Annotated in this window: 49 protein-coding genes and 2 pseudogenes (1 of these 51 running past the window's edge); 24 read left to right on the top strand and 27 right to left on the bottom strand. The window is 60.9% G+C overall.

The features are described from left to right. Positions 1 to 414: the start of a peptidase T gene (gene pepT / locus PG887_RS02315; protein ID WP_270821088.1), read on the bottom strand. 822 nt of this gene lie to the left of the window's left edge; 414 of the gene's 1236 nt are visible here — the first part of the coding sequence; the start codon lies at positions 412 to 414; its stop codon lies off the left edge, out of view. A 1025-nt stretch (positions 415 to 1439) separates the two neighbouring features. Here pepT and speA point away from each other — a divergent pair. Both speA and PG887_RS02305 read left to right on the top strand, forming a co-directional pair. Beyond that, complete coding sequence (gene speA, locus PG887_RS02310; protein WP_213319522.1) at positions 1440 to 3341, top strand: biosynthetic arginine decarboxylase; 1902 nt, start codon at positions 1440 to 1442, stop codon at positions 3339 to 3341. Positions 3342 to 3597: 256 nt separating this feature from the next. Then, positions 3598 to 3786 (top strand): hypothetical protein, encoded by a 189-nt coding sequence (locus PG887_RS02305; RefSeq protein WP_042017445.1) that lies wholly within the window; start codon positions 3598 to 3600, stop codon positions 3784 to 3786. Between the two features lie 45 nt (positions 3787 to 3831). Here PG887_RS02305 and PG887_RS02300 read toward each other — a convergent pair whose 3' ends face one another. Continuing rightward, complete coding sequence (locus PG887_RS02300) at positions 3832 to 4119, bottom strand: hypothetical protein (protein WP_201935087.1); 288 nt, start codon at positions 4117 to 4119, stop codon at positions 3832 to 3834. A gap of 164 nt (positions 4120 to 4283) precedes the next feature. Next, positions 4284 to 6392 carry a putative bifunctional diguanylate cyclase/phosphodiesterase gene (locus tag PG887_RS02295; RefSeq protein ID WP_270821087.1) on the bottom strand — a complete coding sequence of 703 codons (2109 nt, stop codon included), beginning with the start codon at positions 6390 to 6392 and terminating at the stop codon, positions 4284 to 4286. Between the two features lie 470 nt (positions 6393 to 6862). On the opposite strand from PG887_RS02295, the gene PG887_RS02290 reads away from it, so the two are divergent. Continuing rightward, positions 6863 to 7450 (top strand): histidine phosphatase family protein, encoded by a 588-nt coding sequence (locus tag PG887_RS02290; protein ID WP_270821086.1) that lies wholly within the window; start codon positions 6863 to 6865, stop codon positions 7448 to 7450. An 84-nt stretch (positions 7451 to 7534) separates the two neighbouring features. Here PG887_RS02290 and PG887_RS02285 read toward each other — a convergent pair whose 3' ends face one another. After that, on the bottom strand, positions 7535 to 7993 hold the full coding sequence (locus tag PG887_RS02285; protein ID WP_270821085.1) for a very short patch repair endonuclease: 459 nt from the start codon (positions 7991 to 7993) through the stop codon (positions 7535 to 7537). A gap of 68 nt (positions 7994 to 8061) precedes the next feature. On the opposite strand from PG887_RS02285, the gene PG887_RS02280 reads away from it, so the two are divergent. The 7 genes from PG887_RS02280 to PG887_RS02250 all read left to right on the top strand — a co-directional run bounded on the left by PG887_RS02280 (position 8062) and on the right by PG887_RS02250 (position 17491). Beyond that, positions 8062 to 9663, top strand: a complete 1602-nt coding sequence (locus tag PG887_RS02280; protein ID WP_270821084.1) for a DNA cytosine methyltransferase — start codon at positions 8062 to 8064, stop codon at positions 9661 to 9663. Positions 9664 to 9710: 47 nt separating this feature from the next. Next, positions 9711 to 10355, top strand: coding sequence for an ATP-binding protein (locus PG887_RS02275; protein ID WP_270821083.1), 645 nt, complete (start codon positions 9711 to 9713; stop codon positions 10353 to 10355). Positions 10356 to 10576: 221 nt separating this feature from the next. Continuing rightward, positions 10577 to 11185 (top strand): hypothetical protein, encoded by a 609-nt coding sequence (locus PG887_RS02270; protein WP_270821082.1) that lies wholly within the window; start codon positions 10577 to 10579, stop codon positions 11183 to 11185. Then, a complete protein-coding gene (locus PG887_RS02265; RefSeq protein WP_241496744.1) occupies positions 11182 to 13857 on the top strand; it encodes a Z1 domain-containing protein in 2676 nt (891 codons plus the stop codon). Before PG887_RS02270 ends, PG887_RS02265 begins: the two co-directional genes overlap by 4 nt. Further along, a complete protein-coding gene (locus tag PG887_RS02260; protein WP_041212760.1) occupies positions 13850 to 14821 on the top strand; it encodes a PD-(D/E)XK motif protein in 972 nt (323 codons plus the stop codon). Before PG887_RS02265 ends, PG887_RS02260 begins: the two co-directional genes overlap by 8 nt. Beyond that, entirely contained in the window at positions 14822 to 16894 is a 2073-nt protein-coding gene (locus tag PG887_RS02255; protein ID WP_041212761.1) for an AIPR family protein, read from the top strand. A gap of 228 nt (positions 16895 to 17122) precedes the next feature. Next, positions 17123 to 17491 (top strand): VOC family protein, encoded by a 369-nt coding sequence (locus PG887_RS02250; RefSeq protein WP_042017439.1) that lies wholly within the window; start codon positions 17123 to 17125, stop codon positions 17489 to 17491. Positions 17492 to 17515: 24 nt separating this feature from the next. On the opposite strand, the gene PG887_RS02245 is transcribed toward PG887_RS02250, so the two are convergent. Continuing rightward, the gene (locus PG887_RS02245; protein ID WP_270821081.1) at positions 17516 to 17719 is read right to left on the bottom strand and encodes a DUF3955 domain-containing protein; all 204 of its coding nucleotides are present in this window, start codon (positions 17717 to 17719) and stop codon (positions 17516 to 17518) included. Between the two features lie 143 nt (positions 17720 to 17862). Continuing rightward, on the bottom strand, positions 17863 to 19206 hold the full coding sequence (gene gdhA / locus PG887_RS02240) for an NADP-specific glutamate dehydrogenase (protein WP_041212764.1): 1344 nt from the start codon (positions 19204 to 19206) through the stop codon (positions 17863 to 17865). Positions 19207 to 19777: 571 nt separating this feature from the next. Between gdhA and rluF the strand changes: the two genes are divergently transcribed. Continuing rightward, a complete protein-coding gene (rluF, locus tag PG887_RS02235; protein WP_010674196.1) occupies positions 19778 to 20791 on the top strand; it encodes a 23S rRNA pseudouridine(2604) synthase RluF in 1014 nt (337 codons plus the stop codon). 86 nt (positions 20792 to 20877) lie between these two features. Here the strand turns inward: rluF and PG887_RS02230 are convergent, their stop codons facing one another. Together PG887_RS02230 and PG887_RS02225 are read right to left on the bottom strand one after the other, a co-directional pair. Further along, complete coding sequence (locus PG887_RS02230) at positions 20878 to 22110, bottom strand: MFS transporter (RefSeq protein ID WP_270821080.1); 1233 nt, start codon at positions 22108 to 22110, stop codon at positions 20878 to 20880. Then, positions 22103 to 22612, bottom strand: a complete 510-nt coding sequence (locus tag PG887_RS02225; RefSeq protein ID WP_041212766.1) for a nucleoside deaminase — start codon at positions 22610 to 22612, stop codon at positions 22103 to 22105. The genes PG887_RS02230 and PG887_RS02225 overlap by 8 nt, the downstream gene beginning before the upstream one ends. A 116-nt stretch (positions 22613 to 22728) precedes the next feature. Between PG887_RS02225 and PG887_RS02220 the strand changes: the two genes are divergently transcribed. Further along, on the top strand, positions 22729 to 23571 hold the full coding sequence (locus tag PG887_RS02220; protein ID WP_029314296.1) for a LysR family transcriptional regulator: 843 nt from the start codon (positions 22729 to 22731) through the stop codon (positions 23569 to 23571). Between the two features lie 16 nt (positions 23572 to 23587). Here the strand turns inward: PG887_RS02220 and PG887_RS02215 are convergent, their stop codons facing one another. From PG887_RS02215 to PG887_RS02205, 3 genes are all read right to left on the bottom strand, one after another. Next, positions 23588 to 24055: a GyrI-like domain-containing protein gene (locus tag PG887_RS02215; RefSeq protein WP_049636793.1), complete on the bottom strand. Its 468-nt coding sequence runs from the start codon at positions 24053 to 24055 to the stop codon at positions 23588 to 23590. A gap of 20 nt (positions 24056 to 24075) precedes the next feature. Beyond that, a complete protein-coding gene (gene rsmS / locus PG887_RS02210) occupies positions 24076 to 24231 on the bottom strand; it encodes a pleiotropic regulatory protein RsmS (protein ID WP_010674200.1) in 156 nt (51 codons plus the stop codon). Positions 24232 to 24315: 84 nt separating this feature from the next. Then, positions 24316 to 24783, bottom strand: a complete 468-nt coding sequence (locus tag PG887_RS02205; RefSeq protein ID WP_049636794.1) for an acyl-CoA thioesterase — start codon at positions 24781 to 24783, stop codon at positions 24316 to 24318. A 173-nt stretch (positions 24784 to 24956) separates the two neighbouring features. Here PG887_RS02205 and PG887_RS02200 point away from each other — a divergent pair, with 173 nt between their 5' ends. Together PG887_RS02200 and PG887_RS02195 are read left to right on the top strand one after the other, a co-directional pair. Next, positions 24957 to 25607 carry a tellurite resistance TerB family protein gene (locus tag PG887_RS02200; RefSeq protein ID WP_042015902.1) on the top strand — a complete coding sequence of 217 codons (651 nt, stop codon included), beginning with the start codon at positions 24957 to 24959 and terminating at the stop codon, positions 25605 to 25607. Positions 25608 to 25766: 159 nt separating this feature from the next. Next, complete coding sequence (locus PG887_RS02195; protein WP_039038605.1) at positions 25767 to 26225, top strand: GNAT family N-acetyltransferase; 459 nt, start codon at positions 25767 to 25769, stop codon at positions 26223 to 26225. A 26-nt stretch (positions 26226 to 26251) separates the two neighbouring features. On the opposite strand, the gene PG887_RS02190 is transcribed toward PG887_RS02195, so the two are convergent. Beyond that, complete coding sequence (locus PG887_RS02190; protein ID WP_134996776.1) at positions 26252 to 27700, bottom strand: aminotransferase-like domain-containing protein; 1449 nt, start codon at positions 27698 to 27700, stop codon at positions 26252 to 26254. A gap of 120 nt (positions 27701 to 27820) precedes the next feature. Between PG887_RS02190 and PG887_RS02185 the strand changes: the two genes are divergently transcribed. Genes PG887_RS02185 through PG887_RS02175 form a run of 3 tightly spaced genes read left to right on the top strand, consistent with a single transcriptional unit; the run spans position 27821 to position 30661 of the window. Beyond that, entirely contained in the window at positions 27821 to 29392 is a 1572-nt protein-coding gene (locus PG887_RS02185) for a cytochrome ubiquinol oxidase subunit I (protein ID WP_270821078.1), read from the top strand. Then, a complete protein-coding gene (gene cydB / locus PG887_RS02180) occupies positions 29392 to 30519 on the top strand; it encodes a cytochrome d ubiquinol oxidase subunit II (RefSeq protein WP_042015906.1) in 1128 nt (375 codons plus the stop codon). Before PG887_RS02185 ends, cydB begins: the two co-directional genes overlap by 1 nt. 28 nt (positions 30520 to 30547) lie before the next feature. After that, positions 30548 to 30661: a CydX/CbdX family cytochrome bd oxidase small subunit gene (locus PG887_RS02175; protein WP_010674207.1), complete on the top strand. Its 114-nt coding sequence runs from the start codon at positions 30548 to 30550 to the stop codon at positions 30659 to 30661. A 64-nt stretch (positions 30662 to 30725) separates the two neighbouring features. Here the strand turns inward: PG887_RS02175 and PG887_RS02170 are convergent, their stop codons facing one another. The 5 genes and pseudogenes from PG887_RS02170 to PG887_RS02150 form a co-directional block, all read right to left on the bottom strand. Beyond that, positions 30726 to 31895, bottom strand: a complete 1170-nt coding sequence (locus PG887_RS02170) for an MFS transporter (protein ID WP_139737150.1) — start codon at positions 31893 to 31895, stop codon at positions 30726 to 30728. 394 nt (positions 31896 to 32289) lie between these two features. Then, the gene (gene dkgB, locus PG887_RS02165) at positions 32290 to 33093 is read right to left on the bottom strand and encodes a 2,5-didehydrogluconate reductase DkgB (RefSeq protein WP_270821076.1); all 804 of its coding nucleotides are present in this window, start codon (positions 33091 to 33093) and stop codon (positions 32290 to 32292) included. Between the two features lie 67 nt (positions 33094 to 33160). Beyond that, positions 33161 to 33451 carry a putative quinol monooxygenase gene (locus PG887_RS02160; RefSeq protein ID WP_041212774.1) on the bottom strand — a complete coding sequence of 97 codons (291 nt, stop codon included), beginning with the start codon at positions 33449 to 33451 and terminating at the stop codon, positions 33161 to 33163. Positions 33452 to 33605: 154 nt separating this feature from the next. Then, positions 33606 to 33973 (bottom strand): annotated as a pseudogene (locus PG887_RS02155) (VOC family protein). A gap of 31 nt (positions 33974 to 34004) precedes the next feature. After that, a complete protein-coding gene (locus tag PG887_RS02150; RefSeq protein WP_109112898.1) occupies positions 34005 to 34379 on the bottom strand; it encodes a DUF6404 family protein in 375 nt (124 codons plus the stop codon). A gap of 168 nt (positions 34380 to 34547) precedes the next feature. Here PG887_RS02150 and PG887_RS02145 point away from each other — a divergent pair, with 168 nt between their 5' ends. Continuing rightward, positions 34548 to 35450 carry a LysR family transcriptional regulator gene (locus PG887_RS02145; protein WP_069652739.1) on the top strand — a complete coding sequence of 301 codons (903 nt, stop codon included), beginning with the start codon at positions 34548 to 34550 and terminating at the stop codon, positions 35448 to 35450. A gap of 177 nt (positions 35451 to 35627) precedes the next feature. On the opposite strand, the gene glpK is transcribed toward PG887_RS02145, so the two are convergent. Beyond that, a complete protein-coding gene (gene glpK, locus PG887_RS02140; RefSeq protein ID WP_010674229.1) occupies positions 35628 to 37130 on the bottom strand; it encodes a glycerol kinase GlpK in 1503 nt (500 codons plus the stop codon). A gap of 54 nt (positions 37131 to 37184) precedes the next feature. Continuing rightward, positions 37185 to 38033 carry an MIP/aquaporin family protein gene (locus PG887_RS02135; protein WP_209791567.1) on the bottom strand — a complete coding sequence of 283 codons (849 nt, stop codon included), beginning with the start codon at positions 38031 to 38033 and terminating at the stop codon, positions 37185 to 37187. Between the two features lie 490 nt (positions 38034 to 38523). Here PG887_RS02135 and glpT point away from each other — a divergent pair, with 490 nt between their 5' ends. The 6 genes from glpT to tyrA all read left to right on the top strand — a co-directional run bounded on the left by glpT (position 38524) and on the right by tyrA (position 46562). Beyond that, on the top strand, positions 38524 to 39879 hold the full coding sequence (glpT, locus tag PG887_RS02130; protein WP_041212777.1) for a glycerol-3-phosphate transporter: 1356 nt from the start codon (positions 38524 to 38526) through the stop codon (positions 39877 to 39879). Positions 39880 to 39980: 101 nt separating this feature from the next. Continuing rightward, a complete protein-coding gene (locus tag PG887_RS02125; RefSeq protein ID WP_010674233.1) occupies positions 39981 to 40739 on the top strand; it encodes a DeoR/GlpR family transcriptional regulator in 759 nt (252 codons plus the stop codon). A gap of 450 nt (positions 40740 to 41189) precedes the next feature. Next, positions 41190 to 42677, top strand: coding sequence for a glycerol-3-phosphate dehydrogenase (gene glpD / locus PG887_RS02120; RefSeq protein ID WP_270821075.1), 1488 nt, complete (start codon positions 41190 to 41192; stop codon positions 42675 to 42677). 102 nt (positions 42678 to 42779) lie between these two features. Further along, on the top strand, positions 42780 to 43859 hold the full coding sequence (gene glpQ / locus PG887_RS02115; RefSeq protein WP_114522612.1) for a glycerophosphodiester phosphodiesterase: 1080 nt from the start codon (positions 42780 to 42782) through the stop codon (positions 43857 to 43859). A 371-nt stretch (positions 43860 to 44230) separates the two neighbouring features. Further along, positions 44231 to 45304 carry a 3-deoxy-7-phosphoheptulonate synthase gene (locus tag PG887_RS02110; protein WP_010674236.1) on the top strand — a complete coding sequence of 358 codons (1074 nt, stop codon included), beginning with the start codon at positions 44231 to 44233 and terminating at the stop codon, positions 45302 to 45304. Between the two features lie 118 nt (positions 45305 to 45422). Then, a complete protein-coding gene (tyrA, locus tag PG887_RS02105) occupies positions 45423 to 46562 on the top strand; it encodes a bifunctional chorismate mutase/prephenate dehydrogenase (protein WP_041215471.1) in 1140 nt (379 codons plus the stop codon). A 114-nt stretch (positions 46563 to 46676) separates the two neighbouring features. Here tyrA and hdfR read toward each other — a convergent pair whose 3' ends face one another. The 8 genes and pseudogenes from hdfR to PG887_RS02065 form a co-directional block, all read right to left on the bottom strand. Then, positions 46677 to 47552 carry an HTH-type transcriptional regulator HdfR gene (gene hdfR, locus PG887_RS02100; protein ID WP_270821073.1) on the bottom strand — a complete coding sequence of 292 codons (876 nt, stop codon included), beginning with the start codon at positions 47550 to 47552 and terminating at the stop codon, positions 46677 to 46679. Next, positions 47552 to 47908, bottom strand: a complete 357-nt coding sequence (locus PG887_RS02095; RefSeq protein ID WP_010674239.1) for a DUF413 domain-containing protein — start codon at positions 47906 to 47908, stop codon at positions 47552 to 47554. Before PG887_RS02095 ends, hdfR begins: the two co-directional genes overlap by 1 nt. A 291-nt stretch (positions 47909 to 48199) precedes the next feature. Next, complete coding sequence (gene eco, locus PG887_RS02090; protein WP_010674240.1) at positions 48200 to 48682, bottom strand: serine protease inhibitor ecotin; 483 nt, start codon at positions 48680 to 48682, stop codon at positions 48200 to 48202. A 194-nt stretch (positions 48683 to 48876) separates the two neighbouring features. Further along, positions 48877 to 49434, bottom strand: a complete 558-nt coding sequence (locus PG887_RS02085) for an Lcl C-terminal domain-containing protein (RefSeq protein ID WP_041212780.1) — start codon at positions 49432 to 49434, stop codon at positions 48877 to 48879. Next, positions 49431 to 50798 (bottom strand): Lcl C-terminal domain-containing protein, encoded by a 1368-nt coding sequence (locus PG887_RS02080; RefSeq protein ID WP_270821071.1) that lies wholly within the window; start codon positions 50796 to 50798, stop codon positions 49431 to 49433. Before PG887_RS02080 ends, PG887_RS02085 begins: the two co-directional genes overlap by 4 nt. A gap of 50 nt (positions 50799 to 50848) precedes the next feature. Further along, positions 50849 to 53260, bottom strand: coding sequence for a proprotein convertase P-domain-containing protein (locus tag PG887_RS02075; protein WP_270821070.1), 2412 nt, complete (start codon positions 53258 to 53260; stop codon positions 50849 to 50851). A 29-nt stretch (positions 53261 to 53289) separates the two neighbouring features. Next, positions 53290 to 55055 (bottom strand): annotated as a pseudogene (locus PG887_RS02070) (prolyl oligopeptidase family serine peptidase). Beyond that, positions 55055 to 57193 (bottom strand): TonB-dependent hemoglobin/transferrin/lactoferrin family receptor, encoded by a 2139-nt coding sequence (locus tag PG887_RS02065; protein WP_442866328.1) that lies wholly within the window; start codon positions 57191 to 57193, stop codon positions 55055 to 55057. Before PG887_RS02065 ends, PG887_RS02070 begins: the two are co-directional and overlap by 1 nt. Positions 57194 to 57521 lie beyond the last annotated feature (328 nt).

The following is a 57521-nucleotide window of genomic DNA, read 5'->3' as shown; positions in this document are numbered from 1 at the left end:
GTCGGCACCCAGCAGTGTAGTGCCGTCGGTGGTGATGAGATCCTGCCCCAGGTAGTTTTTCAGGAAGCGGTACTGGCGGATGGCCAGCACCTCGTCCCCTTTGCCAAGGCAGATATCGCCCCCCTGATAGTTCTCGACTATCTGGGGAACGACGCATTCGGCCTCGTAATCGGCGGTGTCCATGTGGGCGATGAGCCCGATGGCGGGGGCATCCGGCTGGTTGCCCGGCAGGCAGGCGGTGAGGTAGCCATGCTCGTCCAGGGTGACCTGGCTTAGCCCCATCTGCGTCATTTCGTCGCACAGGGCCCGGGCGAAGAGGCGCTGTCCCTCGCTGCTGGGGCAGTCAGGATTGGTCGCATCGGAACGGGTATGAAAGGTGAGGTAGTGGAGAAAGCGCGAAAGCAGGGTGTTCATGGGCAAGCCTCGGGTCACGAAAGAGGAGTCATTGTGGCCAAGACGGCGGCGCCGCTTATTGCGTCAGCGCAGTTTTTGATGACTTTGTGGGGGAGAGGAGGGCCATCGAAGGGGAGGGGCGGGGATCATTGCTCGGCAGTTTGCATAAAAATTCCAAAATGAAAACTGGTTAAGCAATTGCGAAAAAGCTGAATTTCCCCTCGGCCCAGCGCTGGCAAGGGGTGATCCAAAAAGCGTGATGTGTTGGTTATTTTCATCGCCTCGCCCACGCACTCCCATCCCCCGCCATCCCAGAGCCCGCCTTGCTGGCAGCGAGATTTTGCCCCCCGATGAAAACCCGTTTTTTAACACGATTTTTTATTGTCACTGGCTGCGGTAAGTGTGTACACTCCGCGCCGATCCAAGGGCAACCCTGCGCAGGCCGTGTCCGCCAGACCCGCAGGATCATGACGCCTATAGGGCGAGGCACGCAGAAACGACAGACACTGCTGGGGAATGGTTTCTTTAATACCGGTTAGGCTCCGGTATCAGGGAGAACAACGGACTCTCATCTTTCAGCTGACCGAGTGGGCTTCGGGCTCATCATCTCCCTTGTCATGGGCGGTCACTGGCGTTGAGCGGGTCGTAGTGGTTGTCGTCCATCAACACGATGCGTGCTGACGTCTTCCCTTCTCTTCCTTGAAACCCTCTCCTGTCCGTCGGGATAGCTGCCGAATGATGAACAAACGGCGTGGCTGATGCCGATTGTCATCAAAGTACCGCGGTACGCCGGCAAGGTGTTACCGCATACCGTTGAGCTTGATGTAAAGCCACCAGCCCCACATCAAGACTCGTTACTTCCCAAGATCCACCAGGCAGCCTTGGCTTGCCGCGATGTGCAATGAACAGGATGTGGCGGAGCATGCTCCGTTGCGGGTCCAACGTCAGCAGGCCGCTCTGGCTTGCCGCATTTTGCAATCAATGGTCTGGATGTGATTGAGGGTAACGAAGGCGGCCCACGGCCGCTCATTTGCGAGGCATAGCCCATGACTAACTGGTCCAGCAAGGACTCCTTGAAGGTCTACAACGTTCCCTACTGGGGTGCGGGTTTTTTCAATATCAATGACGCCGGTCATGTGACCGTCTCTCCCGACAAGTCTCGCCCCGAGGCTCAGATCGTGCTGTCCGAGGCCATCGAGCAACTGCGCCAGTCCGGGCTGACCACGCCGGTGTTGCTGCGTTTCCCCGACATCCTCAAGAGCCGGGTCGATGCGCTGTTCAACGCCTTCGGTCAGGCCATCGAAAAGTCAGGCTATGAAGGGGATTACCTGTGTGTTTACCCGATCAAGGTAAACCAGCAGCGCCGCGTCATCGAGACCATCAGTCAGTCCTACAGCGACAAGCCGAGGCTTGGGCTGGAAGCGGGCTCCAAGCCCGAGTTGCTGGCCGTGCTGTCCCATCATCATGAGCAAGGGTCCGTGATCGTCTGCAACGGTTACAAGGACCGCGAATACATCCGCCACGCCCTCCTGGGCAACCTGATGGGCCACAAGGTCTACATCGTGGTGGAGAAGCCCTCCGAGCTGGAAATGGTGCTCGACGAGTCAGCTCGTCTCAACATCAAGCCCAACATCGGGGTGCGCGCCCGTCTGGCGTCCACCGGCTCCGGCATGTGGGAATCGAGCGGCGGTTCCATGTCCAAGTTCGGTCTCTCCGCCTCCCAGATCCTGGCGTTGGTAGAGCGTCTGCGCAGCCTCGGCAAGCTGGACTGCCTGCAACTGCTGCACTTCCACCTGGGCTCCCAGATCGCCAACATCCGCGACATCCAGGGCGGCATCCGCGAGTGCGGCCGCTTCTACGCCGAGCTGTGCCGTCTTGGCGCCAAGGTCGAGGTGGTGGACGTGGGCGGCGGCCTGGGTGTGGACTACGAGGGCACCCGTTCCCAGAGCCACTGCTCCGCGAACTACAGCCTCTCCGAGTACGCCAACAACGTGGTCTGGGGCATCGGCGATGTGTGCCGCGAGTTCGACCTGCCGCACCCGACCATCATCAGCGAGTCCGGCCGTGCCCTGACTGCGCACCACGCCGTGCTGGTCACCAACATCATTGGTGCCGAAGGGGTGGAGGTGAACGACATCAGCGCCCCGGACGAAGACGCGCCCACCATCTTGCAGAACATGTGGAAAGGCTGGCTGGACCTGCGCGGGGAAGATCCCTCCCTGCTGGAGATCTTCCACGACTCCGTGGCGGATCTCGGTGACGTCAACGCCCAGTACACCATGGGCCTCTTGAACCTGGAGCAACGCGCCTGGGCCGAGATGCTGCACCAGAACACCTGTCTGGCGCTCAAGGAGCTGCTGAACCCGGTCAACCGCAACCACCGCGCCCTGGCCGACGAGCTCTCCGAGAAACTGGCTGACAAGTGCTTTGCCAACTTCTCCCTGTTCCAGTCCCTGCCGGATGCCTGGGGTATCGGTCAGGTGTTCCCGGTGATGCCGCTCTCCGGCCTCGAGCGTCCGCTCACCCGCCGCGGCATCCTGATGGACATCACCTGCGACTCCGACGGTCAGGTGGAGCACTACGTCGACGGTCTGGGGGTGGAAAGCACCCTGCCGATGCCGGTCTACGGTGAAGACGAAGAGTGCCACGTCGGCTTCTTCCTGGTGGGTGCCTATCAGGAGATCCTGGGGGATCTGCACAACCTGTTCGGTGACACCCACTGCGCGGAAGTGTGGCTGGATGAAGAAGGCAAGATGGACATCCGCAACGTGGTGCGTGGCGACACCGTCGACCAGCTGCTGCGTTACGTCAACATCGACCCGTCCGTCATCCGCGAGAACTACCAGCGCATCGTCTCCCACCCGGCGCTGGACGACGAGACCCGCAAGGCCCTGCTCGACGAGCTGGAGCTGGGTCTGCAAGGCTACGCCTACCTGGAAGACGAATAAGCCAGCGGCTTGTTCCCCGTCGGTCAAATGACGGACATGAAAAACGGCGCCTTCGGGCGCCGTTTTTGTTGCGCTGTTGCCTGGCTGGGGCCGGTTGGCGGGCTCGGTCATCCGGGCTGGCGGCATCCGGCCCCGGGCAGATCCGGCCACTGCCCGCTTCTGCCTGTCACCTCCCTTGATCCAGGTCAAGGGGGACTCAGGCCGCTTATTTTACGGTCAAGGGTGAGGTTGGTGAATGACACATAAGGATGTGCGTATGGAACTCAAGAGGGACCCGAGATGCTATACCGACGTCTGTATCGACGGTAAGTGGTATCACTACGATCACTGCAGCACTCACGTTTATATGCTGATGGGGGGCGCCGCCCCCAGCCTGCAGCTTGCCCATGAACCCGGCAGTGAAGAGGAGCTGGTGGCGATGCTCCGCCAGCACCCCCAACGCTGACTGCCCGCGGGCCATCGGGGGTATCGTCCCGGCGTCCCGCCTTGCTCAGCCCGCCTTGCGGCCCAGGATCTTCTTGCCCATCTCCAGCAAGGCCGTTGCCGCCGCATAGGCCTCGTCTGACTTGCCTATCTCGTCAGCCACGTAGAGAAAGCCGGGTCTGTACTTCTCCACCGCCTCGCGGGGAGTGGCCGCGTCGATGAAATCCTCTTCCACCTCGAACCCTTGCGTCAGCAGCGCCTCCTTCTCCGTGAGGAAGGTGGGGGAGGCCATGTCGACATAGGTATATTGCTGACGGCGGGAGGCGGGGACGCTGAAGAACTGGTATCTGGCCATGGATGTGGCTCCTTTGAACGGGTGATCTGCCATGGGGGTCGCTCGATGCGCCCGGCAAGATAAAGGAGCATTCGAGTCTTGCAGCAGACTACCTTGAGTCGTGAAGGGACGCAATCGGGCTGGTGATGACCCTGGCGACATGGGCGCTGCGCCCCACCTGCTTGTCAGGCAAGCACACCTTCCAGCACCTGTTGGGGAGTCTCGGGAGCGCAGTGGACAAGCAGTTGCTCCCCGGTCATGGGGCGCCCGAGCAGGTAGCCCTGCAAGGTGTCGCAGCCCAGCTCGGTCAGCAGGTCCCGCTGCTCCGGGGTTTCCACCCCCTCTGCCACGATGCGCATCTCCAGGGCCTGACCCAGGGCGATGATGGCGGCGATGATGGTGGCATCGTCGCCTCCCCGCTCCAGGGTAGTGACAAAGCCCCGGTCAATCTTGAGCTCGTTGGCGGGGAAGCGCTTGAGGTAGAGCAGGCTGGAGTAGCCGGTGCCGAAGTCGTCGATGGAGATGCCAAGGCCGAGCTCGGCCAGACGGTTGAGGATGGCGAGGCTCTCCTCGGCCTTCTGCATGGCGGTGGATTCGGTGATCTCCAGGGTCAGGTGACGGGCCTCGAGCCGATGGCGGGCGAGGGCGCCCTGCACCTCCTCCAGCAACCCGGGGCTGGCGAGCTGGATGGTGGAGAGATTGACCGCCACGCTCCAGTCGTGATGACCCGCCGCCCGCCAGGCGCTCATCTGGCGGCACGCCTCGTCGATGACCCAGTTGCCGATGGGGATGATGAGCCGGCTCTTCTCCGCCAGCGGCAGGAAGCTGGCCGGCGAGACGGCACCATGCTCCGGGTGCTGCCAGCGCAGCAGGGCCTCGGCTCCGACCACCTGGCCGCTACGGGCACAGTATTTGGGCTGGTAGTGCAGGGCCAGCTCCCCCCGCTCCAGGGCGTGTTGCAGCTCCTTGTGCAGCAGGAACTGCTGGTGGGCGTTGGCGTTCATGGCGCTGTCGAAGTAGTAGTAGTCGTTGCGTCCCTGCTCCTTGGCGTAATACATGGCGGCATCGGCGTTGAGGGTCAGCTCGTGCAGGCTGGTGCCATCCTGGGGATAGACGGCAATGCCGATGCTGGCGGTGATGTGCAGGCTGTGGTGCTCCCACTCATAGGGCTGGGCCAGGGTGGCCAGCAGCCGCTCGGCAAAGGCCGTGGTCTGGCTCACATCCCCCGGCGCCAGGGCCAGCACGAACTCGTCCCCGCCAAAGCGCGAGGCGGTGTCGCTGGCACCGAGCAGGCCGGTGATGCGCTGGGCCACCTCGGCCAGCAGCAGATCCCCGGTGTGGTGGCCGTGGGCATCGTTGATGATCTTGAAGCCGTCGAGATCGAGAAACAGCAGGGAGAAGCAGCGCTGGCTGTGCTGGCACTCCTGGATGCGCTGCTCCAGCCGGTCGGCAAACAGCAGCCGGTTCGGCAGCCGGGTCAGGCTGTCATGGAGCGCCAGCTTGAGCAGCTCGTCGTGGGCCTGATGCAGGGAGGTGGAGAGCCTGGCGGCGTGGGCATCCAGCATGGAGAGCACGAAGGCGATGGCGAACACCGCCAGGGTCACTATGATGACCACGGTTGCCAGCCACTGGGTATTGAGACCGGTGTAGAGGGCCCCGCACAGGCTCTCTGCGGGGAACTGGGCCGCCGCCATGCCGGTGTAGTGCATGCCGATGATGGCCGCCCCCATCACCAGGGAGGCGAGGGCCTTGCTGAAGAAGGCGCGGGGCGAGCTGTTGCGCAGGCGAAACGCTATCCAGAGCGCGGCACCCGAGGCGAATACCGCGATGAGGATGGAGAGGATGAAGAGCCCAGGCAGGTAGTGGATGCCAGGCGTTATCTTCATGGCCGCCATGCCGATGTAGTGCATGGTGGCGATGCCGGCCCCCATCAGCACGGCCCCGAACAGGATCTGGTGCCAGGGGAGCTGGGGACGACTCACCAGCCAGAGCGCAAAGGCCGAGGAGACGATGGCTGCCACCAGGGAGAGACCGGTGAGAGTCAGATCGTATCCCAGCGCGATGGGCAGATTGAAGGCGAGCATGCCGATAAAATGCATGGACCAGATGCCGAGCCCCATGGCGAAGGCTCCCCCCGCGAGCCAGAGCACGGCGGCCCGTCCCCGGCTCTGGCTCACCCGACTGGTCATGGTCAGCGCCGTGTAGGAGGCGAGCACCGCCACCAGGATGGAGAAGAACACCAGATCCTGGCTGTAATAACTGTCGAGCATGGGGTGGGTCGCGATCACGTTCATCTACTCTGGGATGGACAACGGCCTGAGCCTTGGCCGGGGCGCGGGGGAAATCGGGGTGGGGATTGTACACCAGCCCCCCCCGGGATGAGCCAGAGATACGTACCGAAATGGCCCCAGGATCAGAGTAAAAATGCTGAAATCATCCCTTTCGAGCTAGCCCTTTCCGCTCCCTGTAAAAAGAGGGGTTTCAAATTTTCCCGCTTTAAATTCAGGGGTATAGAAAATCTGGGGGACAGATCCGTTGAGAGTCTCTGCATATCCAATCCCGGAAAGTGACAGTGCCAGAGGGGCTGGTGGTGCTTGCGCACGAAGGTTTATCTGGGACTCTTGCCACACTGACGCGTTCACTATGACCATGGGGGAGACCAGGGTGCAACCCATGGTGTCAGGCCCCGTTTGAGATCATGTCGGGCTCTTCTGTTATCATGCCCTCCCGTTTTCGTTATCTCGTTGAACCTGCTGGAGAACCCATGTCTCGTACCCTCTACCTGCTGCGCCACGGCCAGACCCGTTACAACGCCGAATTGCGGTTGCAGGGGCGTTGCAACTCCGAGCTGACCCCCAGGGGCGAAGCCCAGGCCCTCGCCATGGGGGCCCGTCTGGCCAAGCTCCTGACCGAGCCCACCGACTGGACGATCTACGCCAGCCCCCTCGGCCGGGCACGGCAGACGGCGGAGCGGGTGTGTCAGCAGCTTGGCTTGGACCAGGAGCGCATCATCTGGGACGAGCGGCTGGTGGAGCTGGGGATGGGGGAGTGGGAGAGTCGCCGGGTGCCCGAGCTGCTGGCGGCCCACCCCGAGCTGGATCTGGAGGAGCCGGACTGGTATCTGCGGGCCCCCCATGGCGAGAGTTTTGAAGGCATTCAGCGCCGGGCCCGGCAATGGCTTGAGGACGAGCACATTGCCGAGCAGGCCATCGTGGTTTCTCACGGTCTCTTTGGCGCCATGCTGCGCGGCGCCTATGTGGATCTGGACTACACCACCACCTGGCTGCAGGAGCTGCCGCAGGATGCCTTCTTCAAACTCAGTGGTGGTCGCATAGAGCGGATTGCCTGCTGACCACACGAAGGCGGCCCGCCGTGGGGGCCGCTTTTGAGCGCAAGGAGATTTTCGAGAAGCTGATAAGGGGCTTGATGCATCCTGTCAGACAACCCTTTCGTTTGGATAGTCAGGCCAGCTCAGTGATGTTGTCGTCCCCCTGATGATGGGCGGCAGCCACTCCAGACTGGCATCATCCTTTCCTTTCAGGCCGCATTCCCATATCTGGAACACTCTCCAACCTGCCTGGCTCAGCATGTATTCCACTTTTTCATCGCGGATCGTGTTGGCCGTAAACTTCTGCAGCCAGAATACGGTGTTGCTCTTTGGAGTGGCGGCATATGAACAATTGAGGTGACGATGCCAGAAGCAGCCATGAACGAAAATGCAGAGTCGATAGCGTGGCAGAACGATGTCTGGCGTGCCGGGAAGACCCTTCACGTGCAATCTGAAACGAAAACCCCGGGCGTGGAGGTATTTGCGTAGCAGAACTTCGGGGCGGGTATTCTTGCCCCTGATGCCTGACATCATCACAGAACGGGTTGATGCATCAACAACATCCATGCTTTCGCTTCCTCGAAGTCATGCTTCCTGGTATCTTTACGGCCTGATCAAAAACACAGTAATTCGACATGACCATTTTTTCACCACCCATCCCCGTCGTCGACCTGTTTGCCGGTCCTGGCGGGCTGGGTGAGGGCTTTTCCTCTCTCAATGATGGCAAGGCATTCGAGATCCAGGTTTCTGCAGAGAGGGATCCTGTCGCCCACCAGACTTTGAAACTTCGTGCATTCTACCGGTTGCTCAAGAGCCACAGACCCGAGTTCATTCAGGACTATTACCAGTTCTGCAATGGTGATGCAGAGAATCCGTTCACGGAAAACACCATCGATCTCTGGAAAAAAGCGGAAAAAGAGGCGCTGTGTCTGGAGATCGGCAGCGAAGAAGGCAACAAAAGGCTTGATCAAGCGATAGCCAAGGCTTTTGAAAACAAGAGTAAAAGCCAGCCTTGGATTCTGATTGGTGGTCCTCCCTGTCAGGCCTATTCCATTGCAGGACGTTCAAGAAACAAAGGGAAATCTGATTACAAGCCGGAGGAAGATCATCGTCATTTTCTCTATAAAGAGTATCTGCGGATTATCCAGAAGAATCGCCCAGATATTTTTGTCATGGAAAATGTAAAGGGAATCTTGTCTTCAAAGATAAATGGAGACTTTATTTTTCATCAGATCTTGCGTGACTTGGCCAGCCCCAATGTGGCTTTGAATATGCCTGATGATGGCCTTAGATACAAAATAGTCTCCTTGGTCAATGACGAAATATTCCAGGATGGCGATGATCCCAAATTGCTCGATGCCAAGAAGTTCATTATTCAGGCCGAAGAGTATGGAATTCCGCAGGCCCGTCACCGTGTGATTCTTCTGGGCATTCACAGTGATCGTGTTCGTGCTGAGCGTCCAGAACTACCAAAGTTGTCAAAGTCAGATACCGTGACTGTCAAACAGATCATAGGGAGTATGCCTGCATTGCGAAGCAAGCTCAGCAAGCAGAGCGATTCATACGAAAATTGGGAGTCTTCCGTAAGGGACCAGTTGATGTCTCTTAGAATGTCAGCCCAAAATGGTCCGGAACAAATAAAACCCCTTGCAGCCAGATTATCTACTGCTGCGGAGCATTTGAATGCAAAAGAAACCGGTGGGCTGCGTTGGGTCAGGAGTTGCACGGAAGGTGCCACCGGAGTCAGCGAACTGGATGGTTGGTATTCGGATCCAGAGCTGCATGTCTGGTTGAATAATGATACCAGAGGACATCGAATCGACGATCTGGCACGTTATGGTTTTGCCGCATGTTTTGCAGAAGAGTATGGGTACTCACCAAAGGGTCACACCGATTTCTGCTTGCCAGGGCTTGCTCCGGATCACAAAAACTGGGAATCAGGCCAGTTTTCGGATCGGTTCAGGGTGCAGCTGGCTGATGCACCGTCTACGACGATTACCAGCCATATATCCAAGGATGGCCATTACTTCATCCACTACGATGCGACACAATGCCGCAGTTTGACAGTGAGAGAAGCCGCACGTTTACAGACATTTCCCGACAATTATTTCTTCCATGGAGGAAGAACACAGCAGTATCATCAAGTAGGTAATGCAGTTCCACCATTGCTGGCACGTAAAATAGCAGAAATAGTATTTAAAATACTCAAAATTAAAGATGATGATCAATTGGGCTGAATTTTAAGGTCAAATGATGCATGGGATAGGGGAGCGCAGGCTATCTAATGGCAAGTGAAAGAAGACACCCACCAAGCGCAGCTTGTCTCTCTGCTTCTATGAGAGATATTGGTTATTCGCTCGAAACAGCTATTGCAGATTTGATAGACAACAGCATTTCTGCTGGCGCCAGCAAGATCGAAATTATTTGTGATGTAGCTTCGATATCTCCGACTCTGGTCATTTTCGATGATGGCAGAGGGATGACAGAAGAGGAGCTATTGATAGCGATGCGTCATGGAACGGATAGTCCCGGTAGGCGACGATTATCACATGATCTTGGCCGCTTTGGCTTGGGTTTGAAAACAGCTTCTTTTTCACAATGTCGCTCTCTAACCGTAGTTAGTATCAAGCAAGGGCTCATATGTGGTGCGGAATGGAATCTGGACCGTATTGATGCATCGGACGACTGGCTTCTATCAATTCTGGAGCCTGTTGATATTGAAGCATTGCCCCATGTTGAGTTACTTGGCGACAATGGTACCGCTGTCATCTGGCGTAATCTGGATCGATTGATGGAAGATGCAGCCGGAGTTAATCGGGATGAAATCGTCAACGAAAAACTTGATGTTGTAGGTAGGCATCTTTCCTTGGTTTTCCATCGTTTCCTTCTGGAGAGCTCAAAGGTTACTCCAAGCTTTCACTCTGCATAAATGGTCATCCGATTACTGCATTTGATCCTTTTTGCAGAAAAAATCCTGCCACTCAGATTCTTCCTGAGGAGGTTGTCCACATTGGCACTGCTCAAGTCCGCCTGCAGCCTTTCATTTTGCCGCATCATAGTCGCTTGTCAGCTTCCGAATATGATTACTACCAGGATCGCAGCGATTTTATCTCCAACCAGGGTTGTTATGTCTATCGAAATGGACGCCTGATGGCATGGGGAGATTGGTTCCGTATCGTACCAAAAGGAGAAGCCACGAAACTGGCGCGGGTGCAAATCGACTTCCCAAACAGCCTTGATGAAGACTGGACTATAGATATCAAGAAGTCGCGTGCCCGTCCTCCACATGCAGTTCGTGAACGTCTGCGTCAGATCCTCACTAAAGTTACTGCAAGCAGTGTGACCGTTCACAGAGGGCGTGGACAAAAGCTATTCCAACATATCAACGCTCCATTGTGGGAGAGATATGCAGATCAAAATGGAATCAGATATTCTTTGAATACCTTACATCCTCTTGTACATAAACTTAAAGAGCTGCTCGATGGGGAGGGTATTCGTCATCTCGATCTTCTTCTTGCAGCAATCTCTACTTCTTTACCTGTTGAAATGTTGTATTCAGACTATTCGACCAATCCTCGAGACATAAAACAGACGTTTTCAACACAATATGTACAGGATCGCCTCCATGATCTAAAAAGAGCTCTCTGGGGAGATGGTGCAGGTAACGTAAATATATTTAGGGATGTTGTTAGGTCAATCAAAATATTCGATGAACATAGTATCCTCGTTGAGAAATATATAGATAAGGAATTCTTATGACTCTACAGACTGATAAGGAAAAAATTTTACTGGCAGCATTGGTTGGTGCCTTTGATGATCAAGAAGATCTCCCATTATATGATGATATTGCCGAAAAGGCTGTAGGGCTAGCCCCTCTTATTGGATATTTCGGCCCTCTCCATAATATAATTACCGAAGCTGAGGCTACAATACCCTCACGGATGAGTGCAGGTGTATCTCTTGTTGATGTTAATGCACCTCATGATGAGGATTGGATTCATAAACGAGAAATCAGCAGTACATATGCGGACGCTTATGGTGGATATCTCCGAAGCCAAGGTTGGAAACCAACAGTAGTAAATACTCTCCTAAATGATGATGGCTCAAAAATTCTTGGATTGCTCCAGGACCCAACTAGTAAGGATGCTTGGAGCCGTCGTGGACTTGTTATTGGGCATGTGCAGTCCGGAAAAACTGCTAATTACATGGGGGTTATTGCAAAGGCTGCAGACGCCGGGTATAAATTTATTATCGTCATTGCTGGTATTCATAATAATCTTCGTAAGCAAACTCAACAGCGTGTTGATGAAGGGTTTGTCGGACGTTCCAGCGATCCTGCAGATCGTGTAAGTGTCGGAGTTGGACTAGATAGAAGCTATCCTAACCCTGTGACACTCACCAATATTATCTCAGATTTCAATAAGCAGATGGCCGATAGAAGTGGTGCTCAGCTTAACGATTTCAAAAAGCCGGTCATTATCGTCATCAAGAAGAATGTGAAAACTCTAGAAGCTCTACACGTCTGGCTTCGTGAACTGAATGCAAAAGGAAGGGACCGAATTGCTGATGTTCCCATGCTGGTGATTGATGATGAGGCTGACAACGCCTCGATCAACACAAACAAGCCAGATATTAATCCGACAGCAACCAATTCTTGGATAAGGAAGATACTACGTCTCTTCACTAAAAATTGCTATGTCGGATATACTGCCACACCGTTTGCAAACATATTCATCGATCCAGAGGCCTTAGATAAGGATGCCTACGAAGAACTATTTCCTAAAGACTTCATTTACTCATTGAATGCACCAACCAATTATTTTGGACCTGATAAGGTCTTTCTTAAGAATGAAAGTAGCGATACTATCCTCAAAAATATTACGGACTGTGAAAATTATCTTCCTCTATCGCACAAGAACGGTTTTCCAGCAGTAGAGCTGCCGCCCAGTCTCTACCGAGCACTCGATCAATTTATTATCGCAAGAGCTATACGTAACCTTCGTGGTCAGAAAAGCAAGCATTGCTCGATGTTGATAAATGTATCGCGTTTTGTATCCGTGCAAAAAGAAGTTAAAAGTTTCATAGGAATTCGCCTAGAGCGGATACGCGAAGCCGTGAAGGCTAATTACATGATGCCGGAATCTACATCAGCGAAGAATGAGCATATGGCGAGGCTGCGGGCGGAGTTCGATGCTGAGTTCGCAGAGAATGAGCAGGGTGGAAAGCATTATTCCTGGGCCGAAGTGAAAGCTGAACTCTGGTGTGTTTTCGAGCATTTGCGGACCTATGTGGTCAACAGTAAAAGCGATGAAGTTCTGGATTTTGCAAAGTATGAAAAGGACGGTATTGGCCTGACCGCGATTGCTATCGGTGGTCTTAGTCTGTCACGTGGTCTTACTATCGAGGGATTGACGATCAGCTACATGTACCGCAATACAAAGATGTATGACACCCTGATGCAAATGGGGCGTTGGTTCGGTTATCGGCCGGGTTATGAGGATGTCTGCCGTGTTTGGTTGTCCAATGATTCTATCAACTGGTATAAGCATATAGCGCTCGCTTCGGATGAGCTTCGCCAGCAGATTACCCGAATGCGCCAAGCCGATATGAGCCCTAGAGATTTTGGGCTCTATGTCAAATCCCATCCAGATAGTTTGCTAGTCACTGCTGCAAACAAGATGCGCAACGGTGAAAAAGTCGTTCTGAATCAGAATTTCACCGGTCTCCTCGTTGAAAGCTACGACCTTCCCCTCAACCCAGATATCAATGCTGCAAATGAATCTTTGATCGAAGAATACTGGCGGGATGGTTTTGGCGGAGTGATTGAAGACACGAAGCAAAAGGGCTTGTTTATCCCTAATGTCGATGTTGAGATAATTGATGAGTTTCTACTTCGGTTCAAGTCACATAAAGATGCAAGTCAGAAGAAAATATCTGCAGTTGAATATCTTCGAGCCATTTCTGCGCAGTATCCAAAAGGCGATGTTCTTTTGATTTCCAAGGGGCCGGTCGATTATGAAAGATTTCGCCTTGGGGCACAGGAGCGCACTGCTGAAGATGCAACTTCAGACAAGTGGCGTATTTCTGGATACCGTGTTGCCAGCCGGGGTGACGAAAAAATCGGTCTTAAGCCAGAACAGATCATGGCTGCGGAAAAGTTGGCAATAGAAGATGCTAAAACTAAATCGAAGATGCCTTCAGATATTCATTATCGAGTAGTGCGCAATAAACCTCTGTTAATGGTTCACGTTTTGGAGCCGACTGATAATTCTGAATTAGTGGGTTATCGGGTTCCCGCATGGGGGCTAAGTTATCCTGATGGCTTGTACGGTGTTGAGATTGAAGTCATCGCCAATAAGGTTTGGATGGAGCAAATGTACGGATCCCTCGACGACACACCAGACACCGACGAGGATTATGACGATGAGTAATATTCTTCCATGGGACGTCATTCCAACTCCGAAGGTAGATCTCAGCGTTCTACGTGTCTCTGAAATAGTTGGTGTCCCTATTTACTGGGGGCGAGATCCTAATGCGCAATGCCTGTTAATTATTGAATTGAACGGTGAACATATAGCACAGTTCCGCCGAGATAATGTTTCATTGCACGGTATTGATATTGATCTTCGTAATTCTGGCTCAGCCGATCGACAGCGTCTCATACTCACGCTGGCTCGTCATATAGATAGTGACCTCTTTTTTGGTCTTTGTGAAACTCTGATTTCCAGTCTAAAAATTGTTACTGATCCAGCAGTAGCCCTTTCAGTGACACTTGCCCATTTAAAACGCTGGAAGGTATTCTTGGCCGGAAATAATGCTCGACTACTTTCGCCAGAGGAGGTTCGTGGTCTTTTTGGAGAACTTCATGTTCTTCGGACACTTTATAATGAAACTCTTCCACAGACTGTGGCAGTTGATGCTTGGTGTGGGCCTAATGATTCTCACCAGGATTTCATGTTTGGCAACCGCGCCATAGAAGTAAAATCACTTTCCTGTCGTGAAAGAAACTCCGTTTGTATATCATCTGAGGATCAACTGGAATCACTATCCGATGAATTGTTTTTGCTGATTCAACGTATTATAGATATGCCTAGTTCAGAGCACGCCTTGTCGTTAAATGACATTGTCACGCTTATAAAAGGTGAGTTGGTAGAGCCTGAGGCTCTCGAGCTGTTCATGGATAAGCTGGCAAATGTAGGTTTTGTACCGCTTGCTCAATACGACACTCCCTGTTTTGTTGTTAGTGGTGTTCAGGGGTATCGTATTACAGCCGACTTTCCAAGGCTGATAAGGTCAAAATTGCCTCAGGGAGTCACCAAAGTGACATACGACCTTATGTTAGAAAGCATTGAGCCATTTTTATGTGTTCAAAAAGATATTTTTCACGGGTACTAAATGGATATAACCACTGAAGTTTTTTTCCATGATTTCCGACAGGAAATGCTAGCTGGAGCGGAAGTAAATGGCAGGTTTCTGCTCGATGAATTCATGGAAACTGTTGCGGCTGAGCTGGTTGATACCGGTTTTACCGAAGGTTTCGAGCTTTGTCATTACCGGGCACAACGTGGCATGCGTGTGGACGGCTTCTGGTTCAATGATGAAGGTGTTCTGGATCTTTTTATTGCAGATTTTGACTCAAGGAATGAACTGGCAACGCTCAACAAAGCGGATGTTGTTGCGACATTCAAACGAGTTTCCAACTTCTTCGAGGCCAGTGCCACAAGGTATTTGGCTGGTGAGCTGGAAGTAACATCTCCGGCGTATGGCCTCGCCAGACAAATTGAGGACCGAAAAGACACTCTTCGGCAAATCAATTTGATTCTTTTTTCAGAACGGATACTCAGCGAGAAAATTCAGACTCTATCCGATACTGTTGTAGCAGATATAGCAACGGTACATCACATTTGGGACATATCGCGTCTGCATCGTCAGAGAAGCTCTCGGAACCACAAAGAAGCACTTGATCTCGATTTCACGCAGATGTTTGGCAACGGCATTCCCAGCCTTCCGGCACATTTGGGAACCGATACTTATCAATCCCATCTCATGGTCATGCCAGCAGATGTGCTGGCAACTTTGTACGAGAAATTTGGCGCTCGTTTGCTTGAACAGAACGTGCGTACGTTCCTGCAGGCTCGTGGCAACGTTAATAAGGGGATCAGGTCCACGATATTGAATGAACCCAACATGTTCTTTGCCTACAACAATGGGATAACTGCAACAGCACAAGAAGTTGAGACTGCAATGACAGCTTCTGGTCCTGTTATTACAAGAGTTGTTGACCTTCAGATTGTCAATGGTGGCCAAACTACGGCATCTCTGTTTCATACTCGCAAGCGTGACAAGGCTGATTTGTCCCAGATATTTGTTCAGATGAAGCTGTCAGTCATAAATAGCCTTCAAAGCGAGGTAGTCGTACCAAAAATATCTGAGTATGCAAACACACAGAATAAGGTGAATGCGGCAGATTTCTTTTCTAATCATCCTTTTCATATTCGGATGGAAGAGTTTTCACGTCGGATATGGGCTCCTGCACAGCAAGGGATGCAGCGTGAAACACGTTGGTTTTATGAACGAGCACGCGGTCAGTATGCCGATGCACAGTCGAAACTCACAACTGTTGAGCAACGCCGATTCAAGGGGGAGCATCCTAAGCAGCAAATGTTCACTAAAACCGATCTGGCGAAATTCGAGAATGTCTGGGATGACCATCCCAAGTGGGTAAATCTTGGTTCCCAGAAGAATTTTGCACGCTATGCCGTTCGAATAGGTTGTGAATGGGAGAAGTCACCCGACGAGTTCAATGAATTTTACTTCAAAAGGGCCATCGCTCGAGCTTTGATATTTCGAGCCACTGAACGTATCGTTTCTGCACAGACTTGGTACAACGGTGGATATCGTGCAAATATCGTGGCCTACACATTGGCGCTAATAAGTCATATAACGAAGACTCGAAAGGTAAATATAGATTTTCTGGATGTCTGGAATATGCAGAAAGTCCCACAAGTACTGGAAAATACAATAACCATAGTATCGAAAGCTGTAAATGACGATATCATCAATCCCCCCCCGGGTATTTCCAACATATCTGAGTGGTGTAAAAAGGATGCATGCTGGGCAAGAATACAGGACCGCACCGAAACTCTGATCAACCTTCTTTCATCCGATTTTTACGAACGGCTGCTTTCATTTGATGAGCAGTCAGTCAACATGCGCTCTGCCAAGCAGACTCAGAGAATAGATAACGGCATTGAAGCTCAGAAAAAAGTGCTCGCAGTACCTGCGGTTGAATGGAAACGTATCCATCAGTTGCTGAATGAGAAAGGCCTCCTCACTCCAAAGCAGGACAGTGTACTTAAAGTGGCCATGCAGATTCCCTCCAAGTGTCCAACCGAGAAACAAAGTCTGGCGTTGCTGGAGATTATTGAGAACGGAAGTTTGGAAGGGGTGACGGTTCAACGCTGCTAAACGACAAACTGATTTCTATTAATGGTGCTTTTACAAGATGCTGCAAGCGAAGAACTGATTGCTGGATGTTTGGTTCGCCTCAGAGTGACAAGGCCTGTGCCGCCGTGCGATAAGGCGTATTCCCCTGATAAAAGAAATGCTTAGGGATAATGGGTGTGCGCCAAGGCACAGTCTCTGCCAAGGGGACTGGGTATGATAGTGCGGCAATCACCACCACAGGGAGGAAGCATGATCAGCCATATCGACCATCTGGTATTGACGGTCAGCGACATTGAGCGGGCGGTGGCGTTTTACAGCGGCGCCTTCAAGATGGAGCCCATCACCTTCGGGGCAGGCCGCCGGGCGCTGCGTTTTGGCAACCAGAAGATCAATTTGCAGTTGCTGGGGGAGGAGGCGCGCAACCGGGCGCAGGTGGGGTCGGGGGATCTCTGCCTCATCACCCGCTGGCCCCTGGATCAGGTGATGGCCCAGCTGGCGAGCCAGGGGGTCGAAATCGTGGAGGGGCCTGTGATGAAAAGCGGTGCCTGTGGCCCCATCGAATCTGTCTATTGTCTGGACCCGGATCGGAACCTCATCGAGATCAGCCGTTATTGCTGAGCTCCTGGCACCTTGCGGTTTGTGTCATTGCGCCCTGGTGCGCCCCTTGCGCAGCAGAGGGATCACGGTGAGCACCATGCCGGTGAAGAGCAGCAGATAGCCCAGGGGCAGCAGGGCAAAGGGCTCGTGCAGGAAGCCCTGGGCATCGAGGGTGGAGCCCAGCAGGTTGAAGGCCACAAAGCAGCCGAGCCCGGCCAGGATCAGCAGGGCACCTGTTTTCATCGTCATCTTGTCATCCTCGTCAGCGAGATGGAGCGGATGGGAGACTTTCATGCCTGGGTGAAGAGAGTGTGAAGTCGCGCCAGGCACAAAACACAACGGCAGCCCAAGGGCTGCCGTTGTGTTGAGGGTGAAGCCCCGGGCCAGGGCGCTCAGCAGACCCCTTGCGCCAGCATGGCGTCGGCGACCTTGACGAAGCCGGCAATATTGGCGCCGCTTTCGTAGTTCACATGGTCATCATCCTGACCGTAACGGACACAGGTGGCATGGATACTGGTCATGATCCCCTTGAGGCGGGCGTCCACCTCCTCCCGGGTCCAGGAGAGGCGCTGGGCATTCTGGCTCATCTCGAGGCCCGAGGTGGCAACCCCGCCGGCGTTGGCCGCCTTGCCCGGGGCGAACAGCACCTTTGCTTCGTGGAAGAGGCGGATGGCGGCGGCGCTGGAGGGCATGTTGGCCCCCTCGGCCACCAGCTGCACGCCGTTGGCAATAAGCTGCGCCGCATCTTCGGCATCTAGCTCGTTCTGGGTGGCGCAGGGGAGGGCGACGTCGGTCGCCAGGTGCCAGGGGGTGCGGCCGCTGAAGAACTCGAGCCCGAGCTCGTGGGCGTAATCCGCCACCCGCTTGCGCTGCTCGTTTTTAAGCGCCATCAGACGGGCCAGCTTCTCGGGGGTGAAGCCGTCCGGATCATAGACGGTGCCGCCGGAGTCGGAGGCGGTGATGACGCGGGCGCCGAGGGCCATCGCCTTCTCGATGGCGTATTGGGCCACGTTGCCCGAGCCCGACACCGAGACCCGCAGGCCATCGAGGGACTGGCCGCGATGGGCCAGCATGGCGTCGACAAAGTAGAGCAGGCCGTAGCCGGTGGCTTCCGGACGAATGAGGCTGCCGCCAAAGGAGAGTCCCTTGCCGGTGAAGACGCACTCGGCGCTGTTGGTGAGCTTCTTCATCATGCCCGCCATGTAGCTCACCTCGCGCCCGCCCACCCCGATGTCGCCCGCCGGCACGTCGGTGTTGGCCCCCAGGTGGCGATAGAGCTCCAGCATGAGGGCCTGGCAGAAGCGCATCACTTCTCCTTCGCTCTTGCCCTTGGGATCGAAGTCGCTGCCCCCCTTGCCGCCCCCCATGGGCAGGGTGGTGAGGGCGTTCTTGAAGGTCTGCTCGAAGGCGAGGAATTTCAGCACCGAGAGATCCACCGAGGGGTGGAAGCGCATGCCGCCCTTGAAGGGGCCGATGGCGGAGCTGTGCTGCACCCGGTAGCCGCGATTCACCTGCACCTGGCCCTGGTCATCCACCCAGCTCACCCGAAACTGCACCAGGCGCTCGGGTTCCACCAATCGCTCCAGCAGGCCGTGTTGCAGGTAGCGGGGGTGGCGCTCCACATAGGGCCAGATGGAGGCGATCACCTCGCTCACGGCCTGGATGAACTCGGGCTGGTGAGGGTTGCGGCTGGCGACCTGGGCCAGGAAGGCCTCCTGGGAGAGGGAATGACTCATCTTTAACTCCTGTCGTGAATGATGAAAGTGGCGTCCTGCCAGAGAGGGGACCATGCCCGTCTTCAGGGTTCGCGGGGCTCAAGGGGCCCGTTGTTGCGCCCCGATGGGGGTGTCATTTCCCGTCGTCGGCGGGTCAGAGCAGATAATTCGCGATGACCAAAATCTTTTTATGCATTTTTTCTGGATAAATATCAAGCGTTAGATCATCTGGCTATCTGCCGAAGGCCGCACCCTATCTTCGGCGGCGGGGGCCCGGCCCATGAAGTGAGCACCATGAAGTGAAAAGAGGCGGGGAGTGCGCGGTGCAGCCCAATCAGGGCCGCGGCGTCACCGCACGCTGGATAATGGGGGGCCTGCTGCTGCATCAGGGGCAGCACCCCCTGTGAGCCAGCGGGCAGGGGGCGACGGGGCCGGGCGCGTGCGCGTGCAATGTGCTACTGTAGCGGCGTTTTTTGCCGAACATGCAGGGCGCAGGCCCTTATTTCATGGAGTTGTATGCAGACGAACCCGACCACAGCGCGGCTGATCCAGCCAGCCATTCTCAAGGCCCATCCGACCCGGGAGGTGACCCATGCTGGCCGATGAATCCATGCGCCTGAACAAATACATCAGCGAGAGCGGCATCTGCTCCCGTCGTGAGGCCGATCGTTTCATCGAGCAGGGCAACGTCTTCATCAACGGCAAGCGGGCCGGGGTGGGAGATCAGGTGTTTGCCGGGGATCTGGTCAAGGTCAACGGTCAGGTGATCGAGCCGCGCGAAGCCGACAGCCTGGTCTTCATCGCCCTCAACAAGCCGGTGGGCATCGTCAGCACCACGGAGGCGGGGGAGAAGGACAACATCGTCGACTTCGTCAACCACAGCACCCGCATCTTCCCCATCGGTCGCCTCGACAAGGACTCCCAGGGGCTCATCTTCCTCACCAACCACGGGGATCTGGTGAACAAGATCCTGCGGGCGGGCAACGATCACGAGAAAGAGTACCTGGTGACCGTGGACAAGCCGGTGACCGACGAGTTCGTCCGGGGCATGGCGGCCGGGGTGCCCATCCTCGGCACCGTCACCAAGAAGTGCAAGGTGAAACGAGAGGCGCCCTTCGTGTTTCGCATCACCCTGGTGCAGGGGCTCAACCGCCAGATCCGCCGCATGTGCGAGCACTTCGGCTTCGAGGTGACCAAGCTCGAGCGCATCCGCATCATGAACGTCAGCCTCAAGGGGCTGCCGGTGGGGGAGTGGCGCGACCTCACCGACGACGAGCTGATCGAGCTGTTCAAGCTCATTGAGGACTCCTCCTCCGAGGCGAAACCGGCCAAGGGGGCTCAGGTTGCCAAGCCCAAGGCGGCTGCGGCCGGCACCCCGGCCCAGGGCAAGAAGCCGCGGCGCAGCGACGATCACGAGATTGGCGGGCGGCCCAATGTGCCGGGTCCCGAGGCCTTCGAGAAGAAGAGCCCCGCAGGCAAGGGCGGGGCGGGCAAAGGGGCTGCCAGCAAAGGGGCAGCAGGTAAAAGCGCGCCCGGCAAGGGGGGCAAACCCGCCCCGGGCAAACCGCGGCCAGGGCAGGGCGGGCGCCAGAAGAAGGGGCGCTGAGCGCCAGGCCTTCCCGCACCCTGATGCACAACACCGGCCTTGGCCGGTGTTGTGCTTTCTGGCCCCCAAGGCCGGTGCTCGCCGGATCAGGCAGGTTTGAGGCCTGCCGTCTGCACAGCCATGGCCTGCTCCGGGGGCAGGCCCATGGCCCTTGGGTAGTGGCGCGGGTTGAGACGCACCACCAGCAGGCTCATCAGGACCAGGGCGCCGAGCTGCCACTGCCAGGCGGCGGCGAAGTCACCGCTTGCATGGTGCAGGCGGGCCGCCACCCAGGGGCCGGTAGCCGCCACCATGAAGCCGACGCCCTGCATCAGGGCGCAGAGGGCGCCCGCCCGGCGCGGGTCGGGCAGGTGATCCAGCGCAATCACCATGATGAGGGAGAAGCTCCCCCCAAGCCCGGCGCCGCACAGCAAACACCAGAGCAGGGGGGCGGTCTGAGGAGCGAGCCAGAGGCCGCCAAAGCCCGCCAGCTGCATGGCGATGGCCAGCGCCATCCAGGGGCGGCGGTCCAGCCGACCGGCTGCCAGCAGGGGCAGGCCAAGGCCGCTCGCGGTCTGGGCCAGGGCGAGCCAGGCCACCAGCTCGCCCCCTTGCTGGGCGCTCCAGCCCGCCGCCATGTAGGCCGGGGCCAGCCAGGCTACGACGATGCCGTAGCCGCTGTTGATGATGCCAAAGCAGGCGATGAGCAGCCAGGTGCGGGGCAGGGGGAGCAGCCGCTGCTCCCCGGTGGGGGCGGGCGTGCTGGCCGGGGCAGGCAGGGGCACCCGCCAGGCCAGCCAGCCGAGGGCCAGCAGCACCGGCAGGCCCCAGAGCGCCAGCGCCCGAGACCAGTCCAGATACTCGGCAAGGCGCGGGGTGAGCACGGCCCCGAGCGCCCCGCCCCCCATCATGCAGGCGGAGAAGATCCCCATCACCAGGGGCACCTTTTGGGCGAACCCCTCCTTGATGAGGCCGGGCAGTACCCCCTGCACTAGGGCCGAGCCCAGCCCGCACAGGGCGGCGCTGGCGATGAGCAGGGCGCCGCTCGCCAGATCGACGCGCAGGGCGCTGCCAAGGGCGAGCAACAGCAGGGCCGTCCCGAGCAGGGGGCGCGGGCCCGTGCGACCCAGGAGCGCCGGGGTGAGCAGCACGCCGACCCCGATAAGCCAGAGGGGCAGCAGGGTGACCCAGGCCAGGGTATCTACCCCGAGGGCCAGCCTCGCGTCGATGCGAGGGGCCAGGGGGCCGATGGCGGTGAGGAAGGGGCGCAGGTTGAGGGCGATGAGGATCACCAGCACCAGCAAGGCGCCGCTGCCCGGGGGGAGGCGGCGCTTATGCATGGGGCAGGGGACCGTAGAGGGTTTCGGCCGCGATGGGGCTCGCCAGCTTGATGAGGGGCAGGGGCGGCGGGCACAGGGGCAGTCGCAGGGCAGCGTAGGCCGCGCGGCTGTCATAGCCGAAGGGGGCGGCATCGTCGTTGTCAAAGGCGTAGTAGACCGCCTGGATGCCGTTCATCACCAGGGCCGACAGGCACATGGGGCAGGGGTGCCCGCTGGCATAGACGATGGCCCCGGCCAGCGGCCCCTGGCGACTCCCTTCCCGCAGCGCTTCCAGCTCCGCGTGACGGGTGGGGTCCCCCGCCTCCAGCATGCGGTTGACGGCGCTCGCCACCAGCCGGTTCTCCCTCACCAGCAGGGCGGCGAAGGGGCGCCCCCCTTGCTGGCGATGGGTCAGGGCCAGGTGCAGGGCCTGCTCCAGCCACTCCTGATGGCTGGGGGCCGAGGCGGCGGTGAGGGAGTTGAGGAGGCGGGCACCGGACTGGGAAGGGGGTGGCATGGTCATATCCTGGCAAAAAAGGGGGAGGACAGCAGCCTAGAGGGTCGCCGCATCATTTGGAAATTAAATGATAAAATGACTTCCAGTGGTTTTATAAATGGAGATTGCCCATGGAGCGCCCCCTGCTGGACCCCCAATTGCTGCAGAGCTTCGTCGCCATCGTCGAAACCGGCAGCTTTACCCGCGCCGCCGAGCGTATCCACCTCACCCAGTCCACCCTGAGCCAGCAGATGCGCCGCCTGGAGCAGCAGCTGGGCTGCACCCTGCTCGACCGATCCGGTCGCCAGGTGGTGACCACGGCCCAGGGGGAGACCCTGCTCGGGCTGGCGCGCCGCATCCTGGGGCTGCTGGCCCGGGCGGGGGAGCGGGTGAGCGAGGCGAGCCACCCCCTGCGCCTCGGGGTGCCGGAGGATTTTGCCGCGGGGGCCATGACCCCGGTGCTGGCCGCCTTCGCCCGCGCGCACCCGCAGGTGCGGCTGGAGGTGCAAAGCGATCTCAGCCATGCCCTGTGGCAGGCCTTCGAAGGGGGAGAGCTGGATCTGGCCCTCATCAAGCAGGGGCGCGGCCAGGGGGAGCCCATCGCCCGCTGGCGCGAGCCCCTGGCCTGGGTTGACAGCCGGGAGTGGCCCGCCGCCGGGCGCGACCCCCTGCCTCTGGTGGTGTTTCCAAGCGAGGGGCTCTACCGGCGCCAGATGACCGACGCCCTGGATGCCGAGGGGATCCCCTGGCGCATCGCCTACGTGAGCGGCAGTCTCGCCAGCCTGCAAGGGGCGGTGAGCGCGGGGATCGGGGTCAGCCTGCTGCCGGCGCGCCTGTTGCAACCGGATCAGGTGGTGCTGGCCCATTGGCCTGCAGTGCGCTCGGTGGAGCTGGCTCTGCACCAGGGGCCGGGCACGAGCGAGCCCCTCGCCCGGCTGGGGGAGGCGCTGATCGCGCTCTGTGACGAGGTGATGGGGCCGAGGTAGCCCGGGCGGCCAGGGGTCAGGCCAGGGCCTGTTTTGGTACCACGGCGAGCCAGATTTCCACTTCGCCGCTGCCGGTGGCGGCGTCAAAGCGGGCGCCGTAGCGCTCGAAATCCGGCTGCTGGGCAGATTGATAGTCCGATTGCGCGAGCCATGCCAGGGCCTGGCGCCAGGTGTGCGGCAGGGTCGTGACATGCCCCTGATGCAAGAAGATGGCGTAGGTCTGGGGGGCGATGCGCATGCGGCCAAGCCCGGGAGGCAGCACCTCCAGGGCGGCGACCTCCACCCCGCAGAGGTATTCGCAGTGGGTGTCGGTGGCGGCGCAGATGGCGCCATAGGCGTGCTCCCCGAGCTGCCCCGGCAGGGGAAGCAGGGCGCTGAGGTCGCGCCACTGGCCGGCGAAGTCCCCCTGCTCGAAGGGGTGGTGACGGCGCAACCCCCCGAGGAGCATGGCGCGGCCTTGTTCGATGCGAATGGGTGCTGACATGGTGCCTCCTGCGGGGGCGCTCAGGCCTCCCGACCTTCCTCGAGCTTGCGCTCATAATCCCGGCGAACGATGGCGAGTGCCGCCAGGGCCAGCGCGGGGGCGATGTGGTTGGTTTCCAGCAGTTCGATCAGATCCACCGCGAGCTGGACCTCGGGGGGGGCATTTTCCAGGGACATCTTGGGTTCTCAAGGGCAAGGGTGGTCGCCATTATAGCGCCCGGCGGCGCGAAGACACGCCCCGGCTGCCCGGGGCGGGACGGGTCACATGTGCTGGCGCATCTCCTTGTCCAGCTCCTCGCGCAGGGCCATCAGCTTTTTGGCGTACTGCTGCAACTGCAGATCGTTCTCGCTCACCGGCTGCCACTGGGGCACCGGGGTGGGTTTGCCCTGCTCGTCCATGGCCACGAAGATGATGATGCAGTGGGTGGTCTTGCGCCGCTCCGGGTCGGTGGGATGGCGGCTGTAGACATCCACCGCCAGGTGCATGCTGGTGGTACCGGTGTGGATCACCTTGGCGTGTACCTCCACCAGTTGGCCTATCTGGATGGGGCGCAAGAAGCGGATGCCCCCCACATAGACGGTGACGGCATAGCCGCCACACCAGCCGGCGGCGCAGGCGTAGCCGGCCTGGTCAATCCACTTCATCACCATGCCGCCATGGACTTTGCCGCCAAAGTTGACGTCGGCGGGTTCGGCGAGAAATTGCAGGGTCAGTTCACGGGCGCTCATGGTACTTCCTTATGTCGAGGCAAGGGGGGACTCCTTGGCTGTCCCCCGGGGACAATAGCAGTGGGCGGGGCTGGCACTGATCCAACCAGCGCCTCTTCTTGTCTGCGCCGTCATTCACCTTGAGTTCAGCGCAGGCGGCCCAGCATGACTCATCACGCGAGGGAGGAGGCCCCATGAAACAGATGCTGGAGCAATTGATGGGAGCTGGCAAGGGCTGGCTCAACGACGGTGGTGACACGCGCAAGGCCCAGATGAAGGGCATGGCGCAGGGGGGATTGGCCGCCGGGGCCATGGCGCTGCTGCTTGGCAACAAGAAGATGCGCAAATATGGCACCAAGGTGGCGGCGGTGGGGGGCGCGGCGGCTCTCGGGGGGCTGGCCTACAAACTCTATCAGGACTGGCAGACCCAGCAGTCCACCCCGGCCCAGCCGACCCAGCCCCTGGACACCCTGGAGGGCAAGGCCCTGGATGCCCGCGCCAATCTGCTGGTGCGCGCCATGGTGGCGGCGGCCCGGGCCGACGGCCACATCGATGCCGCCGAGCGCCAGAAGATCCAGGAGTACCTGACCGAACAGGGGGAGCGGGATGCGGCCCGCTGGATTGACGCCGAGCTCTCCCGCCCCCTCGACCCCCATGTCCTGGCGCGAGAAGTGACCGACATGGAGCTGGCGACCGAGGTCTACCTCGCCTCCCTGCTCACCATCGAGGTGGATCACTTCATGGAGCGCGGTTATCTGGACGAGCTGGCGCGCGCCTTGAAGCTGGATGACAACCTCAAGGGGAGCATAGAGCGCCAGGTGGCCCAGTTGGGGGCGCCGGGCTGAGCCCGCATTGCCATCAGGATTGTCCACAAGGCCCCGTCATGGGGCCTTGTCGTTGCCGGGGGCTGTTGATTGCCGTGACGAGCCGATAAGATGCGGGTTCCAAAGGGTGACCGCCAAGCCTCTTTCCTCGCTGGCGACCCTCACTGCAAGGAGCATCAGGTGGACATTCGCAAGGCAACTGAACAGGATATCGACGCCATTCTGGCCCTGAACCGGCAGATAGGTCAGCTCCACTTCGAGCAGGTGCCCGAGGTGTTCTGCCCCCCGTCCCCGGAGGACAGGGCCTTCTTGCTCGGCGCCATTGCCGACGAGGCGCGTCTTTTCTGCGTGGCGGTGGTGGCGGGGGAGGTGGCGGGCTTTCTCACCGCCCGCATCGACCTCAACGAGAGTGTCCCCTTTCTCAGCAAGCTGCCCGTCTGCCGCATCACGACCGTGGTGGTGGATGAGGGGCAGCGCTCCCGGGGCATCGGCCGGGCGCTGATCGCCCACGGGGACCAGTGGGGCAAGGCACGGGGCGCAAGCCAGTTGCGCCTGGAGGTGATGGCTTTCAACGAGCGGGCCAGGGCCCTCTACGAGCGACTGGGCTTCAAGGCCCAGTCACAGACCATGGCCAGGTAAGGCGCATTCGCTTGCAAAAGGGCCCGTTACGGGCCCTTGTCGTGTGAGGCGTCAGGGGGGCTCTGCCAGGTTTCCCGTTGCCGGGCGATGAGGCCCGCAAGCTGGTTGAGCGCCGCGTCCAGCTGCGGGCTCCAGGGATGGGAGCTGTTGAGGCGCAGGCAGTGGTTGTGCTGGCCCTGGCTGGAGAAGAGGGCCCCGGGGGCGATGGAGACCCCCTGCTCGATGGCGCTGGCATAGAGCGCCCGGCCATCGAGGCGGGCGTCAAATTCGAGCCAGAGAAAGTAGCCCCCGTCCGGGGAGGAGATGCGCGCCTCGGGGAAGAGGCGCATCAGGGCTGCCCGCATCTGCTGCTGGCGCTGGGCCAGGGTGTGGCGCAGGCGGCGAAAGTGGGCGTCCACCCCGCCCTGGCGCAGCATGTCGGCCAGCGCCAGCTGACTGGGCACATTGGTCGAGAGCGTCGACATCAGTTGCAGCCGCTGGATGCGCTCAGCGTGGCGCTTCGCCACCACCCAGCCGACCCGAAAGCCGGGCGCCAGACACTTGGTCCAGGAGCCGCACAGCAGGCTCTCTCCCCGCGCATCCCAATGGGTGATGGGCCTTGGCCGCTCGCGCCCGACATAGAGCTCCGCATAGACGTCATCCTCCACCAGGGGGACCTGATGGCGGTTGAGCAGCGCCATCAGCGCCTGCTTGTGCTCATCGGGCATGGTGTGGCCGAGGGGGTGCTGCACATTGCCCATCAGCCAGCACGCCTTGACGGGGCGCTGGGCGAGGGCCTCCTCCAGCAGGGCGAGATCGATCCCCACCCCGGGGATCACCGGGATCTCCACCACCTTGAGCTTGAGCCGCTCGATGGCCTGCAGGGCGCCGTAGAAGGTGGGGGACTCCACCACCACCCAGTCCCCGGGCTCGGTCAGCACCTGAAGGCTGAGGGAGAGCGCCTCCATGGCCCCCGTGGTGATGATGATCTGCTGGGGATCCACCGCCATCCCCTCGCCGGCATAGCGCCGGGCGATGGCGCGGCGCAGTGCCTCGTTGCCGGGGGGCAGATCTGCCACCGTGCTGAAGGGGTCGAGGCGGCGCATGCAACTGCCGAGGGCCCGACCGAGTTGGGGGTGGGGGAAGAGTGTCGGGTCCGCCACCGCCATGCCAAGGGGCACCAGCTCCCGTGACTTGCTCGCCTGCAGCACCTCGAACACCAGATCGTTGATGTCCACCGAGCCGCTGTAGCGGGCCTGCTGGGGCTGGCTCTCCCGCCGGGCCGTGCTCGCGGCCTTGACGTAGTAGCCGGACTGGGGCCGCGCCAGGATGAGGCCCCGGCTTTCGAGCAACTGATAGGCCTGGAGCACCGTCATGGGGCTGAGGCCGTGGGTCTTGCAGCTCTGGCGGATGGAGGGGATGCGCTCTCCCGGCTGCCAGAGGCCGCTCGTGATCTGCTGTTGCAGCTGGTCTGCCAACTGGCCGTAGCGGGACATGGTGGGCCCAAACTGTTATAGGTGTTTTTCACTATAACTGCATCTGTTATAGGTGTCATGGACCATGGTGTACTTGGCGGGCGAAAACCTGTCCGTTAAATGCAACATAGAGAGTCATGCATGATAAGCCTGGATGATGTGGTCAGCCTCTCCCGAATACAGTTCGGCGCGACGGCGATGTTCCACTTTCTGTTTGTGCCCCTCACCCTGGGGCTGTCCTGGATCCTGGTGATCGCCGAGTCGGCCTACGTGATGACCGGCAAGGTGATCTACAAGGACATCACCCGTTTCTGGGGCAAGCTGTTTGGCATCAACTTCGTGATGGGGGTGACCACCGGGATCACCCTGGAGTTCCAGTTCGGGACCAACTGGGCCTATTACTCCCACTATGTCGGCGATATCTTCGGCACGCCGCTGGCGGTGGAGGGGCTGATGGCCTTCTTCCTCGAGTCTACATTGGTGGGCCTTTTCTTCTTCGGCTGGGACAAGCTCTCCCGCGGTCAGCACCTGCTGGTGACCATGCTGGTGGCGCTCGGCTCCAACCTCTCCGCCCTCTGGATCCTCATCGCCAACGGCTGGATGCAAAACCCGGTCGGCGCCGAGTTCAACCCCATGACCATGCGCATGGAGCTGGTGGATGTGGCCGCGGTCATCTTCAACCCGGTGGCCCAGGTCAAGTTCGTCCACACGGTGGCGGCGGGCTATGTGGCGGCCTCCCTGTTCGTGATGGGGGTGAGCAGCTGGTATCTGCTGCGCGGCATGGAGGTGCGCTTCGCCCTGCGATCCTTTGCCATCGCCTCGGGCTTTGGCCTCGCGGCCATCCTCTCGGTCATCGTGCTCGGGGACGAGTCGGGCTATCGCTCGGGGGAGGTGCAGAAGGTCAAGCTCGCCGCCATCGAGGCGGAGTGGGAGACGGAGCCCGCCCCGGCTTCTTTCACCCTGTTCGGCCTGCCGGATCAGCGTGCCGAAACCACCCACGCGGCCATCAAGATACCCTATCTGATGGGCATCATCGCCACCCGCTCCCTGGATGAGCAGGTGACGGGCCTCAAAGATCTGAAAGCGCAGCACGAGGCGCGCATTCGCAGCGGCATGCAGGCCCACGAGGCGCTCGAAGCGATGCGGGCAGATGGCAGCAACCAGGCGGCCCGCGCCACCTTCGAGCGCCACCGCGGCGATCTGGGCTACGGCCTCTTGCTCACCCCCTATGCCAAGGAGATTGGCAAGGCGGACGAGGGGGCCATCGCCAAGGCGGTGGAGGACTCCATCCCCCAGGTGGCGCCGCTGTTCTGGAGCTTTCGCCTGATGGTGGGCATCGGCGTGGCGCTGCTGGTGCTCTTTGCCGCCGCCTTCCTGCAACTGTGCCGGGGCAGGCTGGTGCAATCCCCGCGGCTGCTCAGGGCCCTGCTCTGGTCTATTCCGCTGCCCTGGATTGCCATCGAGGCGGGCTGGTTCGTGGCGGAGTTCGGTCGCCAACCCTGGACCATCAGCGACGTGCTGCCGGTGTCGGCCTCCGTCTCCCTGCTGCAACCGGGGCAGCTCTGGTTCAGCCTCATCGCCATCTTCCTCATCTACAGCAGTCTGCTGGTGGTGGAGTTGTTCTTGTTGCGTCATGTGATCCGCAAAGGGCCTGCCAGCCTGCAGACGGGTCGTTATCAAGGTGAAGTGTTGCAAAACGGGAGTCCTGCCTGATGGATTACGAAACCCTGAAAGTGATCTGGTGGGGGCTGGTGCTCTTCCTGCTGGTCGGCTTCGTGGTGATGGATGGCTTCGATCTCGGGGTCGGCATGCTGCTGCCCGTGGTCGGCAAGACGGATGACGAGCGGCGGGTGCTGCTCAACAGCGTGGGGCCGGTGTGGGAGGGCAACCAGGTGTGGCTCATCGCCGGTGCCGGCACCCTGTTTGCCGCCTGGCCCCTGGTCTATGCCGCCGCCTTCTCGGCGCTTTACGTGCCCTTCATGTTCCTGCTGTTCGGCCTCTTTTTGCGCCCGGTGGGCTTTGACTATCGCAGCAAGCTGCCGGACCCGGTCTGGCGCCGCTGGTGGGACCGCGCCCTGGTGGTGGGTGGTCTGCTGCCGACCCTGGTGTTTGGTGCCACCCTTGGCCTGGTGCTGCAAGGGCTGCCGTTTCGCTTCGATGCGGCCCTTCGCATCCACTATGGCGCCTTTGCGTTCCACTGGCCGCTGCTGTTGACCGCCATGGGGACGGCGCTGGCGCTGCTCTTGCTGCACGGTGCCAGCTTCCTGCAGTGCAAGACCCAGGGGGCCATAGCGGCGCGCAGCGCCCGCCTCGCCCTCTGGCTCGGCCCCCTGGCGAGCGCCCTCTTTGCCCTTGGCGGCGTCTGGCTTGGAGAGATGGCGGGGTATCGCATCACGGCCATCGGCGATCTCAACGGCGCCCTCACTCCGCTGATGAAAGAGGTGGTGGCGGTGCCGGCGGGCTGGCTTGGCAACTTTGTCGCCCATCCGGTGCTCTGGGCCGTGCCTGTGCTCGGGCTCCTGCTGCCCCTGGTGTGCGCGCTGGCAAGCCGCCTCGGCAAGTCCGGGCTGGCGCTCGTGGCCAGCGGCGGTGCCTGCGCCGCCATGATGCTGACCGTGGCCATCGCGCTCTTCCCCTTCGTGCTGCCCTCGTCCCTGGATCCGGCCAGCAGCCTGACCCTGTGGGACAGCACCTCCAGCGAGCGCACCCTGCTTATCATGCTGGGGATTGTCGGGGTACTGATGCCGGTCAACATCGGCTACACCCTCTGGGTATACCGGGTGGTGCGCGGCAGGGTCAGCGCCGAGCAGGTGCGCCAGCACGGCCACAGCCTCTACTAATCCGCTTCAACACAAGGATCAACGCGATATGTGGTATTTCACCTGGTTGCTGGGGCTGGGGTTCGCCTTGCTCTGCGGGCTGGTCAACCTGCTCTGGCTGGAGGCGCGCTGGGCTGCCGATGAGGATCTCAAGGAGCCCTGAGCCTCGCATCTTGCCCATGAAAAAAAGGCCGACACAGGGTGTCGGCCTTTTGCTTGCCCGGGGGTCAGGCAAGGGCGGCGCGGCGCTCGCCCGCTTCGCTGACATGGGTGAGGCCGTAGGCCAGCAGCACGATGAGGGCGCCAATCCAGGGGGTGTGCATCAGGCCGAGGTGCTCCACCACGAAACCGCCGACCACGGAGCCCAGCGCAATGCCGACGTTGAAGGCGGCGATGTTGAGGCCGGAGGCCACATCCACGGCATTGGGGGTGTGGCGCTCGGCCTGTTTCACCACCAGTACCTGCAGACCCGGCACGTTGCCAAAGGCGAAGGCGCCCCACACCAGCACGGTCAGTACCGCCAGCACCGGGTGCGGTGCGGTGAAGGTGAGCACCAGCAGCACTAGGGCGAGACCTGCAAACAGCAGCTTCAGCGCAGGCAATGGGCCCATCCGGTCGGCGAGCTTGCCGCCCCAGATATTGCCGACGGCGACCGATACCCCGTACACCAGCAAAATGAGGCTCACCGCGCCGGCGCTAAAGCCGCTCACCTGTTGCAGGATGGGGGCGAGGAAGGTAAACGCCGTGAAGGCACCGCCGTAACCGAGCGCCGTCTTGGCGTAGACCAGCAGCAAGGGCTTCCTGGTGAGCACGGCGAGCTGCTCGCGAACGCTGGAGGCGGCCCCCTTCGGCAGGTTCCCCGGTACCAGCAGCATGCTGCCCACCATGGCGACGAGGCCGAGCAGGCTCACCACCAGGAAGGTTTCGCGCCAGCCAAAGACCTGACCAATCCAGGTGCCAAGTGGGACGCCGGTCACCAGGGCGACCGTGAGGCCGCTGAACATGATGGCGATGGCGCTGGCCGCCTTCTCTTTGGCCACGAGACCCGTGGCGATGGTGCTGCCTACCGAGAAGAAGACCCCGTGGGCCAGCCCGGTGAGGATGCGGGCCACAATCAGGCTCTCGTACCCGGGGGCCTGCCAGGCCAGCAGGTTGCCGACAGTGAAGAGGGCCATCAGTCCCACCAGCAACCACTTGCGCGGCAGCTTGCCGGTGAGCGCCGTGAGCACGGGGGCGCCGATGGCCACCCCAAGGGCATAGAGGCTGACCAGGAGGCCTGCCGAGGGGAGCGAGACATTGAGCTGCTCGGCAATGGTAGGGATGAGCCCCACGATCACGAATTCGGTGGTGCCTATGGCAAAGGCACTTAAGGTGAGGGCAAATAACGCCAGTGGCATAACAACTCCTTGGATTGGGACTCCCGACGGGAGAATGGCGCCAGTATGCCGAGGGTGTTTGTTGGTAAAAATGACGGTAACGTCAAATTACTTTTGCCAAATCAGCAGCAATGGGGCCGTGAAAGTGGGAGTGGCTGAGGTTGCAGAGACAAGCGTGGGCCGTACAGCGCGAGTTGAATGCAGAGGCAAAGCGTACAGACCGAACTGGGAATAAAGAGGGAAGGGCAGCGGAAGGATGCAGGGGAGGGGGCCAGCGGCGCGGGTGGCAGTGACGCGCGGTATTGGGGACAAAAAAAGCGGGAGGCATTGTGCCTCCCGCTGGTGCTGAAGAATGTCATTGAGCCTTATTTACTCCCTTCTCCCCTGGCGGGAGAAGGGCTGGGGATGAGGGGGATCAATCCCAATCCGGCGCAAAGTCCGGGTTGGCGCAGCGCTCACCCCGATCCAGGGTGGCAATGGCGGCCATCTCGTCGCTGCTGAGCCGTACCTTCAGCGCGGCCAGGTTGGCGGCCAGATTCTCCCGTTTGGTAGAGCTCGGGATCACCGTCATGCCCTGGGCCAGCAGCCAGGCCAGGGACACCTGGGCTGCCGAGACGCCGTGGCGCTTGCCGATCTCCATCAGCAGCGGCTCGGTGAGCACCTTGCCATAGGCGAGCGGCATATAGGCGGTGATGGCGATACCGTGCTCCTGGCAGAATTCGACCACCTTGCGGTTTTGCAGCAGGGGGTGGCTCTCCACCTGCTGGTGGGCGATGGCGCCCGGCCCCAAAATCTCGATGGCCTGTTTAAGCTGGGCCACGGTGAAGTTGGAGACCCCGATCTCCCGGGTCAGGCCCCGGGCTTTGGCCTCGGCGAGCTGCTCCAGATAGACCGCCATCGGCACCTCATCCTGGGGGGAGGGCCAGTGAATGAGCGCCAGATCCAGATAGTCGGTGCCGAGTTTTTCCAGGCTCACTTCCAGGCTCGGGATCACCTTGCCCGGACCGAACTCGCTGGTCCACACCTTGGTGGTCAGGTAAATATCCTGGCGGGGCACGCCACTCTCGCTCATCAACTGGCCGACTTCGGCCTCGTTGTCATAGATCTGGGCGGTGTCGATATGGCGGTAGCCAAGTTCCAGCCCCTGGAGCAGGGAGTCGCGAAGGGGCTGATCTTTCAGGCGGAAGGTTCCAAGACCCAGGTTGGGCATCTTCATCATCAAATTCCTCAGGTTAGTGTTTCTACGCTCAAATGATGGGCTTTGCCTGCGCCGAGGGCGGAGGCAGTCAGGCGCGCCGGTAGCGGCTCACGACCCGGTTGGCAAACCAGGGGGAGGCGAGGCTGGCAAAGGCGATGTAGTGGGGCTGCTGCTGGTGGGCGAGCAGGGCGGCTTCACTCTCCCACTCCTCGTACAGCATCCAGCTATGGGGGCTCTCCAGGCTCTGATGCAACTGGTAGCGAAGGCACCCTGGCTCTTGCAGGGTAGCGGCGATCAGCGGCTCGAGGGCGGCTCGAAACTGGGCGGCGAATTCGGGTTTGGCGTCAAGCTGGGCAATCACAATCAGGGGGGATGGCATCTGAACCTCCTCGTTAAGACGGGAGTCAGTATGCCCGCCCCAGACTGGGGGATACAGGGCAGCAGTCGCAAAACACTATTGAGGTGAGTGCAGCAATGTGGCCTCCCCATGGCTGGTCGTGGTGCAGGTGGGCCAGGGGGAGGGCGGAGTATTATCAGGCGCTGGCCGGTTCGGACCAGACCGCAAATTCATTGCCGCTGGGCTCGACAAAGTGGAAACGGCGGCCACCGGGAAAATCGAACAGGGGGCGCACTATGGTGCCCCCTGCGCCGGCTACCTTGCTCTGGGTCGCCTCGATATCGGCGCTGTAGAACACCAGGAGCGCCCCGCCCTGAGCACTCTGGCTGCACAGTTCGGAGAGCGGTAGAAGCCGCCATCCAGCCCTTCTCCCTCGAAGGCGCAATAATCGGGGCCGTAGTCGGCAAACTGCCAGCCAAAGGCGGCGGTGAAGAAGGCCTTGGTGGCGGCAAGATCCCTGGCGGCAAACTCCACATAGTTCAGTTTTTCATGGGCCTTGGTCATGGGCTCTCCTTGTCGGTGATTATTCCGGTTGTCAGCGTTTTTGCGGGCGGATCGTGGAGTGCGGCAAGGCGTCCCAGGGGGTCAGCTTGAGCTGCTTGCGCCTAAACCAGAACCAGGTCCCCATCAGCAGACCGAGCCCGATGCCAAAGAGCAGGCTCTGGCGCAGGGCAAACCCCGAGCTCACCTCATCCTGCCAGCCGAGGCACCACATCAACACCCCCCAGATAGCGCCGATGGGGAGTCCCAGGGCAAGAACGTTGATCAGAAAGCGTTCGTAGTGGGGCGGCCTGATGGTGAACCCCGCCTTTCGCAGCAGCCAGATGATCGGCGGGTTGTAGTTGAGCGTTTGCACGCCCTTCTCGGCCAGCTCCCGATGGGCGGCGGCCAGCCTGTTGTCGAATGTCATGGATCGTCCCTGTCATAGTGTGGCGCCATACGGTGCCGGTTGGCGGCATTGTACTGGCAAGGGCGCAGATAAAACAGGTGGTGCGTCACGATACGAAGCGGAGGCTGTCTTGCCAACTCCCGGCTATTGCACCTATAAAGGTCCATTACTCTTGCCAGGATGACAACAATGAAGACCCATTCCGATGAATTGACCCTGTTTGTGGCGGTGGTGGAGGCGGGCAGCTTTCGCCAGGCGGCGGAGAATCTCGGCATGGATAATTCCGTGGTGAGCCGCGGCATCAAGCGTCTCGAAGAGAAGCTCGCCACCGTGCTCCTCAACCGCACCACGAGGCGGGTCAGCCTGACCGAGGAGGGGAGCTGGTTCTATCAGCGGGCGGTGAAGATCCTGACCGAGATGAGCGAGGCGGAAGGGTTGCTGCTGATGCGCCGGGAGCAGCCGGAGGGCATATTGCGGGTGGACGCCGCCACCCCCTTCATCCTGCATAGATTGGTGCCCATCATCGGCGAGTTTCGCCGCCGCTACCCCGCCATCGAGCTGCAACTGCACAGCTCCGAGGGCTTCATCAACCTGATGGAGCGGCGGGTGGACATGGCCATTCGCATCGGCGAGCTGACGGACTCCTCCCTGCGGGCCCTGCCGCTGGGCCGCTCGCGGCTGCGGCTGCTGGCTTCCCCCGACTATCTGAAGGCACGCGGTACCCCGCGCCAGCCGGCTGACTTGCTGGCTGGCCACGAGCTGCTCGGTTTTTTGCACCCCGATCACCTCAATCATTGGCCCCTATTGAGCGAGGAGCAGGGGGACAGGTTCGCCATCACCCCGACCCTGCGGGCCAGCAGCGGGGAAACCTTGCGTCAGCTGGCGCTGGCGGGGCAGGGGATCGTCTGCCTGTCGGACTTCATGACAGGGGATGACAGGGCGAGCGGGGCGCTGGTGGAGGTGCTGGCCCGCAGCAACAGCGGCGCTTCGCGCCCCATCCATGCGGTCTTCTACTCCGATGCCCAGCGGGACATCCGGCTGCGGGTCTGGCTCGATTTCCTGAAAGAGCAGCTCGGCAACCACGCGCTCTAGGCGTGTTCCGACAGGGCCAATCCCCTCCCGCCCTTCCCCTCCACGAGAGGGAGGGGCCATCTTTTCCCACTCCTCAAGGGGAGGGGGCCGAGGGGCTTGCGAGCGCCAATATAAAGAGGCCGACATCGCTGTCGGCCTCTTTGCTTTTTTCATCTCAAGGATGCGTCGGTTACCCCATCACTCCTCTTCGGCCCAGCGGCGTGAGCGTTCCACCGCCTTCTTCCAGCCGCTGTAGCGCTTGGCGCGATCGTCGCGGTCCATCTGCGGAATGAACTCGCGGTCCACGCTGAACTTGTCTTCCAGCTCTTCGGAGCTCTTCCAGAAGCCCACGGCGAGGCCGGCCAGGAAGGCGGCGCCCATGGCGGTGGTCTCGATGCGGGTCGGACGCACCACAGGGGTGTGCATCATGTCAGCCTGGAACTGCATCAGGAAGTCGTTGGCCACGGCGCCGCCGTCCACCTTGAGGGCCGCCAGCTTGATGCCGGAGTCCTGCTGCATGGCATCCAGTACGTCGCGGCTCTGGTAGGCGATGGATTCCAGCGCAGCGCGGATGATGTGGTTGCGGTTGGCGCCACGGGTCAGGCCGACCATGGTGCCGCGAGCATACGGATCCCAGTAGGGGGCGCCCAGGCCCACGAAGGCCGGCACCAGGTAGACGCCGTTGGTGTCGCCTACCTTGCTCGCGAAGTAGTCGGTATCGCGGGCATCGTGGATGATCTTGAGCTCATCGCGCAGCCACTGGATGGTGGCGCCACCCATAAATACCGCACCCTCGAGGGCATAATTCACTTCCCCTTTCGGGCCGATGGCGACCGTGGTCAGCAGGCCGTTGCTGGAGCGAACCGGCTCGGTGCCGGTGTTCATCAGCATGAAGCAGCCGGTACCGTAGGTGTTCTTGGCCATCCCTTTTTCGAAGCAGAGCTGGCCGAACAGGGCGGACTGCTGGTCACCGGCGATACCGGCGATGGGGATGCGGGCGCCGCCGCCACGGGTGGTGTAGCCATAGACCTCGGAGGAGGGTTTGACTTGCGGCAGCATGGAGGCGGGGATGCCCAGCTCGTCCAGCATGCGCTCATCCCACTTCAGGTCGCGGATGTTGTAGAGCATGGTGCGTGAGGCGTTGGTCGGGTCGGTGACGTGCACCTCGCCGTTGGTCATCTTCCACACCAGCCAGGTGTCGATGGTGCCGAACAAGAGCTCGCCGTTCATTGCCTTCTCCCGGGCCCCTTCCACGTTGTCCAGGATCCACTTCACCTTGGTGCCGGAGAAGTAGGCATCCAGCACCAGACCGGTGTTTTCACGCACGTACTCTTCCAGGCCGCGCGCTTTCAGTTCTTCACAGATGGCGGCGGTGCGGCGGCACTGCCAGACGATGGCGTTGTAGATGGGCTTGCCGGTGGCCTTTTCCCAGACGACGGTGGTTTCACGCTGGTTGGTGATGCCGATGGCGGCGATCTGCTCGCTGTGCAGGCCGCTCTTGGCCAGCACTTCGGTGAAGACGGAGGACTGGGTCGCCCAGATCTCCATGGGGTCGTGCTCGACCCAGCCCGCTTTCGGGTAGTGCTGGGTGAATTCGCGCTGGGAGGTCGCGACGATGTTGGCGTCCTGATCGAAGACAATGGCACGGGAGGAGGTGGTGCCCTGGTCCAGCGCAACGACAAATTTCTTTTCAGCAGACATGATGTTCTCCACGTTTTTATTTTCCACGTTGTTACACGTTGGGGAGGGCCGCTCTCAGGCGGCGGCCTCTTCTTTGTTAGACAGCTTGGAGGCTTCTTCGGTGGCGACGCGGTTGCCCGGGACGCAGGGAGCCAGCACTTTCACATACAGGGCGGTACCGATCTGGGCGCCGACGATGGGGCCAAGGATGGGGACCCAGAAGTAGGGGTTGTCACGACCACCGGTCAGGGCCACGTCACCCCAGCCAGCCACGAAGGCGAACAGTTTGGGGCCGAAATCACGGGCCGGGTTCATGGCAAAGCCGGTCAAGGGGCCGAGTGAGGCGCCGATCACCGCGATCAGGATGCCGATGAGCAGGGCGGCGGCGAAGCCTTTGGGGGCGCCGTTGTTGTTGTCACCCAGTGCCATGATGCCCAGCATCAGGACGGCGGTGATCACCAGCTCGACCGCGAAAGCCTGCATGTTGGAGAGCAGGGCATTGGGGTAGGTGGAGAAGATGCCTGCGGTGCCGAGGCTCTCGACGCTGCCGCGCACCACGTTGTGGGTCAGCTCCCACTGGGTGAACAGGTTGCTGTAGAGGGCGTAGACCAGGGCGGCGGAGGCGAATGCCCCGGCTATCTGGGCGATGATGAAGGGCACCACCTTGCGCTTGTCAAAGCCGCAGAAGGTCATCAGTGCCAGGGTCACGGCAGGGTTGAGGTGGGCACCGGAGATGCCACCGGTGACATAGATGGCGATGGCGACACCCAGGCCCCAGGTAATGGAGATTTCCCATTGCCCGAAGTTGGCGCCAGCCAGCACCAGGGCGGCCACGCAGCCGACGCCGAAGAAGATCAGCAGGCCGGTGCCGATAAACTCGGCGAGGCACTCGCCAAGCAGGGTATTGGGTCTTTGTATGCTCATAGTTGTTATTCCTTATATCCACCCACAGTAGGTTTGATGTTCCGTTTTGTTATCTTTCATTCCCATTCATTGCGCCCGAAAACGTTTCTTCTTGTTTTTTGAGCTTGCGCAAACGTTATGCTCGTTTGCGCTCGTTCTTGGACGAGAGAGAAAATAAACCTTCTGCGTCAATTCACCATCCCCCCGCCACCGGAAATGTGGGCAAGATCCCATTCATTGCTAAGAAAATGTGACGAAAAGCAACAGTTGTCGGCCATATTACTCCTTAGTGAGTAGCCAAGAGCCACGCCATGCGTGGGCTGACCCTGGATGCGCGTTCACTCACAGCGTCACAATTTTTGTAATAAAACTGCAATAATTTAGCGCTCATCACAGATTAAATGTTCACAAATGAGCACAACAGGCTCGCTTGCGAATCAAGACGCGTCTGATCGCCGGCATGAGCGGGGCGTCCTAAACCGCCCAGAACAACAATAAAAGGAAGCAGAACATGCTTAGTCTCTTCAGGCCTGCACCCCATATCGACCGGCTGCCGGCCGACAAGGTGGATCCCTTCTACAAACGCATGCGTTGGCAGGTGTTCTTCGGGATCTTCTTCGGGTATGCGGGTTACTACCTGGTACGGAAAAACTTCAGTCTGGCGATGCCCTACCTCATCGAGCAGGGCTTCTCCCGCGGGGATCTGGGTCTGGCCCTCTCCGGCGTCTCCATCGCCTACGGTCTCTCCAAATTCCTGATGGGGAACGTGTCGGACAGATCCAACGCGCGCTACTTCCTCTCCGCCGGTCTGCTGCTCTCGGCAGGCATCATGTTCATGATGGGCACCATGCACTGGGCTACCTCCAGCATTGGCATCATGTTCGTGCTCCTGTTCCTGAACGGCTGGGCACAGGGCATGGGCTGGCCCCCCTGCGGTCGCACCATGGTGCACTGGTGGTCGCAGAAGGAGCGGGGTGAGATCGTCTCGGTCTGGAACGTGGCCCACAACGTGGGCGGCGGCATGATAGGCCCCCTGTTCATCCTCGGCATGGGCTGGTTCAACGACTGGCGCAGCGCCTTCTATGTGCCTGCGGCGGCGGCGGCGGCCATCGCGGTGATCGCCTTCTTCGTGATGCGCGATACCCCGCAATCGGTCGGTCTGCCCCCCATCGAGGAGTACAAGAACGACTACCCGAAGGATTACAACGAAAGCCACGAGCAGGAGTTCTCCGCCAAGGAGATCTTCATGAAGTACGTGCTGCACAACAAGCTGCTCTGGTACATCGCCATCGCCAACGCCTTCGTCTACCTCATCCGTTACGGCGTGCTGGACTGGGCGCCCACCTATCTGAAAGAGGCCAAGGACTTCAGCGTGGATCACTCCTCCTGGGCCTACTTCCTCTATGAGTGGGCGGGGATCCCGGGCACCCTGCTGTGCGGCTGGATCTCCGACAAGATGTTCAAGGGCCGCCGCGCCCCGGCAGGCATCCTGTTCATGGTGCTGGTGACCCTTTCCGTGCTGGTCTACTGGTTCAACCCGGCGGGCAACCCGACCATCGACATGATGGCCCTGGTCGCCATCGGCTTCCTCATCTATGGCCCCGTCATGCTGATCGGCCTCTACGCCCTGGAGCTGGCGCCCAAGAAGGCGGCCGGTACCGCGGCGGGCTTCACCGGCCTGTTCGGTTATCTGGGTGGCGCGGTCGCGGCCAACGCCATGCTGGGCTATACCGTTGACCACTTCGGCTGGGACGGCGGCTTCATGGTGCTCACCGTCTCCTGCGTGCTCTCCATCATCCTGCTGGCCATGACCCTCAAGCACGAGAACGAGTCGATTGCCGCCAAGGCGGCTGCCCATAAGGCATAAAACGTGATCCTGCCCTTATCGATTGGAAAAGGGATCAGGTACACTGCCAAAGGCCCCGCACCTGCCGGGGCCTTTTTTCGTCTCATCTGCGGAGTGCAAGCGTGAAGCAAACCCAACGACATCTGGAGATCCTGGACGTCCTGACCCGGCAGGGTTTCGTCTCGACCGACGATCTGGTGACCCATTTTGACGTCAGCCCCCAGACCATTCGCCGGGATCTCAACGATCTCGCGGAACAGAACAAGATCCGGCGCCATCACGGCGGGGCCTCATTGCATTCGAGCACCGTCAACACCGCCTACAGCGCCCGCAAGGTGATGCAGCTCAAGGAGAAGGAGCGCATCGCCCGGGAAGTGGCCGCCAACATCCCCGACGGCTCGTCGCTCTTTATCGACATCGGCACCACCACCGAGGCCATCGCCCGGGCCCTGCTCGACCACCGGGAGCTGCGCGTGGTCACCAACAACCTGAACGTCGCCAGCATCCTGACCGCCAAGGATGACTTCACCGTCATCATCGCCGGCGGCGAAATTCGCAACCGGGATGGCGGCATTGTCGGGGAGGCGACCCGCGACTTCATCGGCCAGTTTCGCATGGACTACGGCGTCATCGGCATCTCGGGCATCGACAGCGACGGCTCCCTGCTCGATTTCGACTATCACGAGGTGAAGATCGCCCAGGCCATCATCGCCCACTCCCGCCAGGTGTTCCTGGCCGCCGACCACACCAAGTTTGGCCGCAACGCCATGGTCAACCTCGGCAACCTCAACCAGATCCACGCCCTGTTCACGGATCAGGAGCCGCCGGAGAAGCTGATGCGCCTGATGTCCCAGCATCAGATCGCCTGCCATATCTGCTGATATTTCCACTGCTCTAGCATCAGGCCGCCCTGTGGCGGCCGGTTTTCTTTCTGCCCCCCCCGGTCTGCGGCGTCTCCCTTGCGGCGCCTAAGAGGCCAGTTCCTGGCGCTGACACACCTTCTTTGACCCCTGATGTTGCCCCCGCACTCGGGCGCCAGGTTTGCACCGACGCTAGACGCCTGCGAGGAATTCACGCCATCGCCTTCATCACCTTGCTTCATGGGCGCCCCCATCCGGGACTCTTTGTTCTCTTCCCTGCCCGAAATGGCTGTTTCCGACATGCCGTAGCCTTGCCAGGCCGTCACCGACTGGCAGCATTTTTAGCATTGTGAAAACAATCGCGATCACATTTCTCTCACGAAATGTTCGTTTATTGGTTTTTCATGTTCTAATATGAGCGAAATCAAACATTGCTGTCATGGCAAACACAAAATAAGAAAGTAGGTGAACATGAGCGAACATTATGATCTGGTCGTCGTCGGCGGCGGCATCAACGGGGTCGGCATCGCGGCAGATGCGGCGGGGCGGGGGCTGAAGGTGGCGCTGTTCGAGGCGAGCGATCTCGCCTCTGCCACCTCGTCCAACTCCAGCAAGCTGATCCACGGCGGCCTGCGCTATCTCGAACATTACGAATTCCGGCTGGTGAAAGAGGCGCTGGCGGAGCGGGAGGTCCTGCTCGGCATGGCTCCCCACATCGCCCGTCCCATGCGTTTTCGCCTGCCGCACCGACCGCACCTGCGTCCGGCCTGGATGATCCGATCCGGTCTCTTCCTTTATGACAACCTGGCCAAGCGGGACAAGCTCAAGGGGAGCTGCGGCCTGCGCTTCCTGCCGCAGGACGGTCTCAAGAGCGGCATCAACAAGGGCTTTGAATATTCGGACGCCTGGGTCGACGACGCCCGGCTGGTGGTGCTCAATGCCATGCTGGCGCGGGACAAGGGCGCCGATGTGCAGACCCGTACCCGCTGCGTCAAGGCGGTGCGCGGATCCAAGCACTGGACCCTGACGCTGGAGCGGGAAGGGGGCGAGCAGTTCACCGTCAGCTGCCGTGGTCTGGTCAATGCGGCGGGCCCCTGGGTCAAGACCTTCTATGACGAGAGCCTGAGCGAGAAATCCCCCCGCGGCATTCGCCTCATCAAGGGGAGCCACATGATAGTGCCGCGCATCCATGAGCGCGAAGAGGCCTACATCCTGCAAAACGAGGACAACCGCATCGTCTTCGTCATCCCCTACCAGCAGGACTATTCCCTCATCGGCACCACGGACGTGGAGCACAAAGGCAGCCCGCGCGAAGCCAAGATCAGCGATGCCGAGATCAACTACCTGTGCAAGGTGGTCAATGCCCACTTCACAAGGCAGATAAGCCCGGCAGACGTGGTGTGGACCTATGCCGGGGTGCGCCCCCTGTGTGACGACGAGTCCGATTCACCCCAGGCGGTGACCCGGGACTACACGCTCGAGCTCAGTGGTGAATCCGACGGCGCGCCGCTGTTGTCGGTGTTTGGCGGCAAGCTCACCACCTACCGCAAGCTGGCCCAGGCCGCCTGCAACAAGCTCAAGCCCTGGTTCAGCCAGATGGGAGAGGACTGGACCGCCAACAGCCGGCTGCCCGGTGGCGAGTTCGACTGCTCGGTGCGTGAACTGGCGCGAGCCTTTGCGCTGGAATTCGACTGGCTCGACGATCGCAGCGCCCTGCGCATCGCCGAAGCCTATGGCGCTCATGCCCGCCTCTGGCTGAAGGAGGAGCGCGGCCAGCACTTTGGCGCCGGGCTGTATGAATCTGAAGTGCGCTATCTCATCGCGCGCGAATGGGCCCACTCCCTGGAGGACATCCTGTGGCGCCGCAGCAAGCTGGGGCTGCGCCTGTCGGAATCCGAACAGCAGCAGCTCGGTGCCTGGCTGCTCGAATACCACCACGCCCTGCCCAAGGCCAGCTGATGACCCACGGCGGGCGGCCCTGGCCGTCCGCCGTCAAACTGCAATAAACCCCTGCTATAACAATTACCTGCATCCTACACACCATAACAACGAGATCTCTTGATGAAGCAACCTCACCGTACCCTGATAGCCCTTGGCCTCGGGGCTGCCCTGGCGCTGCCTGCACTGGCGGCCGACGAAGGCAAAATCGTGATCGCCCACCGTGGTGCCTCCGGTTACCTGCCGGAACACACCCTGGAATCCAAGGCCCTGGCCTATGGCATGGGGGCCGACTATCTGGAGCAGGACCTGGTGATGACCAAGGATGACCAGCTGGTGGTGATGCACGATCACTTCCTTGATGGCATCACGGACGTGGCCGAGCGCTTCCCCGGCCGGGCCCGCCCGGACGGTCGCTACTATGTGGTGGATTTCACCCTGGACGAGGTGCGCTCCCTGCGCATGACCGAGCCGTTCCAGCTGGTGGACGGCAAGCAGGTGCCGGTCTATCCGGCCCGTTTCCCGCTGTGGAAGTCGAGCTTCAGGATCCATACCTTCCAGGAAGAGATCGAGATGATCCAGGGGCTCAACAAGAGCACCGGCAAGCACATCGGCATCTACCCGGAGATCAAGGCTCCCTGGCTGTTCCGCCACGAAGGCAAGGACATCTCCAGGGCGGTGCTCAAGGTACTGAAGGAGTACGGCTACACCAGCAAGAACGACAAGGTCTATCTGCAGTGTTTCGATGCCAACGAGCTCAAGCGCATCAACAGCGAACTGATGCCCGCCATGGGTATGGACTTGAAGTTGGTGCAGCTGATGGCCGAGACCGACTGGAACGAGACCATGGTCTATGACGCCAAGGGCAAGGCGACCCCCTACAGCTATGACTGGATGTTCAAGCCGGGGGCCATGAAGACCATCGCCACCTATGCCGAGGGAATCGGTCCCTGGAAACCCATGGTGGTGACCGAGCCGGGCACTCCCGGCAAGCCGGTCTTCACCGGCATGGTGAAAGAGGCCCACGCGGCCGGTCTCAAGGTGCATCCTTATACCTTCCGTCAGGATGAGGGGCAGATCCCGGCCTATGCGAAAGACTTCACCGACCTGCTCAACATCTTCCTCTATCAGGCCGATGTGGACGGGGTATTCAGCGACTTCCCCGACAAGGCGGTCGAGGCTATCAAGGCCCACGGCAAATAATAAAAGAAGAGCAACACGGGAATGCAAGCGGGGCCAGGTGCCCCGCTTTTTTGTGCCCGGCATTATCGCCGGGATGAGGGGCCGGATAAGGGGTCATGAGAGGGGGCAGAGAGATGATATTGAAATGGATGTGTGTAATTTAATGTTTACGATTTGGGGCGGATTTGGCCTTGCGAGTCGCTACTTTTGAGTTGTTTCACTCTGCTTTCTTGGTCATTTATCCATCTGTCAGCGTGCAAAGACGCTAGTTTCACTTGATTGTTTGTTTTTCCTTGGTAAGGTGGGGGCGGTTGCGTAACAAAGTGCTGACTTGTGTAAATATAAATGAACGCTCAGCGCCCTTGGCTTGAAACAGTAGAGAGAATGAGAAGATGCAAAGAGATCCCCTGAACAACATCCATATCCAGTCCGAACAAGTGATGATCACGCCTGCCCAGCTCAAGGAGAAACTGCCCATCTCCGATCGCGCGCTGGCATTCGTGCAAGGGGCCCGCAATACCATCGCCGACATCATCCACCGTCGCGATCACCGCTTGCTGGTGATCTGTGGTCCCTGCTCCATCCACGACATGGACGCTGCCAAAGAGTACGCAACCAGACTCAAAGCGCTTCATGACGCCTATCAGGACTCTCTCTACATTGTCATGCGGGTCTACTTTGAGAAGCCGCGCACCACGGTCGGCTGGAAGGGCTTTATCAACGATCCGAACCTGGACGGCACCTTTGACGTGGAACTGGGTCTGCACCGCGCCCGCGAGCTGCTCTGCTGGCTGGCCGAGCTGGAGTTGCCGCTGGCGACCGAGGCGCTCGACCCCATCAGCCCGCAGTACCTGGCGGAGCTCTTCTCCTGGTCGGCCATCGGTGCCCGCACCACCGAATCCCAGACCCACAGGGAGATGGCCTCCGGCCTCTCCATGCCGGTCGGCTTCAAGAACGGCACCGACGGCAACCTCGGCACCGCCATCAATGCGCTGCAGGCCGCTTCCAGCCCCCACGCCTTCATGGGGATCAACCAGCAGGGTCAGGTCGCGCTGCTGCAGACCCAGGGCAACCCGGATGGTCACGTGATCCTGCGCGGCGGCAAGCACCCGAACTACGACTCGGTCAATGTGTCGCTGGCGGAAGAGGCGCTGGAGAAGGCGGGCCTGCTGCCCGGTCTGGTGGTGGATTGCAGCCACGGCAACTCCAGCAAGGATCACCGGCTGCAGCCCAAGGTGGCCGACAACGTCATTCACCAGATCCAGGAGGGCAACCGCTCCATCATCGGGGTGATGCTCGAATCCAACCTGTTCGAAGGCAACCAGTCCAGCGAGCAGCCCAAGTGCGAGATGCGCTACGGCGTCTCCATCACCGATGCCTGCATCGACTGGGAGACCACGGATGCGCTGCTGGCCCGCTGCCACAGCCAGCTGGCGGCACCACTTTTGGCCAGAACATCGGCATAAGCCGTGGTATCTTGTTGTAACTGATTGAACCATCGAGGTATCACTGCCCACGCAGTGATACCTTGTTGCCTCTTGAATGACAGGGCGTCGCTGCGGGCGGCGCCAGCAGGGACTGGACATGGCGGAAGAGTTGAATGCCCTCAGGGACAAGATAGATGCGGTGGACAAGCAGCTGATTGATCTGCTGGCCGCCCGTCTCGCCCTGGTGGGGGAAGTGGGGGAAGTGAAGAGCCGGCACGGCCTGCCCATCTACGCGCCGGATCGGGAGGCGAGCATGCTGGCCCGCCGCCGCGCCGAGGCCGAGGCACTGGGGGTGCCGGGGGACCTTATCGAGGATGTGCTGCGCCGGGTGATGCGCGAATCCTATATTCTGGAGTCCGCCAGCGACAAGGAGCACCACTTCAAGTGCATGAAGCCTGAGCTCGGCAAGGTGGTGATCATCGGTGGCCAGGGGCAGCTTGGCCGCCTGTTCGGCAACCTGTTCAGCCTCTCGGGCTACCGGGTCGAAACCCTGGGTCAGGCCGATTGGCCGCGCGCCGACGAGATCCTGCACGGCGCCGGGCTGGTGATGGTGGCGGTGCCCATCGACGTCACCTGCCAGGTGATCGACCGGCTCGGCAACCTGCCTGAGAACTGCCTGCTGGTGGACGTGACCAGCGTCAAGAGTGAACCGCTTGCCCATATGCTGGCGGTACACCAGGGGCCTGTGCTGGGGCTGCACCCTATGTTCGGGCCGGACGTGGCGAGCCTCGCCAAGCAGGTGATCGTCTGCTGTCAGGGACGCGATCCCGCCGCCAGCCAGTGGCTGCTGGAACAGATGACCATCTGGGGGGCGCGTTTGCAGCAGGTGGAGGCCAGGGCCCACGACGAGGCGATGACCTTCATTCAGGCGCTGCGCCACTTTGCTACCTTCGCCTACGGCTGGCACCTCTCCCGGGAGCAGGCCAACATCGACCGCCTGCTTGCCTTGAGCTCTCCCATCTACCGGCTGGAGCTGGCCATGGTGGGACGGCTGTTTGCCCAGGATCCCCACCTCTACGCCGACATCATACTGTCGTCGCCGCAGAACCTCGCGATGATCCGTCGTTACTACCAGAACTTCGGCGAGGCGCTGGGCCTGCTGGAGCGGGGAGACAGAGAGGGCTTCATCGAGGCCTTCAGCCAGGTCTCCGGCTTCTTCGGCGAGCGGGCGGAGGAGTTCCTGCGCGAGAGCCGCACCCTGCTGGCGCAGGCCAACGATCGTCGTCATCACGGCTGATGCACAAAGATATCCATACAAAAGGGGCCTGATGGCCCCTTTTTCATGTTGTTTGTGCTGCACCGATAACTACGGTAGATGAAAACACAGGTCTGGGCGTGAAATCGCCCTCTTTCATTCGGCAGGCGGTTGACGCAAGTCGGCGTCATGCCAGCCCAGCGGCAGGGTGAGCAGCTGATCGATCAGCTCCCGGCGGTCGGATTTCTCCAGATAGGCGAGGTAGAGCGGGCGGCTCAGGGATTGGCCCCCTTCCACCAGATGAAGCAGCCCCTGCTCCAGGAAGGGGCTCACCATGCGCCTTGGCAGGTAGGCGGCGCCGCCGTTGGCCAGCACGAATTGCAGGGCCATGCTGGCGGAGCTCGAATGCAGAACTGGGGTCTTCTGCAGGCTCTGCAACCGGCTCGATGGCGGTTCGAAGCTGGTGCCCCAGTCGAGATGAATGTGGGGCATCTGCATCAGGCTGTCGGCGTTTGCGGCCGGCTCCCGGCTCACCAGTTCGAACACCAGCTCGCCGATGGGGTGCAGGGCAATCTCGTCGATCTTGGTCGGCTCGGAGAGCAGGGCCAGATCGAGGGAGCGCTCCAGCAACTGGCGACAGAGGTGCTCGCGGGAGGCGGTTTCGAGGCGCACCGCGAGGCCGGGGGCCAGGGCATAGACATGGTTGAGCCAGTCGTTGAAGTCGAGCTCCCAGAAGACGGCGGGGGCGCCGATGGCAAGCTGCTGGCTGAAACCGGGGGAGAGGGCCACGTCCTGCTTGGCGCGCCCCAAAGTATGCAGAATGGCGTCTGCGTAGGGCAGCAGACGCTCACCGGAGGCAGTCAGGCGGATGTTGTTGCGATGACGGGCAAACAGGCTGACCCCGAGTTGCTGCTCGAGCTGGCGGATCCGGAAGCTCACCGCCGACTGGGTCAGGTAGAGATTTTCAGCCGCCCGGCCAAAGTGCCGGGTCTTGCTGACCTCGATGAAGGTCCGAAGCAGCTCGGTATCCATTAATCGAGGGACTCGTCGCTGCCGCCACCGCCGCCTTCAAAGCTGCCACCCGCATCTTCATTGGCGCCGCCTGCGACGGTGCACAGACGGTGCACGCGCTTGGGACCAATCACCTTCAGGTATTTGAACCACACCTTGGCGTGGGGGTTGTTGCCGGCTGCGCCGGATTTGACCTGTTCGATAAAGGCACTTTCTACGTCATCGCGCGGGGCCAGGTTGCCCTGATAGAGCGCCAGCATCACGGTGCCATATTTTTCCAGACTGTCCGCTTCGGCCACGGTGAATTCGCCACTGCGACGCAGGCCACGGGGAAAATGTTTGAAGTCGTTGAAACGCTTGTCTGATTCGAAGCTCATAGTGCTCTTGTTCTGGTTAGTTTGACCTTTGCGGGCAAGTATCATCAGGCCGTCGCAGAGTGCAAAATCAATTTTCTTACTATGTTAATAAATATCTTTTATCGAACAGGGTTTGTCGCATCCCGAGGGGGCATTTTGCGGTGCGCTGCACAAAAAAGCCTGAAAAATAGTGGAGTTATGTCAGATTTTGTACAGGAAAAACCGCTCAAGAACGGGCTCGGAAGCTAAAAATAAGGCGCCGTATGGCGCCTTTTTATCATCATGACTGAGCTGAACCCGAGTGCGCGGCACTCACTCAATCATGGCTGGCTGTGCCAGGTTGTCGGCACGCCACAGACGATAGCGCACCTCGTACTCCTGGGGCACATAGATGACGAAGGGCAGCTTGGAGTTGTAGTTCACGAAGAAGCCCTGACCGTAGATCTGGACGAAACTCTCCTTCTTCTGGCCGTCTGGGCAGGCCATCAGGGTGCTGACGGGGCCGGTGACTTGGCCCAGGGTCAGGTAGTTGTAACCCCAGCCCTTGACGCTGTGCTGTTCCAGATTGCCCGCGAAGCGGGGCAGGTTGCAGTCGACCAGCATCTTCTTGCCGACTTGCAGTTCGACCATCATGTCGGCTTCGTTCTCGACTTCCGGCAGACGGATCACGACACGTTCCTGGTTCACTTCGGCGGCGGGGAACATGCTGATATCAAATTTTTTCGGTTCGGCGGCGAAGGCATGGCCACCCAATAACAAGGCGCCCAGCAGGCTAAAACGCAACACGGTTTTCATCTGTACCTCTTGGGATTGGTTCAACGCCGCTAGACTAACCGCTCTGCCGGTTTCATGCCAGCGCTGCGGCGTGCAAAACCGCTCTGAACAGGCATCACATGACGCAATTTGATGCTTTTTTGACGGCCAGGGTCACCCTGGCGCTTCTTGCCTCGTGTCAAGCAGGGGGCCGGGTGGCCCCCATGGTCAGGCTGTCACCTCACCAGCAGAACCTGTTTCGCCCAAGAGCGCGGGGCGCGCTGGGCGACGGAGCCGCTGGTGATGTCCAGGTAGGCGACGCCCTGAAGGGCCGGCACCGGGGTAGAAGACCAGAGATAGACATAGCCGTCGTTCACCTCCTTGCCATCCCCGGCCATGGCGCGGGGGAAGATGGTTTCGTTCAATGCCGGTTTGTAACAGGCGGACTCCAGAATGCTGGCGAGCTCCTTGATGGTGGGCAGGCGCCAGTCGTGATGACCACCAAAGCCATACAGGGCATGGCTCGGTTCGGTACGGATCCGTTCCGCCGTCTGCAGTGCCTGTTGCCAGTAGAGGCGGGTGGGTTCCCCCTCGCAGCTCTGGTTGCGCCAGGTCTGGCCGAGCTGGCAGCGCATCCAGGTCAGACTGGTGCCCCTGTCGGTGACGGTGCCGTTGCCGTGATCCTGGAAACGGGCGGTGGGGCTGGTACGGGGCAGGGCGTCGTCGCAGATGGCGATGGCCAGTGCCAGGGGGCTGCACAGGGTGAGCAGCAGGGTCAGAAGATACTTGTTCATCGGGTTACCTCGGCCACCAGGCGCAGTTGCAGACCGTTGGCGTCATTGCTGTTTTGAACTGGGGTGGGATAGTCGGCACCGGCGTCCTCGCCGAGGAAGATGTGGGCGATGGCACTTAGAGGCGCGCTCTCCAGCCGACGGGACGGGGTCAGGGTCTGGCTCCAGTAATAGCCATCGAAGCCATTGAGTCCGGTGCCGACATCGGGGAAGTAGCGCACATCCAGGGTGACGAGCTGGCCATCCTGGCGGGCGAGGGAGCCGTAGTGCTGCAAACTCATCAGCTCACGGGCGTGGGGCAGGCGCCAGTGGGTGATACCGCACAGTTGCTGTGCATTGAGCCACTGACGGTACTGCTCCGTAGTGCAGATGGCCTCCCCTTCGGGGCAGGCGTAATCCCGCTCCTCCTGGGTCGGGTGATATTCGTCGAACTCCCAGGCGAAGGTGCGGTGCAGATCCCTCGGACTGTCCGGATCCGCCAGCTTCTTCTCCCAGACGAGGCCGGTATTGAGATCCTCCACGCACTCCCACTCGTCGGCATTGTCCGCCAGGGGTTGCCCCTTGCCGTCCAGCTTGCGATAGCGAAGGGGCGCCTGGCCCAGGCTTGCCTCCTGGCCCGGGTGATCCGCAGGCTCCTGGGTCAGCAGGTAATCCACCCCGTCCGTGTAGGTGGTGACGCCACCTGCGGTCACCAACGCCCGGGGTTGCTGCTGCATCAGCACGGCGGTGAGTCTGGCCTGCTGGCTCAGTAGCTCGGGGCTGGCGGCAAAGTGCCGGGCGAGCTCGGGCAGAAAGGTGACAAGGCCTTGCCAGATCTGCTGGCGGCGTTCGCTGGCGGCTAAGGCGGGCAGGGTGGCCTCGTCATCGAAGGCGGCGAGGGCCAGCTCGGCGAGGGCGCGGTTGAAGTCGCCCAGCTGCGCCAGTGCCGCCAGATCTGGGCCGGGGTGAAGGGGGGCCAGGGCGAGCAGTACGTCCGTCAGGGCCTGAGCCGGTGGCAGCCCGTCCGAGATACGCGTCTGCAGCAGGGTGCTGAGGGGGCTGGGGGTGAGGTGCTGGTTGTCCTGGCGCGCCGCCGGGTGGGCCAGGGGCAGGGCGGCGGGATCCGCCGGAATGAACAGCAGGGGAGTGGTGAGCAGATCAGGGTGGCGCCGGGTCAGGGAGTGGGCACCGGCCTCGCCGCTGACGGCGGGCTCATTGGCTTCGCAGCCGTCGTTCTGGTTCAGGTTGATGCACAGGGTGCCCGCAGCGGGCAGGCTGACCGTCAGGCGGTAGTCCGGCACGGTCAGGGGAGCCTCGTCCGAACCGCCGCCACAGGCGCTGAGCAGGGGGGCCAGCAGGCAGACGATCGGGGTTATTCTCATGGTCATGGTGTGTCCTTGGAGGGGCCTTGGCCCCTCTCTTCTTTATATAGGGAGAGTCAGAGGCGACGCAGACGGCGCCACAGGGCCAGCGGCAGCAGCCAGAGCAGAGGGAAGGCCCCCCCGCCACTGCTGTCCGAGGTATCGAAGCGGATGATGCCGTCATCCGGCACGGGCACGGTGTTGCCGCACTGGGCGCCGGTACGCTGACTGATGCTCCACCCGTTCAGGAAACCCTGATTGCCCGGTTTGCTGTCCACCACCTCTAGGGTCCAGCGACCGGCCAGGGGTTCTCCTTCGAAGGCGCTGAAGGGTTGCAGGGACTGCAACTCGGTCGGGAAGACCCCTTTCAGGCTCGGCAGGGGGCTGTAACCCTTGTCCCAGATCTGGACCCGGGTGCCGGCGGGGGAGCTGAGCCAGATCTCCAGCTCATCCAGCGCCTCGTGCTGCAGATCCAGGCTCAGTTGCAGCCTGTCGCTCACACGGGCATCGCTCTTCTCCAGCAGCAGGCTGGTTTCGCTCAGGCCGCGCACCTCCTCGCTCTGGGCATCGTTCAGTCGCTGTGACCGACCACTGGCCCGGCTGATGACGGGGGTGCCGATGGGCAGGGTCAGGGATTGCTGCCACTGGCGCTCGGTGGGGCTGGTACCGCTCATGGCGAGATTCACCGAGAGGCTCGCCTCGTCGCCGCAGGCGAGCGGGCTCTGGGCCAGCAGGCGCAGGGTGGTGGTCATGCTGGCACCGGCGGCCAGAGTCGCTGGTTGCCAGCTGTCAGGATCGGCCTGCAATCCGGTTGGCAGGGTGAGGGCCAGCTCGTTGAGGGTCACTTCCCCTTTGCCCGGGTTGCTGAGGGTCAGCTGCACCGACTGGCGCTGCCCCAGCGGGATGGCGCTCCCCTCGGCGAGGGCGATATTGACGGGAGCTTGCAGCAGCCCGTGCTGGCGAAATGCCTGCTCCAGCAGACGGGCATAGGCTCGCGTCGGGTAGAGACGGGCGGCGGTATCTACGGTGATCCGGGCCAGTTGCGGCATGCGAATAGCCGGCCCCAGGCCGAAGTGGGATTCGATGATGACGCGATCAAACTCGTCCCTGGCGGTCTCGCCGTGCTCGGCCACCGCCGTCAGCAGGGCCTGGAACAGCGGGGTGCCCCAGAGCTGATCCCCGTTGCTGCCGTTGATGGTGCGGTGGGCGGGGTAGCGGTAGTCCGGATGGTAGCGAGCGCGCAGATCGTCGAGCTGGCGTGGGGTGCGGTCGGTGAAGCGGGCATCCCAGTTGAACACCATGGCGGGTTCAAACTGGCGACCGGCTTCGCTGCGCTGACGATGACTGGCGGCCAGGTAGTCGCCAAAGCCCTCGCCGATGGCTCCCCAGTCACCCTCTTCCCCGAGATCCGGCAGGATGTGGTGCTGCACCCCGTGGCCGAACTCGTGCCAGATGACCATGGGATCCTCGGCATCGGGCACGCCGCTGCGACCCAGCTCCAGCCTGCGTTCGAACGGATCGTAGAGGGAGTTGTCCTGATAGCCCGCGTCGGTGTCGATGTCGAGCGCCCCGGGGATGAGATCGGTGAAGCCGAGCGCCTTGAGGTGGCGCTGGGCGAGATCCAGATGGTAGTAGGCGTTGATGTCCGCAAAGCCGCGATCGTCCCGGGTCAGGCGAAAACCCTGCACGTCACTGCTGCTGTAGGGGGCCGATTCGGGGGCCATGACATCCACCACCCTGGCATGGGGGCCGCTCAGGCGATACTGCCCGGCTTGCAGGCTCACCGGCAGGGGAACCGGATCCTGGTAGGCGGCCTGTGCCAGCACCAGCGTGTCGTGCCAGACCAGGCTGGCGTCCTGCAGGCGGGTGCGGGGATCGGGGTCGAACACCCGGGCCTGAACCTGCTGATCGCCTGCGTCGGCGACATGCAGAGGGCGGGTAGTTGCCTGATCCCCGAGACGGCCAAGCTCCTGCTCCCCGTCGCAACGGGCAAACAGCTGCACCTGGCTGGCCTTGGCATTGCCTGCCTTGTGCTCGCGCACCCGCTGGCGCAGGGCAGGCACCAGGGTATCGCCGTCTCGCCAGTACCAGGCTTCGACCGGCCCCAGCGTCTCTATCTGGTTGTCATCGGTGCGCAGGGTGGCGAGCAGGGGATCCAGGGTGCCGCTGGCATCGCAGCCGGGCGCTGTGCTCTGCAAGGGGCGCAGGTTGTGATAGAGGCGCCAGGGGCGGCCGTCCCCGTCGACACTGACGGCGGCCTGGGTGGCGGCCACCGGCAGGCCGTTCACCAGCTGGCGAAAGCTGTAATGGTGGCCGAGCAGGCTGGCCCTGTCGTAATCGGGGGCGAGGAGCACACCGAGGCGCTGCTCGAGCCAGCGCTTCGGCGTCGTGGTCAGGGGTGGTTCATCGACAAACTGCAGATCGGCCGCCAGCAGCGGCGATGAGATCAGGGTTGCCGCCAGCCAGAGGGCCAGGGAAGAGGGTTTCATGGTTCACTCCAGAAAAAGAGGACAAGGGGTCAGTGGTTGACGCCCGCCAGGGTGAGCAGGAAGGCAAACTCCTGCGCCGCACGCAGCGCCGCCGTTCGGGGGGCGCCCAGGTGGCCGCCGTCGAGTTCGGTGCGCAGCAGATAGGGGCCTGTTCCCGTGCTATGGGATCGCAGGCGGGCTATCCACTTGAGGGGTTCCCAGTAGGGCACCTGACTGTCGTGCAGGCCGCCCGTCACATAGACGGGGGGATAAGGGGCCTTGTGCAGGTTGTCGTAGGGGCTCAGGCGGCGCATCGCGGCATAGTCACCCGGGATGGCCGGAGTGCCCCACTCGGCGTACTCCTGCCGGGTGAGGGGCAGCTCGGGATCCTGCATGGTGCCCAGCAGATCGACGAAGGGAACTTGCAGCACGGCCCCGGCGAAACGGGTGGGCGCCTGGTTGAGTGCCGCTGCCACCAGCAGGCCGCCGGCGCTGCCGCCCATGGCAAACAGCCGGGCGGGATCGATGGCGGGATCCCGTGCCAGGGCATCGGCCACGGCGAGAAAATCATCCACGCTGTGCTGTTTGTCCCGGCCACGACCCTCCCGATACCAGGATTCGCCGAGCAGACCGCCCCCGCGCACATGGGCGATGGCGTAGACAAAGCCGCGATCCAGCAGGCTCAGCACCCGGGGCTGGTAGTAGGGGCGCATGGGGGTGCCATAAGCCCCATAGCCGTAGAGCAGCAGTGCCCTGGGGTGGGTAATGCCCTTGCGCCAGACCAGGGAGACAGGCACCTTGACCCCGTCCTTGCCCGCGATCCAGCGTCGCTCGCTCTGATAGGGAGAAGTTTCCCTGCTCTCGGGTGTCCCCTCCCAGGCGCCGGAGGCGAGATCCAGCCAGCGCTGGTGAGGTGGCTCGGCCATCCCCTGGCGGCGAATGAGCACCTTGTCGCTGGCCGGTTCCTGGCTGCCCTGGATCCAGGCCGTGCCTGCGCCATCGGTGAGCGGCAGGCTGTGGATCAACGCACCTTTGGCGTCCAGCACATCGAGCCAGTCATCCCCTTCCTTGCGGTATTGCAGCACGGTGTGCCGGGCAAAGAGGCGCCACTTCTCGAGTTCCCGGCCCTCGCCGGACCAGAGCCGTTGCCACTCTCCTGCCAGGCCAGCAGTTGCCAGGGGCGCAGGGTCTGGCGCTCGTTGGCGAGGGTGTAGAGGGTCTTGCCATCCAGACTCCAGAGCAGATCGCCGGCGCGGTGAGGCAAAGAGGCCAGTGTCTCGCCACTCGCCAGATCCAGCAGGGTGATGCGGTAGTCCCGATCTCCCCTGCGGTCTTCGGCCAGGGCAAGCAGGTGCCCGTCCGGGTGCAGGGCCCAGGCGGCGAGCTCGTAATACCCCTCGGCCGCCTGGCGGGGAGCCAGCCGCTTTCGGGGAGCGTCATTGGCATCGCTGCGTTGCCACAGGCTGCCGTCCGCCTCCATGCGCCACTGGCTGCCAGCCTGGCTCAACCAGTCGTCCGGCACGGGTTCGCCCCGCTCCCGGCCCTGCCACTCCGTCTGCAGGCGCTGCACCAGTGGTACCTGGTCGGCGAGCTGCCGCTCGGTCCAGCGGTTCTGCTCGCGCAGCAGCGTCAGGAGGGCGGGATCCTGGCGGCTGTCGTCACGCCAGCCACCATAGGGATCGAGGCGGGCTATCTCCCCCTTCATCAGTTGCGGGCGCCCGGGGATGAGGGGCGCGGCCTCCAGGGTTGCCTCAGACAGGGGAGAGGCGGGGACCGGCGTGGCCAGCAGGCTGGCCAGGATCAATAGGCTGTGCATCAGATCCCCACGAAGGTGTAGCGCAGGCTGGCACTCAGGGTGCGGCCGCTCTGGGTGAAGAGGGAAGCATCGGTCCCGGCTTCCAGCCCGGCCACATCCTGATAGCGGGTGTAGCGGGTGTCGAACAGGTTGTCGAGCTTGAGGTTGACCTTGAGGGCGTCGGTGACCAGCCAGTCGGCCGTCAGGGCGAAACTGAGCCAGCCGGCACTTTCGAGGCAGTCCCCCTGGCGGCCGGTCAGGCTGTTGCCGCAGGTGGGCACCCGGCTCATGGCGGCGGCATAGTCCGCCTGAATGCCCAGACTCCACTCATTGGCCTGATAGCTCAGACGGGTGTTGCCCTCGAGGGGCGTCAGGGTGCGCAGCGCTTCACCTTTGTTGTCCTCGCCATCGACCCAGCCGAGCTTGGTGGCGAGCTCCCACTCCTGGGTCAGCCAGTAGCTGGCGGCGAGTTCGGCCCCCCAGGTTTCGGCCTTGGCGACGTTGCGATATTGGCGCAGGATGACGCCATCGCTCAGGCGCAGCCCCACCTCGCGCCAGTCGATGAAGTTGTAGTAGCGGTTGTAGAAGAGCGCTGGCTTGATGCTCCAGTTGTCCCCCTCGCCACTCAGCCCCCACTCGATGCTGTGGCTGGTCTCCTCCTTGAGCCCGGTGTTGGCGATGATCTCGAAGGGTGGCAGAGCGAAGTAGTGGGGGATGTTGCCGTACACCTTGTCGTAGGAAGGTGCCCGGAACCCGTTGGCGTAGCTGAGCCAGCTGCGCCACTGGTCGTTGAAGCGGTAGCTGGTGGCCAGGCTCGGGGAGAGGTGCCAGCTGTGGTTGCTGTCGTGGCTGCCGTCCAGCGGCGTGAGCCACTGGTGATCCATGCGCAGGGTGGGGGTGAACTGCCACTGGCCCAGGCTGGCCACGTCGCCGAGCCAGACTCCGGCCCTGTCGGTACGGGCGCGGCTGAAGGGGGCGGACTGGCCGGGTTGGGGAATGCCGGCCTCCAGACTCAGCTTCTCCACCGGCCGCTCGTGGGTGGTGCGCTCGAGCTCAATGCCGTAACTGAGCTGATGGGCGAGAGGGCCGGTGGCGAGATCCCGGCGCACATCCAGCTCGGTACCGATCCTGTCTTCGGTGAAGGTGGCGAGTTCCCGTTCGCTGCGATAGCGCGGATAACCGCTCAGCAGATCGTTTTGCAGCAGGCTGCGCTTGTTGGCGGTGTTTTTCGAGTGATTGCCGTAGGCACTCCAGGTGAGACTGTCGGCCAGTATTGTGTCGAGGTTGCTCGCCTCCCAGGCCAGCTTGCCCCCCTGGGTGCGTTGGCTGCCCTGCTCGTGGTACTGGCGCACCTGCCACTTGCCATCGGGCTGGGGCACTTCGCGCGGCCCCTGATCCCGCTCGGCGTTGTCCTCGAAGTAGTCGAGTTCGAGGCGCAGCAGATGATGTTCATTCAGCTGGATGCGAGAGCTGGTGGAGGCGCTGAGGCCATCCAGATCCGCCGGGATGCGGCTCTCGTCGTAGTTGGCGGTCTCATGCCCCTGCCAGCCGGAGAGGCGCAGCAGGTGTTCGGTATCCCGTATCCGGGCGGCGCCGGTGGCGCTCAGCTTCTGCTTGTCACTGCTGCCATCGTGCAGCACCTTGCTGCTGAGATAGGCATCCTGGCCCTGAAGGTAATCTTCCGGCTGCTTGGTGCTGATGACGATGGTGCCGCCGATGGCATCGGAGCCATGGAGGGAGGAACCGGCTCCCTTGGCCACCTCTATCTGTTTGACATCGTCGAGATCGAAGCTGAAGCGCCCCACCTTGTCGTTGAGGTCGTCGGCGCCAAAGCCGTCGCTGACCCGCACCCCGTCCTTGATGATGAGCACCCGGTTGCCGCCCATGCCGCGGATGATGATGTTCTGGGGGCGCCCGGCGGAGCCGGTCACCGAGACGCCGGGTTCGTTCTTGAACACATCGGTGAGCTCGGTGGCAACCTGGCGATCCAGATCCTCTTCTGTGATGACGGTGATGGAACCCGACACGTCGGAGAGCTTCTGCTCGATGCGCTGTCCCTTGACCACGATGGTTTCCCGCCCCTTGAGTTCGGGGTGCATGTCCGTTGTGTCGACCCCGGCGGGATCGCTGGCAGCCAGCGCCGTACCGGACAGCAGCATGGGCCAGTAGTGAAGAAGTCGAATTTTCATATTTGAGAATGATTATTATTTAAGCCTGAGGGCGCGGATTATTGCAGAGGGAGTCAAGTAGATCAATAAATGACAATCATTATCATTTTGTTTTTATGATATTGATCGAATTGAGTTTTTTGAGAGATAAGTCAGTAAGATGGTGGCATACGTTTGCGAATGACGCCATGGGAAACGGGAAGACGGGCGTGGTGCGGGCAAGAAAAAGCCCGCCATAGGGGCAATGCTGATCAGTTAAGGATCCATTGACCGATCCTTCTGCTGTAGGACAATCCGGAACCAATCACTGGTTCCGGAT

Source organism: Aeromonas sp. QDB14 (genome assembly GCF_027707845.1).
In the GTDB taxonomy this organism is placed as follows: Bacteria; Pseudomonadota; Gammaproteobacteria; order Enterobacterales; family Aeromonadaceae; genus Aeromonas; species Aeromonas caviae.
The sequence above is the reverse complement of the archived record's forward strand: the minus strand, read 5'-3'. Positions and strand labels throughout refer to the sequence as shown.

Coding starts and splice junctions, on each gene's coding strand:
- speA (WP_213319522.1), top strand. CDS start 1,440: ATGACTAACTGGTCCAGCAAGGACTCCTTGAAGGTCTACAACGTTCCC.
- PG887_RS02305 (WP_042017445.1), top strand. CDS start 3,598: ATGGAACTCAAGAGGGACCCGAGATGCTATACCGACGTCTGTATCGAC.
- PG887_RS02300 (WP_201935087.1), bottom strand. CDS start 4,119: ATGGCCAGATACCAGTTCTTCAGCGTCCCCGCCTCCCGCCGTCAGCAA.
- PG887_RS02295 (WP_270821087.1), bottom strand. CDS start 6,392: ATGAACGTGATCGCGACCCACCCCATGCTCGACAGTTATTACAGCCAG.
- PG887_RS02290 (WP_270821086.1), top strand. CDS start 6,863: ATGTCTCGTACCCTCTACCTGCTGCGCCACGGCCAGACCCGTTACAAC.
- PG887_RS02285 (WP_270821085.1), bottom strand. CDS start 7,993: ATGGATGTTGTTGATGCATCAACCCGTTCTGTGATGATGTCAGGCATC.
- PG887_RS02280 (WP_270821084.1), top strand. CDS start 8,062: ATGACCATTTTTTCACCACCCATCCCCGTCGTCGACCTGTTTGCCGGT.
- PG887_RS02275 (WP_270821083.1), top strand. CDS start 9,711: ATGGCAAGTGAAAGAAGACACCCACCAAGCGCAGCTTGTCTCTCTGCT.
- PG887_RS02270 (WP_270821082.1), top strand. CDS start 10,577: ATGGCATGGGGAGATTGGTTCCGTATCGTACCAAAAGGAGAAGCCACG.
- PG887_RS02265 (WP_241496744.1), top strand. CDS start 11,182: ATGACTCTACAGACTGATAAGGAAAAAATTTTACTGGCAGCATTGGTT.
- PG887_RS02260 (WP_041212760.1), top strand. CDS start 13,850: ATGAGTAATATTCTTCCATGGGACGTCATTCCAACTCCGAAGGTAGAT.
- PG887_RS02255 (WP_041212761.1), top strand. CDS start 14,822: ATGGATATAACCACTGAAGTTTTTTTCCATGATTTCCGACAGGAAATG.
- PG887_RS02250 (WP_042017439.1), top strand. CDS start 17,123: ATGATCAGCCATATCGACCATCTGGTATTGACGGTCAGCGACATTGAG.
- PG887_RS02245 (WP_270821081.1), bottom strand. CDS start 17,719: ATGACGATGAAAACAGGTGCCCTGCTGATCCTGGCCGGGCTCGGCTGC.
- gdhA (WP_041212764.1), bottom strand. CDS start 19,206: ATGAGTCATTCCCTCTCCCAGGAGGCCTTCCTGGCCCAGGTCGCCAGC.
- rluF (WP_010674196.1), top strand. CDS start 19,778: ATGCTGGCCGATGAATCCATGCGCCTGAACAAATACATCAGCGAGAGC.
- PG887_RS02230 (WP_270821080.1), bottom strand. CDS start 22,110: ATGCATAAGCGCCGCCTCCCCCCGGGCAGCGGCGCCTTGCTGGTGCTG.
- PG887_RS02225 (WP_041212766.1), bottom strand. CDS start 22,612: ATGACCATGCCACCCCCTTCCCAGTCCGGTGCCCGCCTCCTCAACTCC.
- PG887_RS02215 (WP_049636793.1), bottom strand. CDS start 24,055: ATGTCAGCACCCATTCGCATCGAACAAGGCCGCGCCATGCTCCTCGGG.
- rsmS (WP_010674200.1), bottom strand. CDS start 24,231: ATGTCCCTGGAAAATGCCCCCCCCGAGGTCCAGCTCGCGGTGGATCTG.
- PG887_RS02205 (WP_049636794.1), bottom strand. CDS start 24,783: ATGAGCGCCCGTGAACTGACCCTGCAATTTCTCGCCGAACCCGCCGAC.
- PG887_RS02200 (WP_042015902.1), top strand. CDS start 24,957: ATGAAACAGATGCTGGAGCAATTGATGGGAGCTGGCAAGGGCTGGCTC.
- PG887_RS02190 (WP_134996776.1), bottom strand. CDS start 27,700: ATGTCCCGCTACGGCCAGTTGGCAGACCAGCTGCAACAGCAGATCACG.
- PG887_RS02185 (WP_270821078.1), top strand. CDS start 27,821: ATGATAAGCCTGGATGATGTGGTCAGCCTCTCCCGAATACAGTTCGGC.
- cydB (WP_042015906.1), top strand. CDS start 29,392: ATGGATTACGAAACCCTGAAAGTGATCTGGTGGGGGCTGGTGCTCTTC.
- PG887_RS02175 (WP_010674207.1), top strand. CDS start 30,548: ATGTGGTATTTCACCTGGTTGCTGGGGCTGGGGTTCGCCTTGCTCTGC.
- PG887_RS02170 (WP_139737150.1), bottom strand. CDS start 31,895: ATGCCACTGGCGTTATTTGCCCTCACCTTAAGTGCCTTTGCCATAGGC.
- dkgB (WP_270821076.1), bottom strand. CDS start 33,093: ATGATGAAGATGCCCAACCTGGGTCTTGGAACCTTCCGCCTGAAAGAT.
- PG887_RS02160 (WP_041212774.1), bottom strand. CDS start 33,451: ATGCCATCCCCCCTGATTGTGATTGCCCAGCTTGACGCCAAACCCGAA.
- PG887_RS02150 (WP_109112898.1), bottom strand. CDS start 34,379: ATGACATTCGACAACAGGCTGGCCGCCGCCCATCGGGAGCTGGCCGAG.
- PG887_RS02145 (WP_069652739.1), top strand. CDS start 34,548: ATGAAGACCCATTCCGATGAATTGACCCTGTTTGTGGCGGTGGTGGAG.
- glpK (WP_010674229.1), bottom strand. CDS start 37,130: ATGTCTGCTGAAAAGAAATTTGTCGTTGCGCTGGACCAGGGCACCACC.
- PG887_RS02135 (WP_209791567.1), bottom strand. CDS start 38,033: ATGAGCATACAAAGACCCAATACCCTGCTTGGCGAGTGCCTCGCCGAG.
- glpT (WP_041212777.1), top strand. CDS start 38,524: ATGCTTAGTCTCTTCAGGCCTGCACCCCATATCGACCGGCTGCCGGCC.
- glpD (WP_270821075.1), top strand. CDS start 41,190: ATGAGCGAACATTATGATCTGGTCGTCGTCGGCGGCGGCATCAACGGG.
- glpQ (WP_114522612.1), top strand. CDS start 42,780: ATGAAGCAACCTCACCGTACCCTGATAGCCCTTGGCCTCGGGGCTGCC.
- PG887_RS02110 (WP_010674236.1), top strand. CDS start 44,231: ATGCAAAGAGATCCCCTGAACAACATCCATATCCAGTCCGAACAAGTG.
- tyrA (WP_041215471.1), top strand. CDS start 45,423: ATGGCGGAAGAGTTGAATGCCCTCAGGGACAAGATAGATGCGGTGGAC.
- hdfR (WP_270821073.1), bottom strand. CDS start 47,552: ATGGATACCGAGCTGCTTCGGACCTTCATCGAGGTCAGCAAGACCCGG.
- PG887_RS02095 (WP_010674239.1), bottom strand. CDS start 47,908: ATGAGCTTCGAATCAGACAAGCGTTTCAACGACTTCAAACATTTTCCC.
- eco (WP_010674240.1), bottom strand. CDS start 48,682: ATGAAAACCGTGTTGCGTTTTAGCCTGCTGGGCGCCTTGTTATTGGGT.
- PG887_RS02085 (WP_041212780.1), bottom strand. CDS start 49,434: ATGAACAAGTATCTTCTGACCCTGCTGCTCACCCTGTGCAGCCCCCTG.
- PG887_RS02080 (WP_270821071.1), bottom strand. CDS start 50,798: ATGACCATGAGAATAACCCCGATCGTCTGCCTGCTGGCCCCCCTGCTC.
- PG887_RS02075 (WP_270821070.1), bottom strand. CDS start 53,260: ATGAAACCCTCTTCCCTGGCCCTCTGGCTGGCGGCAACCCTGATCTCA.
- PG887_RS02065 (WP_442866328.1), bottom strand. CDS start 57,193: ATGCTGCTGTCCGGTACGGCGCTGGCTGCCAGCGATCCCGCCGGGGTC.